Source organism: Pseudoalteromonas sp. SG45-5 (assembly GCF_014164085.1).
GTDB lineage: Bacteria > Pseudomonadota > Gammaproteobacteria > Enterobacterales > Alteromonadaceae > Pseudoalteromonas > Pseudoalteromonas aliena.
Window position 1 is genome coordinate 1 of sequence record NZ_JACJEM010000019.1, and the last position, 57,671, is coordinate 57,671.

Genomic DNA, 57,671 nt, shown 5'->3' on the forward strand with positions numbered 1-57,671 from the left:
CCACGTTCGCGCTCTTCTGGAGCGTTATCGATTGATGCGAAATCTTTAGCAACACCGCCGTATACTTTTGCAAGTACGTTAGTGATTGCTGCAGTTAGTGTAGTTTTACCGTGGTCAACGTGGCCAATTGTACCAACGTTTACGTGCGGTTTTACGCGTTCAAACTTTTCTTTTGCCATCTTAAAAAATTCCTAATAAAGAAATTAAAGCCTGACTCACTATTGAGCCAGACAAGCTAAAATTATATAACAGCGCGAGCTGAAATTATTGTATCTGCAACATTTTTAGAGGCTTCAGCGTACTTCACAAACTCCATAGAGTATGAGGCACGGCCCTGAGTTGCAGATCGTAAAGCAGTCGCATAACCAAACATTTCAGAAAGAGGAACTTGCGCATTAATTTGCTTAAGCCCACCTAATGCATCTTCCATGCCTTCGATTATGCCGCGACGACGGTTTAAGTCGCCAACTACATCACCCATATTTGAATCAGGAGTGAGTACTTCAACCTTCATTACTGGTTCTAAAAGTACAGGGTTAGCTTTAAGCGCCCCATCTCTCATTGCCAGTGAACCTGCTATTTTAAATGCCATCTCATTCGAATCTACATCATGGAATGAACCATCATATAAAGTCGCTTTAACGCCAAGTAATGGGTAGCCTGCCAGTACACCTTGAGACATTTGCTCTTGGATACCTTTGTCTACCGCAGGGACGAACTCTTTAGGAACAGACCCACCTACGGTTTCGTTAACGAACTCGTAAATTGGTGACTCATCATCCGTAATATCCATCGGTTCAAGTTTAATCCAAACGTGTCCATATTGGCCACGACCACCTGACTGACGTATAAACTTCCCTTCAACTTCAACAGTTGAACGAATAGCTTCTCGGTATGAGACCTGCGGCTTACCAACGTTACATTCAACACTGAATTCACGTTTCATACGGTCGACGATGATATCTAGGTGAAGTTCACCCATGCCAGAGATTATAACCTGGCCTGATTCTTCGTCAGTTTGTACGCGAAAAGAAGGGTCTTCAGCAGCTAGTTTTCCTAGCGCGATCCCCATCTTATCTTGGTCAGCTATAGTGCGAGGCTCAACCGCAATAGAGATTACTGGTTCAGGGAATTCCATACGCTCAAGCGTAATAATAGAATTCGGATCACACAGTGTTTCACCTGTTGTTACGTCTTTAAGACCAATAGCTGCCGCGATGTCGCCTGCGAAAACTTCTTTGATCTCTTCACGAGAGTTTGAATGCATCTGTACGATACGGCCAAGTCGCTCACGCTTACTTTTTACTGGATTATATACCGTGTCACCCTGTTTAACAGTACCAGAGTAAACACGGAAAAAGGTCAAGGTCCCAACAAACGGGTCTGTTGCAATCTTAAAAGCGAGTGCAGCAAACGGCGCTTTATCATTAGCCGGACGTTCTTCCTCAGTACCATTTTCTAAGATACCTTGGATTTGTTTCACTTGTTCTGGTGACGGCATATATTCAACAACGCCATCAAGCACAGCTTGAACGCCTTTGTTTTTAAATGCGCTACCACAAGTAACTGGAACAATCTCATTAGCTAATGTTCGTTGACGTAAAGCATTTTTAATTTCTGCTTCACTTAACTCTTCACCTTCTAAGTATTTATCCATTAGTTCTTCTGAGGCTTCAGCAGCGCTTTCAACTAAATGAGAGCGCCATTCTTCAGCCAATTCCAGAAGTTCTGCCGGTATTGCCTCATAAGAGAAAGTCATACCCTGGTCCGCTTCGTTCCAGTTAATCACTTTCATTTTTATAAGGTCAATAACACCTTTAAAGTCGTCCTCAGCGCCTACAGGCAACTGAATTGGAACAGGCGTTGCTCCAAGACGAGATTTCACCTGGCTAACCACAGCTAAGAAGTCAGCGCCCGTGCGATCCATTTTATTTACGAAGATCATTCTCGGAACTTCGTATTTGTTCGCTTGACGCCAAACTGTCTCAGTTTGCGGCTGTACACCAGATGAAGCACAAAGAACAACTACCGCACCATCTAGTACGCGTAAAGAACGCTCTACTTCGATAGTGAAATCTACGTGTCCTGGAGTATCAATAATATTGATACGATGGGCGTCAAATTGAGCATCCATCCCTTTCCAAAAACACGTTGTTGCAGCAGAAGTGATTGTGATACCACGCTCTTGTTCCTGCTCCATCCAATCCATAGTTGCAGCGCCATCATGTACTTCACCGATCTTATGAGAAAGACCCGTGTAGAACAGAACACGTTCTGTTGTGGTGGTTTTGCCTGCATCTACGTGAGCAACAATACCTATATTACGATAGCGCTCAAGTGGAGTTGTACGTGCCATATGATCCTCTTAAAGGTTAAAGACAGATTACCAACGGTAATGAGCGAATGCTTTATTCGCTTCAGCCATACGGTGAACGTCTTCACGTTTCTTAACCGCAGTGCCTTTGTTGTCAGCAGCGTCAACGATTTCTTGAGCTAAACGTAAGCCCATAGATTTTTCGCCACGCTTACGTGCAGCGTCTACTAACCAACGCATACCTAATGCGTTACGACGAACTGGACGTACTTCAACTGGTACTTGATAAGTTGAACCACCAACACGGCGAGATTTAACCTCTACCTGTGGGCGGATGTTATCAAGTGCAGTTTCAAAGATTTCTAGGTGCGACTTGCCTGATTTCTCAGCAGCCACGTCTAGCGCACCATAAACAATTTTTTCAGCAGTAGATTTCTTGCCGTCTAACATCACGATGTTAACGAATTTAGCAAGAAGTTCCGATCCGAACTTAGGATCTGGAAGAATTTTACGTTGACCGATTACGCGTCTTCTAGGCATTTTGTATCTCCGGTTTATTCAGGGTTGCTCTTTCGAGTCAATCACCCAAAACAATAATTATAAATATTTAGTGCTTGGCCTTACTAACGGAAAACATTAGCCTTTAGGGCGTTTAGTACCGTATTTAGAACGAGCTTGACGACGGTCGCTAACGCCTGCACAGTCAAGTGCACCACGAACAGTGTGAAAACGCACACCTGGTAAATCTTTAACACGACCACCACGGATTAGGATTACACTATGCTCTTGAAGGTTATGACCTTCACCACCAATGTATGAAGTTACTTCGAAACCGTTAGTTAAACGTACACGAGCTACTTTACGTAACGCCGAGTTTGGTTTCTTAGGTGTAGTTGTATATACGCGAGTACATACACCGCGCTTTTGCGGACACGCTTTAAGTGCAGCTGAGTTACTTTTCGTAACCTTACTACGGCGTGGCTTACGCACTAGCTGGTTAATAGTTGCCATTTAAATAGCTCCTGAAATTAAAATTACTACTGAAAAAAGAAAAAATCCGCCCTTTATTTACAAGCCTGCATTGAGCACACAAGTAAATGGGTGGCGGAATTTTAATGAGCAAAGTTTAACCTGTCAACCTAAACTGATAGTAAGACAGTATATAACTGCCTTACTATTTCTTAATCCATTGATTAAGAACAGTTTATTGATTTCCAGACAAATCAGCATTTAGGGCGTCTGTAAGTGCTTGAGTTGCCTCTTCTGCACTTACTGTTTGCTCTTCTACGACTACTTTGCTTTGTTTACGGCGAGCCATACGATCTTGATGATACGCAAAACCGGTACCGGCTGGGATCAAACGACCCACTATTACGTTTTCTTTCAGACCGCGAAGCTCATCGCTCTTACCATTCACTGCCGCATCTGTAAGAACACGTGTTGTCTCTTGGAAAGACGCTGCAGAGATGAAAGATTCTGTTGCTAGTGATGCTTTTGTGATACCCATTAACTGGATTTCAAACTTAGCTGGGATCTTACCTTGTTTTTCAAGGTCACGGTTTGCGATGTTTACGCGCGCCACTTCGATTTGTTCACCAGCTAGGAAGTCAGTATCACCACCGTGTATAATGGTACATTTACGTAACATTTGACGGATAATTGTTTCAATGTGCTTGTCATTGATCTTAACGCCTTGCAAACGGTAAACCTCTTGCACTTCGTTAACGATGTAGTTAGCAACATGAGTCACACCACGTAAGCGTAAGATGTCATGCGGTGATTCAGGACCATCGGCGATAACTTCACCTTTAGACACTTGCTCACCTTCAAACACGTTAAGTTGACGCCACTTGTGGATCATCTCTTCGTAATGATCACCTTCTGGTGGAGTAATAACTAAACGCTTCTTACCTTTAGTCTCTTTACCGAAGCTAATTGTACCAGTAACCTCAGCTAAAATAGCTGGATCTTTTGGCTTACGCGCTTCAAATAAGTCGGCTACGCGTGGTAGACCACCCGTGATATCACGAGTTTTCGAACCTTCTTGCGGGATACGTGCTAACACGTCACCAGGGTTTGCTGTAACGCCGTCAATTACTTCAATCGTTGTGAATGAAGGAAGACGTGTTTCTTGCAAGCCGCGCTCTTCACTTTCGATGATAAGCTTAGGTTCTTTTGTATTAACTTTAGCAAGGTCTTTGACAACTACACGGGTTAAACCAGTTAGTTCATCAGTCTGCGCTTCAGTATTTGAGTCATCAATATCGCTGAACGATACTTTTGATTTATGCTCAAGAACGATTGGGTGACTATGCGGATCCCAAGTAGCAACGATGTCGTTACCTTGAACTTCTGCATTATCTTTAACTGTTAATACCGCACCGTAAGGTACTTTATAACGCTCTTTCTCACGACCATGACTATCGATGATAGTAATTTCCGTTGAACGTGAAGTAATAACAATCTTATCGTCTGTATTTAATACATATTTAGAGTTATGCAGTTTTAACGTACCGTTAGTTTTAACTTGTACATTATTTTCTGCAGACGCTCTAGATGCCGCACCACCGATGTGGAAAGTACGCATCGTAAGCTGTGTACCTGGCTCACCGATTGATTGTGCCGCGATAACACCTACTGATTCACCTGCGTTGATGATATGACCACGTGCTAAGTCACGACCGTAACAGTTAGCACAAACACCAAAGTCATTATCACAAGTGATAACAGAACGTACGCGAACTTCATCTACTGAATGCTCTTCTAAAAGATCACACAGTTTTTCGTCTAGCATGATATTACGTTCAACAAGCACTGTATTAGTACCTGGAATTACAATATCTTCAGCAACAACACGACCTAAAACACGTTCGCGAAGCGCTTCTACAACATCACCACCTTCAATAAGCGGTTTCATTGTTAAGCCATCTTCTGTGCCACAGTCATCTTCGTTGATTACCAAATCTTGTGCAACGTCTACTAGACGACGCGTTAGGTAACCCGAGTTCGCTGTTTTAAGTGCTGTATCGGCAAGACCTTTACGCGCACCATGCGTTGAGATGAAGTACTGAAGTACGTTTAGACCTTCACGGAAGTTAGCGGTGATTGGCGTCTCGATGATTGAACCATCTGGACGTGCCATTAGACCACGCATACCTGCTAGCTGACGGATCTGAGCGGCACTACCACGAGCACCTGAGTCGGCCATCATAAACACTGAGTTAAATGACGGTTGCTCTACTTCTTCACCCTTCGCGTTGGTTACTGTGTCTTTCGACAAGTTAGCCATCATCTCACGTGATAAGTTTTCGTTTACACGTGACCAGATATCGATAACTTTGTTGTACTTCTCACCAGCCGTTACAAGACCTGATTGGAATTGTTGGTTGATTTCAGTCACTTCAGCTTCCGCTGATTCAATGATTTGTGCTTTAACCGGTGGGATAACTAAATCATCAATACCGATAGAAACACCTGACTTCATTGCATAATGGAAACCGGTGTACATAACTTGGTCAGCAAACACAACAGTGTCTTTAAGACCTAAGCGACGGTAACACTCGTTCAATAAGCTAGAAATCTGCTTTTTACCTAGTGGCTGATTGATTGACGCAAACGGCATACCTGTTGGTAAAATTAGAGACAAAATTGCACGGCCAACAGTTGTATCGATAACAGTAACAGTGTCTTCTACTACACCATCTTCGTTTTTAACTGATTGGCTAATACGTACTTTCACGATTGCGTGAAGGTCTGCATTACCACTACGGTATGCTTTTTCTGCTTCTTTTGGATCTTTAAATATCGCGCCTTCGCCTTTAGCGTTGATGCAATCACGGGTCATGTAATAAAGACCCAATACAACATCCTGTGAAGGAACGATGATTGGTTCACCATTCGCAGGAGATAGAATGTTGTTTGTTGACATCATCAATGCACGAGCTTCAAGCTGCGCTTCGATTGTTAACGGTACGTGTACCGCCATTTGGTCACCATCGAAATCGGCGTTGTACGCCGCACATACTAATGGGTGCAAATGAATCGCTTTACCTTCGATAAGCACAGGCTCAAACGCTTGGATACCCAAACGGTGAAGTGTTGGTGCACGGTTTAGTAATACTGGATGTTCACGAATTACTTCGTCAAGTACATCCCATACTTCCGGAACTTCACGTTCAACCATCTTCTTAGCTGCTTTGATTGTCGTAGCCATGCCGCGACGCTCTAGTTTGCCATAGATGAATGGTTTGAATAGCTCAAGTGCCATCTTCTTAGGAAGACCACATTGGTGAAGCTTAAGTGTAGGACCTACTGTAATTACAGAACGGCCTGAATAATCTACACGCTTACCAAGTAAGTTCTGACGGAAACGACCTTGTTTACCCTTGATCATATCAGCAAGAGATTTAAGAGGACGCTTGTTAGAACCTGTAATTGCACGACCACGACGACCGTTATCAAGTAGCGCATCTACCGCTTCTTGCAACATACGTTTTTCGTTACGTACAATAATGTCTGGTGCTGCTAAATCTAGTAGACGCTTAAGACGGTTATTACGGTTAATAACACGACGGTAAAGGTCATTTAGATCAGATGTCGCAAAACGACCACCGTCTAGTGGTACTAATGGACGTAGATCAGGTGGCAATACTGGAAGTACTGTCATGATCATCCACTCAGGGTTATTACCTGATTGGTGGAACGATTCCATTAACTTAAGACGTTTAGTGATTTTTTTACGCTTAGTTTCAGAGTTAATTGTTGGTAACTCTTCACGCATCTCAGCAATTAATTGAGCAAGATCGAGTTCACGAAGCAAGTCTAAAACTGCTTCAGCACCCATCTTCGCTTCAAACTCATCACCGTGTTCTTCTAGTGCATCTAAGTATTCTTCTTCACCTAATAACTGACCACGCTCAAGCGTTGTCATACCAGGCTCAGTTACGACGAATGATTCGAAGTAAAGAACACGTTCAATATCACGAAGTGTCATATCTAGCATTAAGCCGATACGTGACGGTAATGATTTTAAAAACCATATATGTGCAACTGGGCTCGCAAGGTCAATATGACCCATACGATCGCGTCGCACTTTAGTGAGTGTTACTTCAACGCCACACTTTTCACAGATCACACCACGGTGTTTAAGGCGTTTATATTTACCACATAAACACTCATAATCTTTCACTGGGCCGAAAATACGGGCACAGAATAAGCCATCGCGCTCAGGCTTGAAAGTACGGTAGTTAATAGTCTCAGGTTTCTTTACTTCACCGAATGACCATGAACGAACCATGTCTGGTGAAGCAAGACCAATGCGAATTGCATCGAATTCTTCGGTCTTATTTTGTTGCTTCAGAAACTTAAGTAAGTCTTTCACCTTAGCTCTCCTGTCGGAGTTAATCTTGAGGACGGGTAATCTCGTCCCTACATTCTATTCAGCCGTAACAGATGCTGCAGCGTTAACTACAGCATCTAATTGGCTTAATTTTCTTCCAACTCGATGTTGATACCCAGTGAGCGGATTTCTTTCAACAATACGTTGAACGATTCTGGCATACCTGGTTCCATTTTATGGTTACCATCAACGATGTTTTTATACATCTTAGTACGACCGTTCACGTCATCCGATTTCACTGTTAGCATTTCTTGTAGAGTGTAAGCAGCACCGTAAGCTTCAAGTGCCCATACTTCCATCTCACCAAAACGCTGGCCACCGAACTGTGCTTTACCACCCAGCGGCTGCTGAGTAACAAGGCTGTAAGAACCAGTAGAACGTGCATGCATCTTATCATCAACTAAGTGATTCAGTTTCAGCATGTACATGTAACCTACGGTTACTTGGCGTTCAAACTGATCGCCAGTTCGGCCATCATAAAGTGTAACCTGACCACTTCTTGGGTATCCACCAAGCTCTAGCATGTCTTTGATTTCGCTTTCTTTCGCGCCATCAAATGCAGGAGTAGCTATTGGTAAACCACCTTTTAAGTTTTCAGCTAGACGACGAATTTCGTCATCAGTGAAGCTAGCAATGTCTACAACTTGGCGAGATTCACCAATTTCGTAGGCTTGCTTGATGAATTCACGTAGCTCATGAAGCTCACGTTGTTCTTTCATCATTTCTTCAATTCGTTCACCGATACCACGTGCAGCTAGACCCATATGTGTTTCAAGGATCTGACCGATGTTCATACGCGATGGTACACCTAGTGGATTCAATACGATATCTACCGTACGACCTTTATCATCGTATGGCATATCTTCTACTGGTACGATAGTCGAGATAACACCTTTGTTACCATGACGACCCGCCATTTTATCACCTGGTTGGATACGACGTTTAACAGCTAGGTATACTTTAACAATCTTAAGTACGCCTGGTGCTAAGTCATCACCCTGGGTAATTTTACGACGTTTGTTTTCAAACTTTTTATCGTATTCAGCTTTAAGCTCATCGTACTGTGCAGCTAGTTGCTCAAGTTCAGCTTGCTTGTCTTCTTGTGCAAGGCTTTGAGTAAGTAGTTTTTCAGCATTCAGTGACGTTAGTTTGTCTTCATCGAAGCCTGCATCAACAAGTAACTTGCGAGCACGTCCTAAAACGCCAGCTTCTAAAATACGGAACTCTTCGTTGAAGTCTTTCTTCGCTTCGCGAAGCTGCATGTCTTCAACTTCTAACGCACGTTTGTCTTTTTCAACACCATCACGGGTGAAGACTTGTACGTCAATTACAGTACCAGTTACAGAATTTGGTACACGTAAAGAGCTGTCTTTAACGTCAGACGCTTTTTCGCCGAAGATAGCTCGTAGAAGCTTCTCTTCAGGTGTCAGCTGTGTTTCGCCTTTAGGAGTCACTTTACCTACTAGAATATCGCCGCCTTTAACTTCAGCACCAATATATACAACACCTGATTCATCAAGCTTGCCTAGTGCAGATTCACCCACGTTCGGGATGTCTGCAGTGATCTCTTCAGGACCTAATTTAGTATCACGGGCAACACACTGTAGTTCTTGAATATGGATTGTCGTTAGACGATCTTCTTCAACTACGCGCTCTGATAGTAAGATTGAATCCTCGAAGTTATAACCGTTCCATGGCATGAATGCCACGCGAAGGTTTTGACCAAGGGCTAAATCACCTAAGTCAGTCGAAGGACCATCTGCTAACACGTCACCACGAGTAACCGGTTCGCCAACCATGCACGTTGGTTTTTGGTTAATACATGTGTTTTGGTTAGAACGTGTGTATTTGGTTAAGTTGTAGATGTCGATACCCGCTTCACCTGGGATGCGCTCTTCTTCATGTACATTAACAACGATGCGACTTGCGTCAGCATACATTACTTCACCACCACGTTTTGCAACAATCGTTACACCAGAATCTTTCGCTAGTGTTAACTCAATACCAGTACCTACTAACGGTTTATCCGCTTTCAATGTTGGTACTGCTTGACGTTGCATGTTTGAACCCATCAATGCACGGTTAGCATCATCGTGTTCTAGGAACGGGATAAGTGCTGCCGCTACAGAGATCACCTGTTGTGGTGATACATCCATATACTGCTGGTCCATGCGACCCATAAAGGTAGATTCACCTTTGTGACGACATGGAATAAGTTCATCAACAAACTCATTGGTTTCAGTTAAGTTTGAATTCGCCTGTGCGATAACAAACTGACCTTCTTCAATGGCTGATAAATAATCAACTTCATCAGTTACAACACCGTCTACCACTTTGCGGTAAGGTGTTTCTAAGAAACCGTAGTCATTGGTACGTGCGTACGTAGACAATGAGTTAATTAGACCGATGTTTGGACCCTCAGGAGTCTCGATTGGACATACGCGACCATAGTGAGTTACGTGAACGTCACGTACTTCAAAGCCTGCGCGTTCACGAGTTAGACCGCCCGGACCTAATGCAGAGATACGACGTTTATGTGTAACTTCTGATAGCGGGTTATTTTGGTCCATAAACTGTGATAACTGAGACGAGCCGAAGAACTCTTTAACCGCTGCCGAAATAGGCTTAGCGTTAATAAGATCTTGTGGCATGATCGCGTCAAGGTCACCTAAGCTTAAACGCTCACGTACAGCACGTTCTACACGTACTAGACCAACACGGAATTGGTTCTCAGCCATTTCGCCAACACTACGTATACGACGGTTGCCTAAGTGGTCGATATCATCAACATCGCCTTGACCGTTACGAATAGCAATTAATACTTTCATAACAGACACGATGTCTTCTTTGCTTAATGTGCCAGGGCCTGTGTCTGTATCGTAACCAACACGGCTATTGAACTTCATACGACCTACAGTAGATAAGTCATAACGTTCTTCAGAGAAGAACAAGTTCTGGAATAAGGCTTCAGCCGCGTCTTTCGTCGGTGGCTCGCCTGGGCGCATCATGCGATAAATTTCTACTAATGCTTCTAAACGGCTGCTTGAAGAGTCAATGTTCAATGTATTTGACATGTAAGCACCGCTGTCCACTTCATTGATATATAACGTATCAATTTTAGTGTAACCAGCTTTAACTAGCTCAGCCATTAGCTCAAGAGTTAATTCATCATTCGCGCTAGCAATAACTTCACCCGTTGACTCGTCAACGTAGTTTTTAGCTATAATACGGCCAATAATATACTCATGAGGTACTTCTAGACGGTTAATGCCTTTCTTCTCGATGCTCTTGATGTGGCGAGCCGTAACACGACGACCGCTTTCAACAAATACTTCACCGTCTTCGCTCTTGATATCAAAAGCGGCAGTTTCACCACGTAAACGTGAAGGCACAAGTTCCATAAGAACTTTACCGTTCGCTACTTCAAACGTCGTGTTGTCGAAGAAGATTTCTAGGATTTCTTCACTAGAGTACTCAAGTGCACGTAGGATGATAGACGCCGGTAATTTACGACGACGGTCAATACGTACATATAAGTTATCTTTTGCATCAAATTCGAAGTCTAACCATGAACCACGGTAAGGAATAACGCGTGCGTTATAAAGTACTTTACCTGATGAATGAGTTTTACCGCGGTCGTTATCAAAGAATACACCAGGGCTACGGTGTAGCTGAGAAACGATAACACGCTCTGTACCATTGATTACAAAGGTACCGGTATCGGTCATGAGCGGAATTTCGCCCATGTAAACTTCTTGCTCTTTAATGTCTTTAACTGTGCCTGGCGCTTCTTTATCCATAACAACAAGGCGCAGTTTCACGCGAAGTGGAGCAGAATAAGTCACACCGCGAATTTGACATTCTTTTACATCGAAAACTGGCTCACCAATACGATAACTTACGTATTGAAGCTCAGAATTTCCCGAGTAGCTTTTAATAGGGAACACAGAACGGAAGGCAGCTTCCAAACCATGATCGCCATCAGCGTCCGGCACTAAGAATTTTTTAAACGATTCTAACTGTGTAGACAGTAAAAAAGGTATATCCAAAACTTGTGGACGTTTACCAAAATCCTTACGGATACGTTTCTTTTCAGAATAAGAGTAAGCCATGGGGTTCCTCAGCTTGCTGTTCTTTGACCCGACCTGTTCTTGTAAGAACAGACTTAACTGGCAGCTATGCCAAGATTTTACAACATTTAAGTGTTGTTCTAACTTAGTCTTCCTTTTAACACTAGCAAACTATAAAGCGTTGAAAGTAAAGAAAAAATCAGATTTTATTTGCGCTAAAAGAGTAGTTCACTCCATAGCGCAAAAAGGCCGGTGATTAAATAATCACCAGCCCTTGCCTGATTTCTCAGGCAGCGAACTTAGCAAAAGCTAAATTACTTAACCTCAACTTCAGCACCAGCTTCAGTAAGATCTTTAGCAAGAGCTTCAGCTTCTTCTTTAGATACACCTTCTTTAACAGGTGTAGGAGCAGCTTCAACAAGCGCTTTCGCTTCTTTAAGGCCAAGGCCAGTTGCGCTACGAACAGCTTTGATTGCCGCAACTTTATTAGCGCCAGCGCCAGTAAGGATTACGTCAAATTCTGTTTTCTCTTCAGCAGCTTCAGCAGCTGGACCAGCTACCATCGCAGCTGCAGCAGTTACGCCGAATTTTTCTTCCATTGCTTCGATAAGAGCAACAACGTCCATTACTGACATTTCAGCAATTGCGTCAAGGATTTGGTCTTTAGATACAGACATTACAAATTTCCTAATAATTAACGGACATTAAGTCCAAATAAATTTTACACCGAAAGTGATTAAACAGCTTAAAATTAAGCAGCTTGCTCTTCTTTCTGTACACGTACTGCTTCAATTGTTTTACACAATTTGCCAGCAGACGCTTCTTTCATAGCACTCATTAAGCGTGCAACAGCTTCATCGTATGTAGGTAATGTAGCAAGCATTGCTGCATCAACAACATTTCCTTCAAAAGCGGCCGTTTTAAGCTCGAATTTCTCATTCTTTTTCGCGAAATCTGAAAAGATACGCGCAGCAGCACCTGGATGCTCTGATGAGAAAGCGATTAAGCTTGGACCAACAAATGAATCAGAAAGACACTCAAAATCTGTTCCTTCAAGAGCACGTTTTGCTAAAGTGTTACGGACAACTTTCATCCAAACACCGTTTGCACGAGCTTCTTTACGAAGGGCAGTGATTGCGCCAACTGTTACACCACGAGAATCTGCAACAACTGCAGATAGAGCACCATTGGCTGCTTCGTTGACTTCAGCAACTATTGCTTTTTTGCCTTGAAGATTTAAAGCCATGGGTGTTACTCCTGGTTTAATGGGGATACCGATTATCGGACTCCCCTGTTCTACTCTTCCCTATCAAACAAGATAGAGATGCTTTTTACGGCGAGAGCCAGAAGGATTAGGAAAAATCTATCTGGGGTCTACACCGTCTACGTAGGTGAATATTAAGGCCGAAGCCACCTACGGTCTTGGACGGAAGCCCAATTTATCGTTAAACCTAAGGCTTAACGAAATTATGGACTTCAACCCGAATTCTTTACTTTGCTGACTAATAAATTAATCAACAAAATGGCGCGAAATTATAGTACAAATTTCACGCCATGTAAACACTAAATTAAGCTACTACTGTGCTTAAAGTGCTTTGGTCAACAGAAACACCTGCGCCCATTGTTGTAGAGATAGTTACTTTTTTCAAGTAAACACCTTTAGCTTGAGAAGGCTTAGCCTTCTTAAGTGCAACAATTAGTGACTCAAGGTTTTGTTGAAGTTGCTCAGCTGTGAAATCAACCTTACCAATAGTAGTATGGATGATACCATTCTTGTCATTACGGTAACGTACTTGACCAGCTTTAGCATTTTTAACTGCTTCTGCAACGTTAGGCGTTACAGTACCAGTTTTAGGGTTTGGCATTAGACCACGTGGGCCTAAGATTTGACCTAGTTGACCAACAACACGCATAGCGTCTGGTGATGCAACAACAACGTCAAAGTTCATCTCGCCTTTTTTAACTAGCTCAGCAAGATCTTCCATACCTACTAATTCAGCACCAGCTTCTTTCGCAGCTTCTGCGTTAGCGCCTTGTGTGAATACAGCAACACGAACGTCACGACCAGTACCGTTAGGTAGTACAGTTGCACCACGAACGTTTTGATCAGATTTACGAGCATCGATACCAAGGTTAACGGCAACGTCAACACTTTCTACGAATTTAGCTGTCGCTAACTCTTTTAAAAGAGCAACTGCTTCATTGATTTCGTAATCTTTTGTTACTTCCACTTTTTCGCGGATAGTACGCATACGTTTAGTTAATTTAGCCATTTCTTAGTCCTCTACGTTCAAGCCCATCGCACGCGCAGAACCTGCGATAGTGCGAACCGCAGCGTCCATATCAGCCGCTGTAAGGTCAGCTCGTTTTGTCTCAACGATCTCTTCAAGTTGAGCACGAGTTACAGTGCCTACTTTATCAGTGTTAGGACGGCCTGAGCCTGATTTGATACCAGCTGCTTTCTTAAGTAAGTAAGCTGCAGGTGGTGTTTTCATATCGAACGTAAAAGAACGGTCGCCGTAAACAGAGATCACTACAGGAACTGGAGCGCCTTTTTCAATAGATTCTGTACGTGCGTTAAACGCTTTACAGAATTCCATGATGTTCACACCGTGTTGACCTAGTGCTGGACCAACTGGAGGACTAGGATTAGCCATACCAGCGGCAACTTGTAGCTTGATTAGAGCTTCAACTTTTTTAGCCATTATAAATACCTCATTAGGTGGGTCTTAGCCTTGTGCGCGCGAGGACGCGTACTCTAGCGGCTTCCCAGTTTAAAAATTGGTTTCGTACTTTTTGTATAGTAAAAATTAATTTTACCTTAATACAAAAAGGCCGCTGATTATAAGATAATCAACGGCCTTTTTCAAGCTTCGTGCCAAAATTTACAAAAATAGTGACGAAGCTTTTTTAATCAATTACTTATCTTGTTCAACTTGACCAAACTCAAGTTCAACTGGCGTAGAACGACCAAAAATAAGTACAGATACTTTTACGCGGCTTTTTTCGTAGTCAACTTCTTCAACTACACCACTGAAGTCTGCAAATGGTCCATCTGTAACGCGTACAACTTCACCTGGTTCAAATAATGTTGCAGGTTTAGGTGCTTCAGCATTTTCTTGTAAACGATTAAGAATGCGTTCTGCTTCTTTAGGACTGATTGGCGCAGGACGATCAGACGTTCCACCAATGAAACCCATTACGCGTTCAGTACTGTTCACTAAGTGCCAGCTTGCGTCGTTCATATCCATTTGTACTAATACATAACCTGGGAAGAATTTACGCTCAGACTTACGCTTTTGACCGGCACGCATCTCAACAACTTCTTCAGTTGGTACTAATATCTCGCCAAAGCTCGCTTCAAGACCTTCAATTTTGATATGTTCGATTAATGTTTGTGCTACACGTTTTTCGTAACCAGAAAAAGCCTGTACTACGTACCAACGTAATTTAATTTCTTTGTTCTCGTTCTCATCCGACATGGGATCAGATCTCCAATCCAGTTAAAAAGCCAACAGCGCGGAATAAAATGCCATCTAATCCCCAAAGGATAAGCGCCATAATCACTGTTGCAACCATTACAATTAATGTCGTGTGGGTAGTTTCTTGGCGAGTTGGCCAAATAACTTTGCGTACTTCAATTCGAGCTTCTTTAGCGAAAGCAAGAAAGTTACGTCCCTTAAATGTTTGTGAGGCAATTGCTAATCCAGCCGCTATTGCAACAACAACGCCGATAGCACGTAGTAATACAGATTGATCTGCATACATATGATTACCAACAACTGCGCCTGCAAGTAGCGCGATTGCTACTAACCACTTTACTGACTCCATCGCACTTGATGGTGTTTCTACATTCGTGCTCATAATATTATTACCTTAACTACAGACACAACAACTCTACACCTAGGTAGAGTTAATCCATTAAAATCTAAACTTAAAAACAGACTTAATTTAAACCGGTTTTTAATCTCAGACTACTCAATACACAAGTAAATCTGGCAGGGGCGGAGAGACTCGAACTCCCAACCATCGGTTTTGGAGACCGCTGTTCTACCAATTGGAACTACGCCCCTGCAAAGTGGATGCCTATTATACTTACGCAGTCCATTAACACAAGCCTAAAAGATACCCACAGTGCAAAATCCCAACATTACATTAAAAAATCAATCTTAACATTGATTAAAAAGCAGTTTATGATTGACCAGATGCTCGGTTTTTACTTAGCCACTAGGCTACAAAACTCGCGCCGCAATTAAACCGCGCCTAGATTGAACAAATTTCAATCCACAAAGGTCAACACGCCCTAAGGGATTCACAAGAGATAGGAAGTCTGTGAAAGCAATTAAAACAATCATAAAATATAAAGTCATCAGCTTTTTATTATTATTTCATATTAGCTCGCTTGCCCTACCACTGTACTTAGATACATATACAAATGAGCAAGGTTTATCGCAAAATTCAATCACCTGCAGTACCACTGATGAAAAGGGATTTCATTGGTTTTCGACCCAAGGCGGCTTAAACCGATTCGATGGATATGAATTTAAACACTATAAATTCAACCCTTCACAATCGAGTATTTCGGGGAATTGGATTACAGACTGCCTGAATTTAGGAAACGGTCAACTTTGGTTTGCAACAACAAGCAATGGCCTCAACTTATTAAATACTGAAACAGGAAATTTTAGTGTTTTTAACCAGTATTCAACTCCCTCTATTACAAACGAACGCATTTCAGCAATAATCTCTAATTCCCCCGAAACAATTTGGATTGGTCACGATAAGGGGCAACTTACTCGGTTAAATACAAACACTAATACTACCGAATTATTTACTTATCAAGACATCAATCAATTAAATGTTGTTTTTAAAGATATGCTTTTTGATGACAAAAAAAACCTTTGGTTAGCAAGTAATATTGGGCTTATTAAGTTCGATTCAATAACAAATCAGTTCACACACATACCTAATAGCCCTAAACAGATTTGGCAATTAAAAAAAGCCCCAAACGACAAATTTATTATAGGAAGTAAAACTGGTCTAAGTATTTTTGACTCAAACACACGAGCATTTTATAACTTTGAGCAACTCAAAAATGTTTGGGTAACTGATATGCTTATTGATGATGAAAAAAACTTATGGGTAAGCACTTATGGTCATGGTCTTTATTATCAAACTAAAGACATTTTATTAAGTAAAGAGTTTCAGCAACTTACTCACTCTCCAAATTTAAAACATGGCTTAGCTAACGACCACCTATTGTCACTTTACCAAGACCCTCAAGGTATTATTTGGATTGGTACAGACGGCTATGGGTTACATCGCTATGATAAAAGGCAGACTCAGTTTGGTCATCAAAAACATCAAAGTAATAACTCGGCTTCTATCTCGAATGACTTTGTAAGAGCAATACTCAAAGACAGCAACAACTTACTTTGGATTGGCACACGCGATGGCCTTAACAAGCAAACTAACAATGGTTTTAAACGCTATAAAGTGAGTGAAAACTCTACAACGGGCTTAACTAACAACAATATATTTAGTCTTTATGAGGATGCCAATAAACGCGTATGGATAGGCACATACGGCGGTGGTTTACTGCTTTACAACCCAATTAATGATAGTTTTTCAGCTTTTACTGTGCAAAGTCATCAACTCAGTAGTAACCGTATTTATGCAATCGAGGGCGATGAAAATGGTAATTTATGGCTGGGCAGTAATGAAGGATTAACGCGCTTTAACCCCGATACATTGCAAGTTACACACTTTAAATACAGCACAGATAAAAATAGTATCTCAAATAATACTGTTTTTAGTATTACGTATGACAGCTACAACAACATTATATGGGCTGGAACCCGTGCAGGACTCAATAAACTTTCTTTAGATGATGAAATATTCACTCATTACCAAAGCGATCTTAAAAAGCCTCATAGTTTAACGCACGACATGGTTACATCCTTGCATTTACAAGATAAAAATACTTTATGGGTAGGTACTTTTGGCGGGCTCAATAAATTAAATATTCCAACAAACAACGTTATAAACATTACCGAGTTCGATGGCTTACTTAATGGTAATATTTTTGCAATTAAACAAGATAGCAACGGCTACTTGTGGCTCAGTAGTAATCAAGGTTTAACCCGTTACGCTCCTCAAACCCAACAAATGCAGCATTTTTTACCCGCAAACGGTATACAGCATCATTCTTTTATTTTAGGCGCCGCTTTTCAAGCCAATGATGGCGAATTATTTTTTGGTGGTATTAATGGTTTTAATCAATTTGATCCGTTAAAACTAACTCTAGCAACCCAACCTCCAGAACCCGTTATTACAGACTTACTTATTTATAACCAGTCAGTCGCGACGCAGCAATATATTAAAGCCAATACTCAAGCAGCTAAGCTTATAAGCTATACAGACAGGCTCTTTTTTAAAGAAGAAGACGGTGTTATCGGCTTTAAGTTTTCTGCTTTAAACAGTGCAGAGCCACCCTCTCAATATCAATATGCTTATAAGTTAGCTGGATTAGATAAGCAGTTTTTATACGCAAACAAAAATCAGAGGCAAGTTAGCTATTCTCAACTTCCCGCTGGAAACTATCACTTTATTGTAAAAGTTAAAGACCAATACGGCCAATGGAGTGATGATAAAACGATGGCTGCATTTATGGTTACTCCACCTTGGTGGAAAAGCAATTTTGCCTATGCGAGTTACATTATCTCGGTGCTATTTATAATCTGGCTAATTGTAACCGCAAGGTATAGGGCTAAAATAGCAGAACAAGCTAATTTAAAAGAGCGAGAGCTTAGTAACTTAAAAACTCAACTATTAGATAACGTTAGCCATGAGCTTAAAACACCATTGAGCTTAATATTAGCGCCACTTGAGAGTTTACAAAAAAGCCATAAAGATTCAGACACTCAACAAAAACTAGCGATGATTCATCGCAACAGCCATAAATTATTAGATCAAATAAATCAACTTTTGCAATTAAGCCAACGCCCTAGTTCAGCAGTAAAATACGTAACGCCCTATGCTATAAAGCCATTGATAATACAGCTAATTGAAGACTTTACTCCCTTATTTGAGCAAAAAGATATTACATTTGAATTTAAAGATTTAACGCAGCAGAGTATTTACCTTGAGTTAGAGCATGAACATATAACTTCAATTGTTAGTAACTTATTGAATAACGCTCACAAATACACAACAAACACAGGGAAAGCGCTACTTCAACTATCAGCTCAAAATAAAACTTTTGTAATATCTGTATCAGACACGGGTGTCGGTATAGATAAAGAACACCTTGAAGCAATTTTTCAACGTTTTACTCGTATAAATACCAGCAATAAAAATGGCAGCGGTATTGGCTTAGCGCTAGTAAAACAGCTCACCGAGCAATATGGAGGCACCATAAATGTAACAAGTAAAATAAATAAAGGTAGCTGCTTTACAGTTTCATTGCCCACAGCTCAAAGCCAAGAAGCCTCTAACCTCACAGTGCTTACTACATCTAAAAACGACAATAAACGTAGCGCAAAAAATAATAAAATTCTTATTATTGAAGATAACAACGAAATGCGTGACTTACTGACTTCTCTCTTTAGTAACAGCTATGAATGCATAAGTGCACTCAATGGCAAACAAGGCTTAGCATTATGTACAAGTGAAATGCCCGATTTGGTAATAAGTGATGTAATGATGCCCGTTATGGATGGTTATCAGTTCATTAAAGCACTGCGCAGCGACACGGCTATTAGCCATATTCCAGTTCTATTGCTTTCAGCAAAGGCTGACACTAACAGTAAACTAAAAGGCCTGGATTTACTTGCAGATGATTATTTAAGTAAGCCTTTTGAGCCGCAACTTTTACTCAGTCGCGTTCAAGGATTATTAACGATTAGAGAAGTGCTTAATCAACATTTAAAACAGCAGTTACCGGCTTTATCACAAACAATCCAACTAGACCCACAAATGGTACAAAGTAAAGACTACATATTTACCCAGCGTGTAAAAGCAATAGTAAAAGAGTGTTATCAAGACGAGGCGTTTAGCGTAGAAGAATTTGCAGCAGCGCTTTACCTGAGCCCTCGCGCTTTGCAATTAAAAATGAAAGCCTTATATAACTTAACACCTAGCGACTACATTCGAAACATTCGTTTAGAATTCGCAGAAGAACTTTTGAAAAACAGTAATCTTGCAATAGGATTAGTTGCGCAACAAGTCGGCTTTAATTCACAAAGTTATTTTGCTCGCTGCTTTAAAGCAAAATATGCAGTGTCGCCGAAGCAATTTCGTGAAAAAAGATTAAAAACTTCGCCTGTGTGACCAAACACTTCGCGCCAGTACTATTTTTAACCTACTGATTTATCTAAATTAACATGAATATAAATATTAAAGGGAATGCACAATATTTCCTTTAAGCATATTAATTAAGGACAGTCATATGTTAAAAACACCACAAAAATTACTATTAACTGCACTATTAACGACCACTCTGAGCGCTTGTCAAAGCACTTCAACCAATGTGACATCGGGTCAAAACTCACCAGATATAAATGCAGTTGCACAGGAACAATACAACGGTCCAAAAGCCCGAATTGCAGTTGCACGCTTCACCGACAAATCAAATAATTCAAAATGGTGGCGTAAAGAAATAGGCGACGGTATGGCGGATCAATTAACTACCGCTCTAGTATCAACAAATCGTTTTATTGTTTTAGAGCGCCAAGCACTTGACGCGGTTTTATCAGAACAAGACCTAGCGGCCTCAGGTCGCGTTAGCGCTTCATCGGGTGCTGCTTATGGCGAGATTGAAGGTGCTGAAATAGTCGTGATTGCTGCAGTCACAGAATTTGATGACGATAGCTCTGGTGCAAGTGTAGGTAGTGGCGGCTTTATCGGTGATGTCTTTAGCTCTGTATCTGCCGGTTTTTCGGGTTCACATATGGCAATTGATCTACGCCTTATAGATACTCGCACATCACGTATTTTAGCTGCAACAAGTGTTGAAGGTGGCAGTAAAGATTTTGATTTCACAGGCGCTGCAACCAACTTTGGTGGCGCACTTGTTGGCGGTAATATAAGTGGATGGTCTGATACACCTAAAGAAAAAGCCCTGCGTGAAGTTATTATTAAAGCAGTTGAGTTTTTAGAAACTAAAATTCCAGATACTTACTATCGCTATAACAGTAACAACACTTTAGCACCGGGTTACACTGCGCCGCCGCCAGCTACTAAACGCGCAAAAGCAGCCAGCAAGCCCGCTGTAGCAGTAGATGTACCCACTCATAGAATGCCGCATTATGAAAAAATGGATTTAGCAATGTCACGCCTAAGCTTAGTGTGCTTAGGTTACCTAAGAAACCAGCCTGATTATGAAGAATTTGAAACACAAGATGTTGAATACGATCGTAAAACAGTTATCGCACTTCGTGAGTACCAACAAGACAAAAAAATAAAGGTAACGGGTTTAGCTGATGAAACAACTAAAAAGTCACTTGATGACAGTGGTTGTATTGCCAAAACGAACAAATCTAGCCTCGAAAGTATAAGCAACATGTTTAAATTTAATTAATGGCTTTGACTTGGGTAGCTAATAAAAAAAGCTACCCAAGTACTCACTATCTAGTTAGCGCCTTTAACAAGTGGTACTCCGTTATTACCTACAGGAATATAAACAGTTGTATGATTAGGTGACTCAGCCATTTTTATTTGTGCATTAATAGCTTCATGCTGAATATAATTAGCCGTTAAAGTTGCATTAATTATTTTCTGAGCTTGAGCAATCCCCTTCGCTTCTTCTACTCTAATTTCAGCGTCTTTTTTGGCAATCTCTTTTTGTGTTTCTTTTTCCGATAATAACTGCTGAGCTGCCAATTTTTTCTCAACTGCATTAGCAACAATATCGGGGTAATTAATATTGCCTACTACAACGTTTGCAAGTTTAAACGGCGTTGTCGATAAATAACTTTGCAGGCGCAGAGTCACTTCTTTCGCAATTTTCTCACGATTTGTTTTAAGCTCGCCACTATCGTATTTTTGTACTGTATCGCGCACATACGTTCTGAAAGTTTCACGCACAAAGCGCTTATACCAATTTTCGGCGCCGTACTGCTCTACCACAGTTTTAACTGAGCCACTCTCAATAGCAATAACAGCATGAAAATCAAATTTAATATTTAAATCATCATTCGCTAAAATTCTGAATGTTTCGGTATATGTATTAGGTCGCATATCGATATTTACCACCTCATTACGCAGTAACGACATGCCGTAATTAGATGGACCTTTCATTGAGCCTTGATACCCCCCTTCCCCAAATACACGCGGTTTTTCGAATACATAACCTTCTTCACCTGCGGGTGTGCTTGGATTAGTGCATGCAGTTAATCCAAAACCAACGACTCCTACAACTAATGCACCTTTAAATAGGCTATTAAACAATGCTTGTGTCCCGGAGTTTCTTGCTCTCATCATTTTTCCTTTAATTACTTTTTAATATTGTATAAACATCACTTAATAGGCTTGAAGCACCAAACCTGAATGTCTTTGCTTGCAGGTAATCATCATCCATTATCGTGCATGCCAGTGCTAAATAATCACTGGCATCAGCCACTGTTTTAACACCTCCGGCGGCTTTAAAGCCAACACGCTTACCAGTCCTTTTAATTGCACTGAGCATCATTTTTGTTGATTCAAGCGTGGCATTAACAGCGACCTTACCCGTACTGGTTTTTACAAAATCGGCACCACCTTCAATTGCAAGCTTCGTGGCCTGTGTTATGAGTGCTTCGGTTTTAAGCTCACCGCTTTCTATAATTACTTTTAGTTGCGCGCGCGACCCACACGCTTTTTTACTTTCGCTTACATAGCTAAGTACTGTTTGAGCATCGCCCGCTATGAGTTTTTTATAAGGAATAACTAAATCAATCTCATCCGCACCGCGCTCTATTGCAATAAGTGTTTCGTTAATTACATCACTGAGTGGCGCATCACCCGTTGGGAAATTAGTGACTGTTGCCACTTTTACGTGGCTAAGCCCACGCGCTGCCAGTGCTACTTTTGCATCATCAACAAAGTCGCTATAAACACATAAGGCTGCTGGCGTGCCTAAGGTCGGATTTATACTATTAACAAGCGCTTGAATGTCTGTAGTTGTATCACTGCTGTTTAAACTTGTTAAATCCATCAGTGCGACTGCTAATGCCGCGTCTTTTTGATGCTGTGTCATGTAGACTCCCTTTCCTATGTAATACCAATTTTATTAAAAAAATGATCATTTTAGCGTATTAAATAACTCACTAACTACGTTAAAAATTATTTATATAGAACAACTATGTATCATAATTTTAGCCTTGTTATTGAGCTATTTTCTCGTCGCTATAATAGATCACTAATTTAATGCAATTGGTATAAGTACAAAATTGAATATGCCACCATATTAACAAATTAAACCAAACTCGCTATAGCTCATAACCAAACACTATAAGCTGGTTATTTTACTTGTAACTCGGCGCAATCCCTTGTTAACTAACTCTTAGGCCTAAAAAGCCCACCCATTATAACTTTTGGTTATATCAACTTGGTTTTAATTATTTTTTACTTATTGATAGCCGCTATATTCTGCTTGCCAGAATAAAGCGTTTTCTTATATTTGAATTTGTTTAGGGGTGTTATTAACGTGCAGTATTTACCTATCTTTACCAAACTCGACAACAAACCAGTATTGGTTGTTGGCGGTGGAGAGGTCGCATTACGCAAATGTCGCGCGTTTTTAAAAGCGAGAGCAAGCGTTACCTTAGTAGCACCTTGGTTTTGTGATGAATTAAAAGAGCATGCACATAATAATGAAGTCACGCTTATTGATGCTTATTTTGATGAGTCGCATCTTGATGGCAAAATGTTAGTTATTGCGGCAACTGACCGCGATGAAGTAAACAACAACGTATTTGAGCTTGCCAATGCCCGCAATGTATTCGTAAACGTGGTTGATGACCAACCTAAATGTACGTTTATATTCCCATCGATTGTTGACCGCGACCCAATTACGATTGCTATATCAAGTGCGGGCACTGCGCCCGTACTTGCACGCCGCCTACGCGAAAAGCTCGAAACCTTGATCCCACAACATATTGGCCCACTTGCAACACTTGTAGGCGGATTTAGAGACAAAGTAAAAAAACGCTTTAAACACTTTTCTGACCGCCGCCAATTTTGGGAAGGCGTGTTCGACTCTTCTGTCGTGAGTAAAGTGCAAACCGGTGATACTCAAGCCGCGCAGCAGCAACTAGAGCAAATGCTAGATGCTAAAGCAGAGCCTGAAGGCGAAGTATATGTAGTCGGTGCAGGTCCAGGCGATCCTGAGCTTTTAACACTTAAAGCACTGCAACTTATGCAACAAGCCGATGTGGTTGTATATGACTTTTTAGTCTCTGATGAAATTATGGAATTAGTGCGTCGCGATGCTGACCTTATTTGTGTAGGCAAACGTTTAGGCGATCACAGTGTTGTTCAAGACGACACCAACCAAATGTTGGTCGACCTTGCTAAACAAGGCAAAAAAGTATGTCGTATTAAAGGTGGCGACCCGTTTATTTATGGTCGTGGTGGCGAAGAAGTACAAGTACTGGCTGCTAACAAGGTAAATTATCAAATTGTACCGGGTATTACAGCCGCTGCAGGTTGTAGTGCTTATGCGGGTATTCCGCTTACGCATCGTGACCATGCACAAGCCATTCAATTTGTAACTGGCCACTGTAAAAAAGACGGCCAAGAACTTGATTGGCAATCGCTGGCAAAAGCAAATCAAACGCTTGCTATTTACATGGGTGTAATTAAATCGCCGCACATACAAAGCGAGCTTTTAAAGCATGGCCGCAAAGCCGACACACCGGTTGCCATTATCGAAAACGGTACACGTAAAAATCAGCGTGTAGTAACAGGCCAATTAGGCGAACTTGCCGACTTAATCCAGCGCAACAGCATTATATCGCCTGCGCTACTCATTATTGGTGAAGTAGCCGCCCTGCACTCGCAACTAGCGTGGTTTGGGAAAAACGAACAAACAAGCAGCTTTGCACAGCCGCTAACAGATGTATCAAATACTTAACCGAATTTTAAATTTGTAACTTTTAATCATTTTAGTAGGACGACTAACAATGGCTTTAACTCACCTTCAGCAACTAGAAGCTGAAAGTATCAAAATCATGCGCGAAGTCGCCGCTGAGTTTGAGAACCCAGTAATGCTTTACTCTATTGGTAAAGATTCGTCGGTACTTTTGCACTTAGCGCGTAAAGCATTTTACCCTGCAAAAATTCCGTTTCCGTTATTACACGTAGACACCAATTGGAAGTTTCGTGAAATGATTGAGTTTCGCGACCGTATAGCTAAAGAATACGGTTTTGACCTACTGGTACACAAAAATCCAGAAGGCATTGAAATGGGTGTAGGCCCGTTTACGCATGGCTCGGGTAAACATACCGACATAATGAAAACCCAAGGCTTAAAGCAAGCACTTAACAAATATGGTTTTGATGCTGCATTTGGTGGCGCACGCCGCGACGAAGAAAAGTCGCGCGCAAAAGAACGTGTTTACTCGTTCCGCGACAAACACCACCGTTGGGACCCTAAAAACCAACGTCCAGAGCTTTGGAACACCTATAACAGCCAAGTTAATCCGGGCGAAAGCATTCGTGTTTTCCCGTTATCTAACTGGACTGAGCTTGATATTTGGCAATACATTTACCAAGAAAACATCGACATGGTACCACTTTACCTAGCAAAAGAGCGCCCTGTTGTTGATCGCGACGGCACTTTAATTATGGTTGACGATGAGCGTATGCCACTGAATGAAGGTGAAGTACCGCAAATGAAATCTGTACGTTTTCGTACATTAGGCTGCTACCCACTTACCGGTGCAGTTGAATCAACAGCAAGTAACCTAACCGAAATTATTGAAGAAATGCTGCTATCTACGTCATCTGAACGTGAAGGTCGTGTTATTGACCATGATTCAGCCGGCTCAATGGAGAAGAAAAAACGTGAGGGGTATTTTTAATGTCTAGCCAAAATAACGATACATTTAACGAAGTAAAAGAAATAGGCATAGACGCCTACCTAGCACGCCAACAAGATAAAAGCTTATTACGCATGCTTACCTGTGGCAGCGTAGATGACGGTAAATCAACATTGATTGGCCGCCTACTGCACGACAGCCACCAAATTTATGAAGATCAGCTAGCAGCCCTTCATAAAGATAACGAAAAAGTAGGTAATGCAGGTGAAGATCTTGACCTTGCTTTATTAGTTGATGGCCTACAAGCTGAACGTGAGCAAGGCATTACTATTGACGTAGCGTACCGATACTTTTCAACGGCTAAGCGTAAATTTATTATTGCCGACACCCCAGGGCACGAGCAATACACGCGCAACATGGTAACGGGTGCATCAACAAGTGATGTCGCCATTATTTTGGTTGATGCGCGTTACGGCGTGCAAGTACAAACCAAGCGCCACAGCTTTATTTGTGATTCGCTGGGCATTAAGCAATTTGTTGTTGCCGTTAATAAAATGGATATCGTTGATTTTGACGAAACCGTGTATGAAAAAATTAAGGCCGATTACCTTAAATTTGCTGAGCAACTTAACGTATCAAACATTAAGTTTGTGCCTATGTCGGCGCTTAAAGGCGACAACGTAGTAACGCGCTCTGCGCATACTCCATATTACACCGACAAGCCGCTACTTGAATTACTAGAAGATTCACCAGCAGCCGAAACAGATACAGGCTTTGAAGCGCGCCTACCAGTGCAATATGTAGTGCGTCCTAACTTAAACTTCCGTGGTTTTCAGGGCACACTTACATCGGGCAAGATACACGTAGGCGATGCTATAAAAGTATTACCGTCGGGTAAAACATCAAGCATTAAAGAAATTGTTACCTTTGATGGCAACCTAGATAGCGCACAAGCGGGCCAAGCAATTACCGTTACCCTAAATAACGAAATTGATATTAGCCGAGGCGACGTAATAGTACCTGCAAACTCAACGGCTGTTGTTACTAACCAGCTGCAAGCTAAAATTGTCTGGATGCATGAGTCACCATTAGTATTAGGTAAAAGTTATAACCTAAAACTAGGCAGCAAAAACACCTCAGCTATTGTTAAAAAGATTGATTACACGATTGATGTGAACACGCTTGAACACGGCACTAGTGACTCACTACAGTTAAACGAAATTGCGATTGTAACGCTTGAACTAACCGAAACTATTTTGGCAGACGAGTACCACTGCAATCACGAAACAGGCTCGTTTATCCTAATCGATCACTTATCAAACCTAACGGTTGCTGCCGGCATGATTGAACAAGTACTGCAAAGCCAAGTACAGCAAAGTAACTTTAGCGAATTTGAAGTTGAATTTAACAGCTTAGTACGCAAGCACTTTCCACATTGGCAAGCGCTTGATATATCAAAGCTGTAAGTACAAAATGTCTGTTAGGAATTTAAAAGCATGGTAGAACAGCTCGTTTTAACAGGCATTATGCTTACCTTAGTTGGGTGCCTATTTGGCACCCGTATTAATCCTGCATGGTTATTTGTAAGTGCCATTGGTACTAGTTATTTAACCGGATTAATTGATCTTGAAAACATGTTAGTTAACTACGCTAACCCGTCGCTTATCACCTTGGTACTATTGGTGTTAGTGTCGACCGCAATAGAAAAAACCACGCTAATTCAAAAGTTAGCGCAATCGCTATCTAAAGGTAGTTTAGTAAAATCGGTAACAAAATTGGGGTTATCAACCGCCTTTTTATCGTCGTTTACTAACAATACTGCCGTTGTTGCATCGCTTATTACTGCGATAAAAGACAACCCTAATCACTCCCCTTCAAAGCTATTATTACCGCTGTCGTACACTGCTATTTTGGGCGGAACTATTACGCTTATTGGTACATCAACTAACTTAATCGTCAATGGCTTTGCAGTAGATGCGGGCATGGAACCGCTGGGCTTTTTTGATTTTACCTTAGTCGGTTTAGGTGCGCTAAGCGTAGGCCTAATTACCATTTTAGTAATGCTTAAATACTTACCCGACAATGGTAAAAGCGACCAAGAAGTCGTGCCTTTTTACCTAGAAGGTAAAGTACAAGCAAGCTCAAAATTAATAGGCCAAACCGTAGAAGAAAACGGCCTGCGTGATTTAAAAGACTTATTCCTCGCGGAAATCATTCGCGATGGAAGCCGAATTTGCGCAGTCACCCCGCAGCAGATTATTCAAAAAGATGACGTGCTGCTGTTTGTAGGTGACATAAAATCAGTGCCATTACTTACCCGTTTCGACGGTTTAAAAGTAGTACACGAGAATCATCAAAAAGACATAGAACACTTAGTAGAAGTAGTTGTAAGTCAGTCATCAAAATTTATTGGCAAAACCGTAAAAGAAGCCCGCTTTAGAGAGCAGTTTCATGCAGCCGTTATTGCTATTCGCCGTGGGCACGACCGCTTACAAGGCGGCCTTGGGCAAGTGCAATTACAAGCTGGCGACTCACTAATACTCGCACCAGGCAAAAACTTTTACAGCTTGCCTAATTTAAAGCGCGAGTTTGTGTATATTTCAGGGTTTGACTTACAAGCCCACCTTGCGCCTAAACAATCAAACATTGTGTTACTAAGCTTTGCCGCAGTACTGGGTTTAAGCATTATTGGCATAGTGCCGCTGGTTAAAGGCTTATTAGTATTACTGATTGGCTTAATGCTCAGTGGCACCATAAAACTTAACGAAGTAAAACGCCGTTTTCCTATCGAGTTATTAGTGGTAGTAGGTAGTGCCATTGGCCTTGCCAAGTTAATGATAGGCACCGGGCTTGCCGGGCAAATATCCGACGCCATGTTTATGGTACTTGGCGACTTTGGCCCTTACGGCGCATTTATAGCTATATTTTTAATGACCGTATTATTTACCGAGCTTATTACTAATAACGCAGCAGCTGCCTTGTCGTTCCCTGTTGCTTACTCGCTCGCAGTTGGTTTTAATGTAGACCCGCTACCGTTTATTATGGCGGTTGCCTTTGGCGCATCAGCCAGCTTTATATCGCCATTTGGATATCAAACTAATCTAATGGTTTATAGCGCGGGTAACTATCACTTAAAAGATTACATAGTGATGGGCTTACCCCTTTCTATTATTTATTCAATCACGGTATTAACCTTGATCCCGCTGGTATTTCCGTTTTAATACCTACGCTCACAGCATAAGAGACTCTCACTATGGATGAAAATATAGTTTGGCATAACTACGCAACGACAAAAGCACAGCGTAGCGAGCAAAAAAAACATAAGCCCGCTATTTTATGGTTTACCGGCTTTTCAGGATCTGGCAAAAGCACCGTAGCAAACGCACTAGAAGCCGCGCTTAATCAGCAAGGTACGCACACTTACCTACTCGATGGCGACAACGTACGCCACGGTTTATGTAAAGATCTAGGCTTTAGCGACGAAGACCGCATTGAAAACATACGCCGCGTAGGCGAAACCGCTAAACTAATGACCGACGCTGGCTTGTTAGTACTTACTGCGTTTATATCGCCTTTTAGAGCAGAACGCGACATGGTGCGCAGCTTAGTAGATGACGGCGAATTTATCGAAGTCTTTATCGATACCCCACTGGATGTATGCGAAAGCCGCGATCCAAAAGGCTTATACAAAAAAGCCCGCGCTGGAGAGATAAAACACTTCACTGGTATCGATTCAAGCTACGAAGTACCAAATAATCCAGAAATAATTTTAGATACAAGTAAAAACACCCTAGACCAATCGGTTACACAACTGATAACGTATCTAAAACAAAAGCACATAATATAGGTTAACCCCATGAATCAAACCGAACTGCTAGAAGAAACCCTCATCCTTGCCCGCAAAGCAGGCCAAGCGATAATGGGCATTTACGAAAAGGATTTTAACGTTGAGTACAAAGCCGATGAAAGCCCCGTAACCGACGCCGATTTAGCAGCTCATAAACTGATTGTGGCAGGGCTTCAACAGCTCACACCTGATATTCCAATACTTAGTGAAGAAAATGCCGACATAAGCTGGGATGTACGCCAAACGTGGAAAAGCTACTGGTTAGTTGACCCAATCGACGGCACTAAAGAATTTATTAAAAAGAACGGTGAATTTACAGTAAACATCGCCCTAATTAAAAACGGCATTCCTATTTTAGCCGTAGTTGATGCACCTGCCCTTGGCGTATCGTACTTAGCCGCCGAAGCCATTGGCGCATTTAAAGATAAAGGCGATGAGCGAATTGAGCTTAAAGTTACCACCAAACCTAACAAAGGATTAATTCGTGTTGTAGGCAGCCGCTCTCATCCATCACCCGATTTAGCCGAGTTTGTAAAACGCTTTGACGAGGTTGAAATGGTGTCAAAAGGCAGCTCACTAAAACTGTGTTTAGTCGCCGAAGGCAGTGCTGATATTTACCCACGCTTGGGCCCAACCTGCGAATGGGATACCGGAGCTGGCCATGCAATCGCACAAATAGCCGGTGCAAAAGTCACTAAGCTTGATGGCAGCCCACTTATTTATAACACCAAAGATGAATACTTAAACCCGTATTTTATTGTGAGTGCGATAGAAGAGTAAGAGCCTAGAGCTGCTCTATAACAATTTAAACACCGTAGGTTGGGTTGAGTGAAACGAAACCCAACTTATATATTCATAAACCGTAGATCTAAAGCGGCAAGTTTAAAGATCCAAACACCTTAATAAGGGGGAGCTTTTACCAAATAAACCTCATTCAGAGTTTAATTTAAAAAATCCCACTAGGGCGCATAACTATTCACTACGTAAAAGATGCCTTCTCGTTTAAATCACTAGTTTAAATACAGTACTTACGCTACTTTATAATTTATTTAGGAAAACTCTGATTAAGGTAGGGAAACATGAATTTTTATGAAAAATCTAAAGGTTTTGTATACAATAATAAAGCTTTATCCAGCTGGTACTTTCTTACACTACTCATAACTATACTAAGCATTATTGCGTTTTCTTACGTGCAACTAACAGCCTTGATATGCCTTATTTCCTTATTTCCTTATTTCCTTATTCATAGTACTGTGTTTTAGCTCATCTATAATATTCATACGAACATTAGCTAGAACTAAAAAATTCAATATTAAAAACTGCCAACAAAGAAATTTGATTGCAAAAAAGAAGAAAAAAATCGACGAAAAGCTTAGAAAAGTTACCCTCTCAGAGGAATTAAGTGAAATAGTAGGAGATCTTCAGCCACTCCTAAAAAGTAGCATCTATCAATTTGAGACTGCTATAAAAACGAATATCAAATACTCACTCCTTATTCTATATCTAATTTTGTCTTATTGATAGTTATACCAATTCCAATAAATAGCTGATCCATTTTACTTGCTAAAACAACCCATTTCTTTTTTGTAAATTTCGCAAAGGGAACAACCATTTATATCAATTTACGCCTAGAACTGAATTATTTTTTCGGCGTAAAATTTAGATCACATACTTAATGGAATTGGTATTAATATTCTTCTATTCACCGCACTTTACTCTTTGATATTTAATGAACTAAATTGCCCAAAACAGTTCATAGATACCCTATATTTTAGCTTGGTAACTTTTACAACTCTTGGGTATGGGGAAATTACAATCTCTGATAACTTTTTTAGGTTATTCTCTGCGCTACAAGCCCTAACAGGCCTAATTTTAACAGCATCCTTTACTGGTATCATTTTCTTCTTTTTTGATAATAGCAATGATGGGACTTGATAGCTTAGCCAGTACATCAATACCTGAGAAGCACTTTAGCATTGCTAAAAGCCGTACCCAAGCTCACAAATCTCCGTAAGATGTTGATTTAATTACTTATGATTACATCTCTGTTTTTCACTCAATACATAGATAATCATAAGGACATGCATTTACACAAGGAGCGATAAATACTCAGCTTAATTTTCGACTCCGATTTTTCTTTTTCTGACAATTCTTTGAGATAAAGAATTTAAATCTTGGTATATGTCATCTTCATTTATTTCCATTTTATGAAGAGTCTTTCTGATATTTGTTGCCGCATTCTCATCAAATACAAATTTTACCAATTCACTACCTAGACCATTAGATAACATAATATCTTCAATGCCTTGGGGATCACTTCCATGGATAGTAAAGCACCCCTTTTGTGCATGAACTCGCTTGTTAGTAAAAGGCATTCGAACTGCTATAGGTTTAACCTCAAATTTAGAGTTATCACCTTCTTCTCTTCTCAACGGACTAGGCAAGTACTTTTCCCCAGCACTGCTGGCTTTTCCAATTGCAGTTGGAATTACACGACGCTTGAGAAAGTTTAGCTTATTGAGCATGCCTGTTGTCATCCCCCAAACAACTCTGTCTATGGAATTACCATCTCGATCATGACTAGCTTCGCCATCTAATGCAAAATACAATGCAACAATCATTGAAGTTGACCAATCAAGTAATCTTGTAGGGAAGCCGTAATGCTGCATTAGACTATAAAGTTCAAACGAATTTTCGATTTTTGTATGATAATTCTGGTATGCAGCCATAAAGTCTAAAACAGCACTAATTTCCTTATCTCCTCCCAGCCCATACCTTACAGATCCTGGTATTAAAGAAAATGATTTATTAGTTACTCCTCTAAACCACATTTCTTTTTCTCTTTCCGTGATTTCATTAACGTAGTTCTCAAAAGAGGTAACTCGTATTTCTTGTATCATATATATCCCATTGAATTGCACTGCAGCAACTTTATCAAAAGCACTTCCCCTCTTTTCACGGAAAAATGCCCTTATTTAATATAGCTCTATTAATAACAAACCATGTAAGTTATTACTAATTATAAGTATTATATTTGAGTAGACTGTTCATTATGAAAACCGCCCATCTTGGCCTCGCAACTTGCATGGCACTGTGATGCATTGGGTTGGGTTTCGCTTCGCTCTACCCAACCTACGTTTTTAATTAAAATGAAACTATAAATTCAATAAAACCTAATTTATGAAATTATTATTTCATAGATTGAGCTTTAAGAATCAATTACTATTTGGGATATTAGTTATTCAATTATTTGACTAATCACAAAAATGAAACTATATTTTCACTTAACGTTATTAAGTGAAAGCATAGTTTCATATGAATAAAAGCGATAGCCATTCATTAGTTAAGCGTGGAGCCACTGTATTCCCGCGTAACCTTAAAATACTCCACAACTTGGGTGAAAATATTTTACTCGCAATGAAACGACGCGGGATCACCCAAGAAGTGATGTTCAATAGGACGGGAATTTCTAAGCCAACACTTCGCAAAATAACTAAAGGCGATCCTTCCGTGTCTATTGGGCATTACGTAAATGTTCTTGCCGTTTTAAATCTTCTCGAAGACTTGAGCAAAGTAGCACTTGATGATGAATTAGGTAGAAAGCTGCAAGACATTGAGCTTTTAAATAAAAAACGATAGAGGTTACCAATGGAAATTTTTGTTTACGCCGATTGGCTTATTACTGAAAAACCTTTATTTGTGGGAACACTAAGATCGTCGGTTATTCGCGGTAAAGAGCATTTTAGCTTTAGTTATGACAAAGATTGGCTCGTCTCTAAATTTGCACTTCAAATAGATCCAACATTACAATTATATGTTGGAGAGCAGCATGCTACTGATGACAAAAATTTCAAAGTATTTTTAGATTCGTGTCCTGATCGATGGGGTCGCTTATTAATGCAGCGCAGAGAAGCCGTTATTGCGCGTAACGAAGGGCGCAAAGCAAATGCACTATTTGAAACGCATTATTTATTAGGAGTTCATGACTCTTTCAGGATGGGGGCTTTAAGATTTTGTACTGCTCGTGATGGCAATTTCCTTGATGATAATGAAGACTTTTCCACACCAGCCATAACCTCGCTGCCAGAACTTGAAAAAGCAGCTAAAGGTATTGAAAGTAAACCTGACTTTGAAAATCCTGATTATTTAAAATGGCTGAACATGCTCATCTCACCGGGCTCTTCACTTGGTGGCGCAAGACCAAAAGCATCTGTGAAAGATATTGACGGCTCTTTGTGGCTAGCTAAATTTCCTAGTCGTTATGATGAATATGATATTGGCCTATGGGAGTATATAGTTCACAAAATGGCGCTAAATGCTGGAATTAATATGTCTGAATGCAAGGTGCAGACTGTTGGCTCTGATCATCATATTTTTCTTACTAAGCGATTCGATCGGCTAGAAGGTGGACATAGACTGCTATTCACTTCTGCTATGACACAGCTAAAGTACTTTGATGGCAACGACGACGGAGCTAGTTACCTTGAGTTAGCTGAATTTTTAATTGAAAATGGCTCTAATACTCAAGAAGATTTAAAACAGCTTTGGACGCGTATGTTATTTAATATCATGGTTTCAAATAGTGATGATCACTTGCGTAATCATGGCTTTATTTTTGATACTACAGGTTGGCGTTTATCTCCCGCTTACGATATTAACTCTACTCAAAACGCTACGGGATTACATCTAAATATTGATGACAAAGACAATGCTTTAGAAATAGATCTAGCGTTTGATGTTGCACACTACTTTCAACTTAATGTTAAAACTGCTAACGAAATCTATACGCAGGTTAAAAATGCGGTTCAAAAATGGAATGAACTAGCAAAAAATCTCGGCATTTCGCAAGGCGAGCGAGACCTAATGAAAGACTGCTTTATTATTCAATAAATCAAATTAGAGTCATATTTAGGGTTATTATTTTTTAGGGGATTGCCTAACCAACGCCCTTATCGCTCACTTTTACACCGCTGTTTCGTATTCATGACACTTACCTTCCAATTGGGTCTAATTAATTAGTCTACAGATCCCCGCAAAACATGAAATTTTTAGCTAAAAACTATATTCTTGCGCGCAATTATTATTTTAAATAATGGATGAGCACACACATATGACCACATCTCAAGATGCAACGCTTTCAAATGCATCAACAAACACACATACAAGTTCAGCTAATACAAAAAAATCTAAATGGAATCTGCATGACACACAATGGACGCTAAGTCTATTTGGCACGGCCGTTGGTGCGGGTATTTTATTTTTACCTATTAATATTGGCATTGGCGGTTTTTGGCCATTAATTATTATGGCGTGCTTAGCATTCCCTATGACCTTTTGTGCCCACCGTGGCTTAGCACGTTTTGTGCTTTCGTCGAAAAATAAAGATGCCGATTTTACCGATGTAGTTGAAGAGCACTTTGGTGTGACTGCAGGTCGGTTAATTTCCTTGTTGTACTTTTTATCTATATTCCCAATTTTGCTTATTTACGGTGTAGGCTTAACCAATACTGTGGATAGCTTTATGGTTAATCAAATGGGAATGGAGTCACCTTCTCGCGTATTGCTTTCGGGCGTATTAGTTGCGGGTATGATTAGCTTAATGATGGGTGGCGAGCGTTTAATGCTGCGTGCTTTTGCTATTTTAGTTTACCCGCTTGTGGGTATATTGTTGTTTTTATCGCTTTATTTAATCCCAAGCTGGCAAATGCCTGATATGAGCATGCCTGAAATGGGCAGCTTTGGTAAAACGTTGTGGTTATCGATTCCTATTATTGTGTTTTCGTTTAGCCATGCAGCGGCTATCTCAAGCTTTGTAAATGTGCAACGCGGTCATTACGGCGAACAAGCTACACGTAAGTCTGAGGCGATTTTAAAGCGCACTAGCTTGCTACTTATTACCTTTGTCCTATTGTTTGTGTTTTCATGCGTGTTGTCGCTTACAGGCGAGCAAATGGCAGCAGCTAAAGCGGCTAACGTGTCGGTTTTATCGTACCTTGCTAACATCACTGATAACTCGTTTATTGCCACGCTTGGGCCGCTTGTTGCTTTTATTGCTATTACGTCGTCGTTTTTGGGTCACTTTTTAGGAGCACGCGAAAGCTTTACGGGTTTAGTGACTAAACAAACACCATTAAGCGCTGGCGTTGCCGATAAAATTGGTGTGTTAATTATGTTTTTAGCTATTTGGTTTTGCGCTGTTAAAAACCCAAGTATTTTAGACATGATGGATCAACTATCGGGCCCAATCATTGCGATGATTTTATTCATTATGCCAATGATTGCTGTTTATAAAGTGCCTGCACTTCATAAATACCGTAATCGTTTAAGCACGCTATTTATATTGGCAGTTGGCTCACTTGCTGTGTTTGCACTTTTATACAGTATGCTTAAATAAACACTTATTTAAGGCACAAAAAAATGGCGCTCACTGAGCGCCATTTTTAATTTAATTCGTTGCGATTATTCTGTTTCTGGCAGATTACGGCCATAGAATATTTCTTGCATTTCACGAGTCAGTTTAGAGCGAATCTCTTCTTCTTCGTCATCTGATAATTCATCAGTTGAAAGACCAAATAAATAGGTGTTTAAATCGGTTTCTTTTAACATCATTTTGGTATGGAACAGATTTTCTTGATACACGTTCACGTCCATCATTTGGTACGCTTCTTTGGTATCTTCTGTCATGAAGTTTTGAATCGAGTTAATTGCATGATCAATGTAGTGTTTAACACCGTTAATATCGCGGGTAAAACCACGTACACGGTAGTCAATGGTTACTACGTCTGACTCAAGACTATGAATTAAGAAGTTTAACGCTTTAAGTGGCGATATAATGCCACAGGTTGATACTTCAATATCAGCACGGAATGTACAAATACCATCATCAGGGTGAGCTTCTGGGTATGTGTGTACACAAATGTGGCTTTTATCTAAGTGCGCAACAACTGAATCAGGTAATGGGCCTGGTGCTTCGTCAGCATCGTAATTTTGCTGCTCTTCTACTGGCTCTTCTGAAACCAAAATAGTAACACTCGCACCTTGCGGTTCATAATCTTGGCGAGCTACATTTAAAATGTTAGCACCAATGATATCAACAACCTCACCTAAAATGTCGGTTAGTCTATCTGCACTGTACTGCTCATCGATATATTCAATATATTCTTTACGTTGTTGCTCGGTCTTTGCGTAGCAAATGTCGTAAATACTAAAGCTTAAACTTTTGGTTAAATTGTTAAAGCCATGAAGTTTAAGTTTATCGAAGGGTTTGTTCATAATAAACCAACCTATAAATTAGTGAAATCTGCACCTGCAGAATGAAAAGTTCGCGGATTTTATACGAATTTTCCTCATGGAAAAAGCGTTATTTTCCTTGATCTTGCACAACTTCGTGGCTATGCGTAATTTCTACTGTTTTATCAAGCATTAATGCAACAGAACAATACTTTTCAGCAGAGAGCGAAACGGCGCGAGCTAGGTGCTTTTCAGACACATTATTGCCTTTAACAACAAAGTGTAGGTTGATTTTAGTGAATACGCGGGGGGCTGTTTCGGCACGCTCTGCGCTAAGCTGAACTTGCACGTCTGAAAAATCTTGTTTCGCTTTTTTTAAAATACTGACCACGTCAACTGATGAACAACAGCCGACTGACATTAAAACCATTTCCATTGGGCTTGGTGCTGCGCTATCGCTACCTGCATCAAAAACAATATTATGATTAGAATTAGAACGACCAATAAACGTGTCGCCTTCAACCCATTTTACATTTGCTTGCATGTGCTTATCTCAAAAAAAATATTTTCTCGATTGTAAGCAACTTAGCCGCAGTTGCAAATGAAATTGCGTTACGCGGCTATATAAGCAATTGATTAGTACTGTTGCGAAACTGCGCTGTCGAATAAGTTTTTAACTAAACCAGCAAATTCATCTATAAAGGCGTGCTGTTCGACTGTGACAGGCTGTGAGGTGATACTACTGAGGACTTCTTCTAAATCGTAAACTATGCCGTCAACTTCGCGTACAATTAAGCTACGCTGCTCTGTATTAAGCTCTTTGTGTTGCTCGCAAATACGCATCACGTTTTCGGCAATCACATCTTCGATTAATTCCATTACCGTTGGAGCACCTGGTTTTATTTCGCCTGGCTTCTCAAACAACGCTAAATTTTGAGTTAGATACATGATCAGATCATCGTACCCTTGCCTATCTAAAACCATTTTTTACACCACCATAAAATAATTAATTGCCATGATTTAAGCAGAAAGCAATTCAAATTACTAGCTTTGCAAGACCGCAATACTTATAAAAGCAGCCAAAGCTGCTTTTATACGTAAAAAGTATCAAAATAAATTGCTACTTAATCTATTTTTAAACCTGGGCTTAATGTTGCTGGCATTGCTACTTTTTCAAGTTCAACTGACGCAACAGGGTATGCACAGTAATCGGCAGCGTAATACGCGCTTGCTCTGTGATTACCTGATGCGCCGATACCACCAAATGGTGCTGCGCTTGATGCGCCAGTGATTGGACGGTTCCAGTTAACAATACCTGCGCGAATACGACGTAAGAAATGATCGTAATCGGCTTCGTTGTCACTTAATAAACCAGCTGACAAACCAAACGTTGTATCGTTTGCTTTATCAATTGCTTGGTCAAAGTCGTCAAAGCGGAATACTTTTAATAACGGGCCAAAGTGTTCTTCATCTGGGAAATCACTAATATTTGTACACTCAATAATACCTGGTGTTACAAAGCCTGTGTTAGCTGTGTGCTCAAGCTCTACAAGTACTTGACCGCCAAGCTCAACTAGCTCGTTTTGCGCCTTAACCATGCCAGCTGCTGCCGTAGATGAGATCATAGAGCCCATAAATGGCTGGTCTGCATCGTCATAGTTACCTACTTTAATCGCTTTGGTGGCTGTAATTAAACGCTCTAAAATCACATCGCCTTTGCTACCTGTTGGTAAAAACAATTTACGTGCACAGGTACAACGTTGACCACTTGAGATAAACGCAGATTGAATAATATCGTGAACAACCGCTTTAGTATCTTCAACATCGGTAATAATAAGTGGATTATTACCACCCATTTCTAGCGCTAAAATTTTACCTGGTTGGCCTGCAAACTGTTCATGTAAAATATGACCCGTACGCGAAGAACCTGTAAAGAATAAGCCATCAATCCCTTTGTGAGCAGCAAGGGCTTTGCCCGTTTCTACTTCACCTTGAACAAGGTTAATTACACCTGCTGGTAAACCTGCTTTTTCCCAAAGTTTAAGCGTAAGCTCGGCTACTTTAGGTGTTAATTCAGACGGTTTAAATACAACCGTGTTACCCGCTAAAAGCGCAGGCACAATGTGACCATTGGGTAAGTGACCCGGAAAGTTATACGGACCGAATACTGCAACAACGCCATGTGGCTTATGACGGATCATTGCACGCCCTAGCGGCATTGCATTTTCTACGTCGCCTGTGCGCTCTAAAAATGCTTTTTCAGAAATGGCAATTTTACCAACCATAGCACCCGCTTCTGTGCGAGTTTCCCATAGTGGCTTACCTGTTTCTTGTGCGATAGTAACAGCGAGCTCTTCGCTGCTTTCTTTTAATTGTGCTGCAAATGCTTTAACTATTTCTAAACGTTCGCTAAAGCTTTTATCAGCCCATGCATAAAATGCTTCGCGCGCGGCATTAACGGCGTTATCTACTTGCGCCGCTGTTGCTGAAGATGCCTGCCAAATAATGTCGTTATTTGCAGGGTTTACTGAATTAAATTCTGTGCCTTGGCCTTGTGACCATTGACCATTAATAAATTGTGCAGGATGAGCCATCATACTTTCTCCTAAATTAAATCGTGGTTGCGTTAATTATATCGCCCGCTTGTAGATGCAATGCATCAGCTATTGCTTGCGATAAAACAATACTTTTCACTCGACTATCAAACGACATAGGTGTAACTGTGGCTCTAAAGCCTTCGAGTTTTTCGTTCGCTAATAGCACCATTGTATCGCCTGCTGCCATTTCACCAATTTCAACAGTAAAACTGTTGGCATTGCGAATGGTGGCAATATTATCAACTTTTGCTTCAACCGTTGGACCAGCATCAAAAATGTCTACGTAACCATTAAATGTAAAGCCTTCACTTTTTAATAGCTCAATTGCTGGACGCGTATTGTCGTGCACTTGCCCGATAACAGCTTGCGCATCTTTACTTAGCAAGTTTACGTAAATTGGGTATTTAGGCATGAGTTCAGCAATAAAAACTTTTTGACCAATACCGGTAAGGTAATCGGCTGTTGGAAAGTCCATTGAGAAAAAGTGCTCTTCTAGCCACTGCCAAAAAGGACTGCTGCCATCTTCGTCAGACACACCGCGCATTTCTGCGATAACGGTTTGCGCAAAACGTGCTTGGTGCTGTTTTATAAACATAAAACGCGCTTTAGACAGTAATTTACCGTTACAGTTTTTACGATACGCTTCTTTTAAAAATAATGTACATAATTCTGTAGCCCCTGTGTAGTCGTTACACAGAGTCAAAATATCGACCGCTTTATATACATCTAATGTACGTGACGAGTGAATTACTTTACTTAAATGGTAATGATAAAACGCATCATCAAGCCCTACCGCAGCTTCAATTGCAGATGTGCCTACAACCTCACCGGTTTCGCTATCTTCAAGAACAAACAGGTAGCCTTCATCACCTGGTTGTGATGTTTGTTTAGCAAATGACTCTACTGAATGGCCTATTTTCTTTTGTAATAGCGCTTCGTTTAATGGCAAAGAGGTAAAACCATGCCCTGATTCGTGGGCAATTTTCAGTAATGCTGAATAATCATTTTGCTGGATTGGGCGAAGGATCATCATGAGTCCGCTTGCTCCCTTATAAATAACGGTAAATAGGAATTGCAGGGCAAGCAATGCTTGCCCTTAATTTGTTGGTTAAGGTATTACCCTTTTACAACGTTGGCTACTGCTTTTTCAAAGCGTGCCATACCTTCACGAATATCCGCTTCAGGAATGACTAACGATGGAGTAAAACGTACTACGTCTGCACCCGCTACTAATGACATAAGACCTTGCTCAGTCCCTGCCACTAAAAACTCTTTTGCACGACCTTTGTATTGCTCGTTTACTACCGCACCAATTAATAAACCTTGGCCGCGAATTTCGCTAAATACATTGTATTTTTCGTTAACCGCAGTCAGTAGTTCGTTAAATAAAGCCGCTTTTGCTTTAACGCCAGCAAGTACCTCTGGTGTATTTACTGTATCAAATGCAGCTTCTGCTACAGCACACGCAAGCGGGTTGCCGCCATAAGTAGAACCATGAGTACCTACTTTAAGGTGCTGTGCAATTTCAGTTGTTGTGATCATAGCGCCAATCGGGAAACCGCCGCCAAGTGCTTTAGCGGTAGTTAAAATATCAGGTACTACGTTTAAGCCTTGGTATGCGTATAAATCGCCAGTACGACCAACACCCGTTTGAACTTCATCAAAAATAAGCAGTGCGTTATGTTTAGTACATAAATCGCGAACGCCTTGAGCAAATTCATCAGTTGGCGAAATAATACCGCCTTCACCTTGTAGTGGTTCCATCATTACGGCACATGTTTTATCACTAATAAGCGCTTCAAAAGCAGCTAGGTCGTTGTAATCACAATGTACAATGTCACCAGGTTTTGGACCAAAGCCATCTGAATATGCCGCTTGGCCGCCAACCGTTACGGTAAAGAAAGTACGACCGTGAAAACCTTTGTTGAATGCAATGATTTGTGATTTTTCTGCGCTGAATTTATCAAGCGCAAAACGACGTGCTAGTTTAAGCGCGGCTTCATTGGCTTCTGCGCCAGAGTTAGCAAAGTAAACTTTTTCAGCAAATGTCGCATCAACCATTTTTTTAGCTAGGCGTAGTGCCGGCTCGTTGGTCATTACATTTGATAGATGCCAGATTTTTTCGCCTTGCTCTTTTAATGCGCCTACTAATGCAGGATGGCAATGGCCAAGACAGTTAACTGCAATACCACCAGCAAAGTCGATAAACTCTCTACCTTGTTGATCCCATACGCGAGAGCCTTCGCCTCGAACAGGGATTACGCTTGAAGGTGCGTAGTTAGGAACCATTACGTGATCAAATAATTCGCGATTGACTGTCATTTTATTTCCTCTTAATTGTGAGCAACACAAAACATCAAAATAGGTGTTTGGTTACTATTTGTAACCAACTTTATAGGCAAGATCAGTAGCCTGATAATTGCGCAAAATTGTTTTGTGGTTCAATTTTCAGACGCACATTATTTCAGAATTACTGATATCTGTCTCGTTAAAAACTTTCATGTATCCCTTGAAAATAAAGGGCTAAAGATATTATTTCATAGATAGTGAATAACTATTTGCATAGCCAATTGCGATCAATTTTAAGTAACTAACCGCATGAGCACTGAAGAGTACACGCTTTAAGCATCTAATTTACGATATAACAATCAAATGAGAATGAATGGTTAGTCGCTAAAAAATTAACAAAAATTTCAATTTTTTAGTCAATTTGAATAGCTAAATTAGTAAAATTACTTGTTTGGAGGGTTTTTAACTCCGTTTTAGTGAACTTAAAGTGCGAAAACCACGCCACTATTTCGTCTGGTTCAATAAGCTGATGCTCTTTTAAGCTTAAATACTGAGAATAACAGCGAGCTTTTAGCATAACCTCAGTTAAAGGCAGCATTGAGTCACCTTTTTCTACTCCACTTACCAATTGCTGCATTACACCTTTAAAGGGTAAATACCTCAGCGCCATTTTTTCAATCACTTTAGCGCTCACTTCTAAAGATTTATTATTAAGTAAAGTGGTTAAAAACAGAGGGTCGGGCTTAAGTTCCAATAACGCAGTGTGTAGATCTTTTTCGTTTTCTTTACGAGCTAGCTGTACTTTACGCTGCCATACTTGCTCAAACGTTTTTAAATATAAACGCGTTAACGCAACACGCCCAATATCTAAAAGCATACCTAGAGTAAATGCATGCACTTCATTCACATCATTCATTTGCGCTATTTTTTGCGCAGCTAGGGCATTGGCCATTACGCTTTCATTGAGCCTACGCTTTAATAATGAAAAGGGTTCTGTGCTGTGCGGCATCCAATGACGTACTGCAAATGTAGGAATGATAAATCGTAAATTTTCAAGGCCAATATAACGAAGCGCTAAAGCAGGGTTATCCACTTTTACTGAGGTATTTTTACTGCGCTGCTTACGATAATAAGGCAAGTTAACAAAAGTTACGAGCTCTCGTCCGAGCCAACTTAGATCATTAATTAATGGCTCTAACCGCCCAATCGACGCCGACTTAACAGCAAGAATATCAAGAATAGTAGCAATACCATCCTCTATCCCTAATGTATTTTCGATGACGGCGTCTATGTCGTTGAGCTGTTTAAAAATAGCCGTTTCGATCGCGTTATGAAGCACTTCACTCGCTTGTGCACGATACTTATGATGAGCTGTACTACCTTGCTGACGCTTATGTTGAGCAGCCACTTCTACTTGCAGTAAAGTGCGCTGTTTCATTGGTTCGCCATAATCAATATCTAACGTATGGATAAAGCCAATTTGTTGATGTGCAAAACTATGGCCAAGCAACAAGTCATGCGCTCGTTGGTTAAGTATTTTTGCAGTACGCTGTTGCGATGCGAGTTCAGTCATAACATCCATTAATTAATAAACATACATTTAATAGTACTAGATTAAAACCGAGTTAAAAAGTTATCAAGCAATTCTAAGCCTTGCTCAGTTAAAATTGCTTCAGGGTGAAACTGCACACCTTCAATTGCTAGTTCTTTATGAAGTAACCCCATAATTTCGTCAAACTCGCCTTGCTCAGTCTGAGTCCATGCGGTTACTTCAAGTTCTTTAGGCAAAGTTTGTGCTTTAACCACTAAAGAATGATAACGGCACACTGTTAATGGGTTAACTAAATCTTTAAACACACCTTTATTGGTATGAATTATAGGTGATGTTTTACCGTGCATTATTTTTTTTGCACGGACTACGTCGCCACCCAAAGCTTGTGCGATAGTTTGATGCCCCAAGCAAATACCTAAAATAGGGTATTGACCTTTTAACTGCTCAACCACACTTAACGAGACACCCGCTTCGTCAGGCGTGCATGGCCCCGGCGATAAAACGATATGCTGCGGGTTTAACTGTTTTATTTGTGCAATGCTTAGCTCATCATTACGTTTAACTAACACGTCTTGATCTAATCGCTGAAAATATTGCACTAAGTTATAGGTAAACGAATCGTAGTTATCGATCATTAAAAGCATGTAATAAAGCACTCAAAGTAATTATTTATCGCGGATTATTTCCGCACCACGCATTCTAACTCAAGCGGTTAAAAGTGTCAGCGGTTTGTAGAGGCGATTTAATCGCGTCACGAGGCTTATTATTAATCAGCATAATGACCATGACTGCGTACTCTATCGCTCTTCCTTTAAAATAAATCAAGCGAATATGTTCCTAAAAAAACATTGCCATTAACTTACGTTAAAGAGATGCTAGTAATATCTAAGATAAATAACGTTAAATTATGTCCAAATATATACTCTCCATTGATCAGGGAACAACAAGCTCTCGCGCTATTTTATTCACAAAAGACGCTGACGCTTTTGATTTAGCTCAACAGGAATTCCCACAGCATTTCCCTCAAAATGGCTGGGTTGAACATGATCCAAATGACATTTTGCAAACCGTGCTCAGTACTAGTCGAGAAGTGATGGCTAAAAATAACGTTAAGCCTGAAGAAATTATTGCCATTGGAATTACTAACCAGCGCGAAACGACGCTGGTATGGAACAAAAAAACAGGAAAGCCGATTTATAACGCCATTGTTTGGCAAGACAGACGCACCAGCGACTATTGTAAAAAGCTTAGCAGCGATGAGCTTTGCCAAACCATTAGCGAAAAAACAGGCCTATTACTCGACCCTTATTTTTCAGCGACTAAAATTCGCTGGATTTTAGATAATGTTAAAGGTGCAAAAGAGCAAGCTGATGCTGGCGAACTTGCTTTTGGCACTGTTGATACGTACTTACTTTGGCACCTAACTGGTGGTAAAGCGCACCGCACAGATGCAACAAATGCGTCACGCACCATGTTATTTAATATTCATACTCAGCAGTGGGATCAGGCGTTACTCGACTTATTTGATATTCCTACATCTATGTTGCCAGAAGTAATGGACTCAGCGGCTGAGTTTGGTTCAACAAGCGCTGATATTTTTGGCGCACCAATTCGTGTGTGTGGTATTGCTGGCGATCAACAAGCCGCACTTATTGGCCACGCCTGTTTTGAACAAGGTATGGCTAAAAGTACATACGGTACCGGCTGTTTTTTAATGCTAAATACAGGCGAAAAAGCACTCACATCTAAAAATCGTTTACTTACAACCGTTGCCTATCGCTTAAAAGGAAAACCAACCTATGCCATTGAAGGCAGTATTTTTATGGCGGGTGCCACCATGCAATGGATTGTTGAAGGTTTAAAATTACTCAGTCATGCAGGTGAGAGTGAATCTTTAGTTAAAGATGTCCCGCTGGATCATGGTGTATTTTTAGTTCCCTCATTTACAGGTTTAGGCGCACCTTATTGGGATGCTAATGCACGTGGCGCAATATTGGGGCTCACACGCGACTCTGGTATTAGTACCATTGTTGCAGCAGCGTTGCAGTCAGTTGGTTATCAAACTAAAGATTTACAAAAAGCGATGGAGCGTGATGGCTTGCGCCCAAGTGTACTTAGGGTGGATGGTGGTATGGTTAAAAACAATTGGGTAATGACGTTTTTATCCAATATTTTAGGTGCCACAGTTGAGCGCCCAGTGGTCACTGAAACAACCTCTTTAGGCGTAGCCTATTTAGCAGGCTTACACACTGGAGTCTTTGAATCAACTCAGCAGCTGTCAAAAATGTGGGTATGCGAGCGTCGCTTTGAGCCAACAATGAGCGCCGATGAACGTAACGATCTATACGCAAAATGGCAGCACTGCGTAGCGCAGGTATGCTTATCGAGCGAAGATAGCTAACCGTTAAACGGCGCAAAACAGTTATCAAGCCGATGACTTGAAATTACAAGCCACGACTAACTAACCCTAACCAAACAAGGTGATCGATGAAACTAATAAATAACGACTATGACTTACTCGTCATCGGTGGCGGAGTTAATGGTACAGGTATAGCTGCAGATGCTGCAGGTAGAGGGCTCAAAGTACTGCTATGTGAACAATCAGATCTCGCCTGCGCAACATCCTCAAATAGCTCTAAGTTGATCCACGGTGGTTTACGCTACCTTGAACATTACGAATTTAGATTAGTAAAAGAGGCATTAACAGAGCGTGAGGTATTATTAAAAAATGCGCCTCATATTATGTGGCCGCTAACTTTTAGATTACCCCATCAACCTCATTTACGCCCTGCTTGGATGATCCGCATTGGCTTGTTTATCTACGACAATTTAGCAAAGCGCGTTACCTTACCTGCATCCAAAAGTATAAAATTTGATGAGCATAGTGTATTAGAGTCTTCTATAACTAAAGGCTTTGAATACGCTGATGGTTGGGTTGATGACTCCCGATTAGTGGTTTTAAATGCCCTTGCAGCAAAAAATAAAGGCGCCATTATTGCCACGCAAACCAAATGTATAAAAGCACAGCGCAAACAAGATAAGTGGCAAGTAACACTTGAGCAGCAGGATTCTAAATCGCAATATAGTATTTCAGCCAAAGGCATTGTTAATGCAACAGGTCCTTGGGTTGCCAAGCTGTTTGATGATGCATTAACAGAAAAATCGCCACAAAATATCCGCCTTGTTAAAGGCAGTCACATTATTGTGCCTCGCATTCACAGCCAACCACATGCTTATATTTTGCAAAATAAAGACCAGCGCATTGTATTTGTTAGCCCTTTCGAGGATGACTATTCTTTAATTGGTACTACCGATGTTGAATACAAAGGCGCTGCGCGAAATGTGAAAATAAGTAATGAGGAAATCGATTACTTAATCAACGTAACGAACAGTTATTTTAAAAAACAGATTAAATACGACGATATAGTGCATACCTTTTCGGGTGTACGACCGTTACTCGACGATGAATCGGTTGATGCCCAATCGGTCACTCGTGATTATAAATTAACGCTTTCTAGCGAAAATAAACAAACACCGTTACTAAGTGTCTTTGGCGGAAAAATAACAACCTATCGTAAACTCTCTGAAAATGCGGTTGATAAACTCCAAGAGTTTTACCCACAAATGGGCCCCGCATGGACTAAAGACAGCGCATTACCTGGTGGTGGCTTTAGCTGCGTAGAGCGGTTAAAATCTGAGTTTAAAAGTAACTATAATTGGTTGCCCGCAGAAATATTGAATCGCTTTATACGCACTTATGGTACACGCACTAAAAACATTTTAGGCTATGCAAAACAGTTAACTGATTTAGGCCAAAACTTTGGCCACGGTTTATTTGCCGCTGAAGTTGATTTTTTATTGCAAGAAGAATGGGCACAAAACGCACACGATCTATTGTGGCGTCGCACCAAGCTTGGCCTGCGCTTTGACGACGCACAAACCGCAGCGCTTAGTGATTACATCGAGCAACGCTTAGCAGTAGGAGGTTAATTAAATATTAGGGCTAACTTTGCGTCGTGAGATGCTCATTTAGCAAGCGTTTTTCTTGTGTTGAAAGCGCTTGTTTAGCCTTGGCAGTAAAATCATATCTCACCATAATTGCTTTACCTATTGCGCAGCATTTATCGTGTTGCCATGCCTCTTGGCGTAACACAAAAGAACTAGTGCCTATATGCTCTACAGAGGTTTTGACTGTTACCTCATAGCCATAAAACAACTCACCAACAAACGACACTTCTATTTTGGCAATAATTAATTTCCAGTCGTGTGGGTTAAGATCAGGAGTAAAAAATTTAAAAATAGGGGCACGTGCAACTTCAAACCATACAGGGAGTACTGTATTGTTAATGTGTCCGAGCGCATCTGTTTCACTAAAGCGCGGCATCACTTTTTCAATAAACATAATAATCCTTATAAAAGGTAACTCATGACGGACTTTATTCGCGTATTCGATAATGCGCTAAGCAATGATTTTTGCGATAACTTTATTACTACATTCACGCAAAGCCCGCATGTAAAACAAGGGGTCACATCAGGCGGAGTCGATTTAAAGAAAAAAGACAGCCACGATTTACATTTAAATAATCACCCCGAATATGCCCAGCAATTAAAACATATTCAGCAAACCACTGCACAGTATGTTTTTAAATACATTGAAGAACATATTTTTATGATGATCGGAGCATTTGGCTTAAAGGTTTATCACCCAAAAACAGCTGAAGTTGTCGATTTAACTCAAGAAAATTTTGAAGACGTGGGTAAACCGCAATTACCTTTGCTTGTTCAGCAAATTTTTAGACTCGGTAATATTCAAGCGCAAAAATATGAGGTAAATAAAGGTGGCTATCCTTATTGGCACAGTGAAGTTTATCCGCAGCTACAGCATAACGAAGCTTTGCATCGCGTATTGTTATTCATGTTTTATTTAAACGATGTGCAAGAAGGTGGTGAAACAGAGTTTTACTATCAAAATCGTAAAATAGCACCTAAAAAAGGCACAATGGTAATAGCGCCTGGCTACTTTACACATACTCACCGAGGCAATAAGCCTGTATCTAACGATAAGTATATTTTAACATCGTGGGTACTGTTTAATCGTGCAGAACAAATATATGGTGCGCCTGAAAGTTAGCGCACCACAATCAGTATGATTTAACCTAGTAGTTCATCAAATAAATCAAATAACTGATCCAACTCTTCGATGGTGTTGTAATGCATGCAACCTATGCGCACTACACCGCCTTTGTCGAGAACGCCTAGTTGTTCACACAAGCCTTGTGCATAAAAATTACCATCCCACACACAGATGTGATGCTTGCCTAAAAATTCAGACACTGCACGCGGCTCAAGCCCTTCGAAAATTAAAGCAAAGGTCGGTGTACGTTCGGTTAAGCGATCAAAGTCATCAATACCGAATAATTTTATACGCGGATAATTAACTAAGCGCGTTAAAAAGTGCTCACTAAGCGCCATTTCGTGCTGTTTAGTTTTAGCAAAAGCCACGCTTAACTTTTCGCGTCGTGAATAACTATCGTCAAGCTCGCTAATTGCCGCAATGTAATCAACAGCGGCTATAAAACCTGCCATTGCTTCAAAACTTTGTGTGCCGGTTTCCCAGCGACCTGGCGCTACGTCTTTAGCTGGCTCAACTTTGTAGGGAGTAAACCCCTCTAAGTGTTCTTTTTTGCCGTAAACCATGCCTAAATGCGGACCAAAAAACTTATACGCAGAACAGGCTAAAAAGTCACAATCAAGCGCTTGTACATCAACAAGTTCGTGCGGTGCGTAATGTACGGCATCAACATAAACAAGTGCGCCTACAGCGTGAGCAAGCTTTACAATACGTTTAATATTGTTAATTGAACCTGTGGTATTTGAGGCATACGTTACCGCTACAAGCTTAGTGTTGCTGTTTAATAAACTTTCAAACTGCGCCATATCTAAGCTGCAATCAGCTTCGTTAATTAAAGCCGTATTAACTTTAACGCCTTTATCTTCTGCAGCTTGTTGCCACGACGATACATTCGAGAAGTGATCAGCATTGGTTACAATTATTTCATCGCCAGCCTGCCAATCACGTGAAATTGCACGGCTAAAGCTAAATGTTAGGCTGGTCATGTTTGGACCAAACACAATTTGTTGTGAGCTAGGTGCATTGAGTAAATCAGCCGCCGCTTGGCGCGCATTCGCCATTAACTCAACCGTTTTATCACTTGAAAAAAATGCACCGCCTAAGTTTGAGTTGTAATGCCCTAAATAAGCCGTCATTGCATTAAGTACTTGCTGTGGTACTTGCGAACCACCTGGACCATCTAAAAAGACCGGCGATTTACCATCAACGTTTTGCATTAGTGCAGGAAACTGCCCACGTAATTGCGCTATGTTCATACTTATTCCTTAAGACGTTAATACGAAACAATCCAGGTAACCTAGTTTGCTCGCATCAATTTTGTTCATAGGTGTTGCGTTATGCCATACTTGACGGTCATTTATTAATGCAAACATACCGTCTTTTATTTCCATTTTAAAACAAGGCTCAGCTTGCTTGTTTTCGTATACAAGTAGTTCGCCACCTTCTAAATTTTCGTGAGAAACACCACATACGCACACATGATCAAACCCATCCTGATGAACGCCTTCTGGCGCTGCGGGTGTATCACTATCAATGGCAAGCATACGGAACTGATGAATTTCTATATCACGCTGCTCATCAATACCGGTAATTTGGCAAAACTCATTTACAATATTTTTCATACCTTCTGATTCAAGCAAGCTTTGCTCTAGATTTTCATAGGTGCGCTCTACATTACCTTGAAAGGTATTAATTGAATCATCTTGCACAAATGCTTTAGTTTTTTGTAACTGTAATTCACCATTTTGCATTTTAACTACTGAATAACGACGTTTTCGAAAAGCACCATCTGCATATGGATTAGCAGGTAGGTTATCAAAAGAAGGCTTAACCAAATCAATGTTTATTTGGTTAATAAAACGAAGTTGCAGTAAATTCTGGTTGTTTAATGCTGTCATAAAATCTCGCCTAAAATAATGAGAATATTGGCGAGGATTTTAATGCATTTTGAGAGAATTTTTTGCTTTATTACTTACTTTAAAAGCAACTTAAGACCAGAGTTAATACAATAATGTAAAAAAAACAACATGAACTATCTAATATTTATTTTAGCCAATAAAAAACCCGCCGAAGCGGGTTTTTAAACAAACTTTAAAAATTATACAGCTTGTTGAATAATCACTTTATCTGCTTTTTTAGTGTAAGCAGGCATACGGTGGAAGTTCAAGTAACGGTATGTATCTGACGCCGTTGCATTGATCTTCGCTGCGTATTCTTGGTACTCAGCAGATGTTGGTAATCTACCTAAAATAGCCGCTACTGCAGCAAGTTCAGATGATGCTAAGAATACGTTTGCGCCATTACCTAAACGGTTAGGGAAGTTACGTGTAGAAGTAGACACAACCGTTGCTTTATCTGCAACACGTGCTTGGTTACCCATACATAGTGAACAACCTGGAGTTTCGATACGTGCGCCAACACGACCAAAAATACCGTAGTAACCTTCTTCTGTAAGCTGATCTTTATCCATCTTAGTAGGTGGAGCAACCCAAAGCTGAGTCGGTAATTGACCTTTAAAGCCATCAAGCAACTTACCAGCAGCACGGAAATGACCGATGTTTGTCATACAAGAACCGATAAATACTTCGTCGATTTTCTCGCCAGCAACGTCAGAAAGAAGACGCGCATCATCAGGGTCATTTGGTGCACAAAGAACAGGTTCTTTAATTTCGGCTAAATCGATATCAACTATATGAGCGTACTCAGCGTCTTTATCAGCTTCCATAAGCTCTGGATTAGCTAACCAATCTTGCATTGCAGTAATACGACGTTCAATCGTACGTACATCACCGTAACCTTCAGAGATCATCCACTTAAGCATAACAATGTTTGATTCTAGGTATTCAGAGATAGACTCTTTAGATAATTTAACTGTACAACCAGCTGCAGAACGCTCTGCAGATGCATCTGATAGTTCAAACGCTTGCTCAACAGTTAGGTGCTCAACGCCTTCAATTTCTAGTACGCGACCAGAGAATTCGTTAATTTTACCTTTTTTCTCAACTGTTAATAAACCTTGTTTGATGCCGTAATAAGGGATTGCATGTACTAGGTCACGTAAAGTAATACCTGGCTGCATTTCGCCTTTAAAACGAACCAAAATTGATTCAGGCATATCAAGTGGCATAACACCGGTTGCTGCTGCGAATGCTACTGCACCCGAACCCGCTGGGAATGAAATACCTAATGGGAAACGAGTATGTGAATCACCACCAGTACCTACGGTATCTGGTAATAACATACGGTTTAACCATGAGTGAATAATACCATCACCTGGGCGAAGTGAAACACCGCCACGGTTCATGATGAAATCAGGAAGCGTATGGTGAGTGTTTACATCGATAGGCTTAGGGTAAGCTGATGTATGACAGAAAGACTGCATTGTTAAATCTGCAGAGAAACCTAAACATGCTAGATCTTTTAGTTCATCACGTGTCATAGGACCTGTTGTATCTTGCGAACCAACAGTTGTCATTTTAGGCTCACAGTACTGACCTGGGCGAATACCTGCAACGTTACATGCTTTACCAACCATTTTTTGCGCTAATGTAAAGCCTTTATCTGAAACTTCTGTTGCTGTTGGTACTTTAAATGTATCAGTTGCACCTAAGCCAAGAGATGTACGCGCTTTATCAGTTAAACCACGACCGATAATTAGTGGAATACGACCACCAGCACGAACTTCATCTAAGATCACATCAGACTTAAGTTCAAAAGTAGAAATTACTTTATCAGTACCATGTTGCTTAACAACACCTTCATATGGATAGATGTCGATTTGTTCGCCCATGTTGAGTTCATCAACATTTAATTCGATTGGTAATGCGCCTGAATCTTCCATTGTGTTGAAGAAGATTGGCGCAATTTTATTACCTAAACATACACCGCCAACACGCTTGTTTGGTACGAATGGGATATCATCGCCCATAAACCAAAGTACAGAGTTAGTTGCAGATTTACGAGAAGAACCCGTACCAACAACGTCACCTACGTATGCAAGTGGTAAACCTTTGGTTTTTAATTCTTCAAGCTGAGTAATTGGACCTACTTCGCCCGCTTTATCAGGTGTAATACCGTCACGTTCAATTTTTAGCATTGCTAAAGCATGCAGTGGGATATCTGGACGAGACCATGCATCTGGTGCAGGAGACAAGTCATCAGTATTTGTTTCGCCAGTTACTTTAAATACAGTTACTGAGATCTTTTCAGCAACCGCTGGTTTATTAGTAAACCATTCTGCATTTGCCCAAGACTCAATAATTTGCTTAGCGAATGTGTTACCTGCTTTTGCTTTTTCTTCTACATCGTAGAACGCATCAAACATAAGTAATGTGTTTGAAAGGCCTTTTACTACGATCGGCGCAAGCGTTTCATCATCAAGTAGGTCAATCATAGGTGCGATATTGTAACCACCTAACATTGTACCTAACAGTTCTGCTGCTTTTTCTTTAGAAATAAGTGGAGAATTAGCTTCACCTTTAGCAACTGCCGCTAAAAATCCTGCTTTAATATAAGCAGCATCATCCACGCCTGCAGGAATGCGGTGAACTAATAAATCTAAAATGAACTCTTCTTCACCAGCCGGTGGAGTTTTAATTAATTCAATAAGATCAGCTGTTTGCTGAGCATCTAATGGCGCTGGTACGATACCTAACGCGGCACGTTCTTCTACGTGTTTACGATATTCTTGTAGCACAATATTGCCCTCTTGGTGACGTGAAAGTATCCGGTAGCGCTTCATGCGCAACATATTACCCAATACTTATAGTATTCTATCGCGTGATTATAAAGCTTTTATAGATAGATGAAAATCCATCCAGTTACGCAACTGATTATACCGACTATAAATATTATGAATAGTGGTTAGGTTAAAATCTATTTTCATGAATGTTTATTAAGTAAGAATCATTGCTATTTAACCTTAACTCTGGTTAAGGGATTTACTAACATATTGAATTATTGTGATATTTAAATTTATTTTTTCTAGTCAGAGATTTTCAGTGAAAACAAGGCGAATTTACGCGTCAATAGCGGGTCTATTGCAAGTAAATTCAACGCAGTTAGCGTTGAAAATAGCTGCTCGAGATGGGTTTATTATCCAGAGTTCAGGTTATTTATAGTTTATCGACAGTTGATCCGCATCCATGTAGTTGTATATCAGAAAATTTTAACGCAGTTAGGCGTCAGGTTTAATCCCTCAAATTGATAAAGTTCCATTGTTATAACGTTACCTACTTTTAATATACGCATAAAAAAACCCAGCGCGTGGCTGGGTTTACAAAACTTAAATTCTAACTATTAACGCTTAACTTTTACGCGCTCAACAGTTGATACATGAGCTTCAACACGACGGTTTTCTGCGTGTGCAGCTTTAGTATTAGCTGTATTTTTAAGACGTTCTTCGCCGTAGCCTACAGTACTAATACGATCTCTTGAAATACCATCTTTAACTAACTCATCAGCAACATCATCTGCACGCTTTTTAGATAGTTTTTTGTTGTAACTTGCGTCACCAACAGCTGAAGCATGACCTTCAAGTAATACTGTTGTCTCTGTATGCTCTTTCAAAAACTTTGATACCGCAGCAATGTCGTCAAAATATTGTTGCTTAACCATCGCAGAGTCATGTGGGAATGTAACTAATAAGCTAGTCGTTACCTTAGCTTCTTCATATAAAGTACATCCATCGCTATCAACTGCATCTATCATTGGTGTGTTTGCACATTTATCATCTGCATTAACAACACCATCATTGTCGCTATCAGCAGGAGTTGCAACTGGTGCTTCAACAACTACAGGTTCTGGTGCCGGTTTAACAGGCTCAGCAGGTGCAGAGTTTTGGCCAAATAAGTAGTTAATACCAATTTTAGCGCCTAAATCTGTATAACCTTTATCAAGACCTTGATAAACGGCTGTTTCTGCATTTACAAACAAGCCGTCTGTGATGAAATGTTGGTAACCAACACCTGCATTTAAAAACGTATTATCTTTAACAACGTCAATTTCTTTAATACCGAATAAACCGTAAAAAGGACCGCCATTAAAGTGGTACAAACCGTCAATGCCGTAACGCTCACCGTCAACATTGTTGCGGTTACCATTTACTTTATCAAAAGCGTTAAAATCCATGTCTGCATATTCAATTCGTGCACTCCAGTAATCACTGAAACGGTAGCCTACTTCAGCACCCCAACCAGTCGACTCATTGATATCAAGGCCAGCTTGAGCGCGGATATTTTCCCATGAAGCATCGTAGTAATCACCGAATGCACCAATGTAAAAGCCTTCTTCTTTATCTGCAGCAAATGTAGACGCACTAGTTGCAGCTAGCGCAATTGCGATTGCAAGTGATTTTAATTTCATTGTTTTGTTCCCATTTTTTTAACAACTAATAAATTGTAGCTAATGAACTCTAGCTCAACCAGTTTTGTACAGACTACCTTAACCTTTGTTAATCGATACTTAACGAAAACAAAGGTTATTTTAATTGCATCGGATAATACCACTTGAACATGACTTACCCTAGCGATGACGTGTTTACGATTAAAAATGGCTCTTTATAATCATGCAATTACATTTGCAATCAATGATTAAGTACCACAAAAGGTGCGATAACCATTATCACTCTCTGGCACAGCCTGAAATTCTAATAATTCCTCACTCTCTAAATATGGGTTATTTATCACTTTCGTAAAGCGATTTAACACATCACTTGAGCCAAATTCATTATACTCGGTAATTATTTTTTCGATAATGTAATTTCGTGGAATGACTCTAGGATTAGCTTGGCGCATTGTTTGATAGCTATTTTCATCAGTGCGGTGATGCCACTTTATAGCCCACTGTGCTAGCACGTCTGGCACTGTCGCTTTATATTTCAATGATTCAGTTAATGCATCAAAGGTATTGGTGTAATCTAATTGATGGTCCTTTAATAATTTTAATAGCTCACCAATCAAATCACTATCGTCAATATCTGCTTTTGCCAACCCTAATTTTTGTGCCCACATTGCCGTAAATTCAGTATTAAACTGCTCAGCAAAGCTATTAATATGTGGCGTCATTAACGAAACAGCTTGTTCATCATCGTCATGAATTAGTGGTATTAAGCTCTCTGCTAAGCGGGCGCAATTCCAGTTAGCTATATTAGGTTGATTACCAAAGGCATACCGACCTTGTTTATCGATAGAGCTAAATACGGTATCAAAATCAAAGCTATTCATCATGGCGCAGGGGCCGTAATCAATGGTTTCTCCACTCACTAACGTATTATCGGTATTCATTACTCCATGAATAAAGCCAACACGCATCCAGCTCACAACTAGCTTAACTTGGTTTTTAATCACAGCGCCTAAAAATGCTAAATAGCGCTGCGATCCTGTATCGGTTATTTCTGGATAGTGTCGCTCTATAGCTAAATCGGCTAAATTTTTAAGCCCTTCAACATCGCCTTGCGTCGCTAAACATTGAAATGAACCAACACGAATATGACTGGTTGCTAAGCGAGTAACTATTGCGCCTGCTTGTGGCGGATTACGATAAACCGTTTCACCACTACCAACAACCGCTAAACAGCGTGTGGTTTTAACTCCCAGCGCATGCATTGCCTCGCTCATTACGTATTCACGAATAGCAGGACCAAGTGCGCAACGCCCATCACCCCCTCTTGAGTAAGGAGTAGCACCAGAGCCTTTTAATTGAATATCCCACAGCTGATTTTTATCATCATTAATAGCGCCCAGTAAATGCGCTCGCCCATCGCCTAAACGTTGTGAAAAATGTCCAAATTGGTGCCCAGAGTAACCAAGTGCTACTGCAGGAATTGCCTGTTTTTCGTTACCGCTAAAAGTGCTAGCACGCAAATCAGCAGCAACGTTAATATTAAACTCTTTTGCTAAGCTCTCATTCCACAGCAATAACTGAGGAGAGGCAACACTTGCAGGGGAATCTTCTATCGCAAAGTTTTCGGCTATTTGCGTATATCTTGGCACTAATTTCATGGTAATTCCTATTATTGCTGGCTTATACCAACACGGTTATCGCCTACACCATAGGCCACAATTAAGCTTAACTCTTGCATACTTAAGCCACTTTGCTTTTGCATTTCATTAAAAAAGGCTTGGGCTGCACTCAGTGACTTTTTAGTTTGTAAGCCGCCGTCTATAATTTTATGGGCACGCAAATAATTCTCTACATCGCGTGAGAGTAAAAAAGTATCTTTACCAAGAGCTCGTAGCGCATAAGGCCCTGTATTTCCGCCTAAACGCGCGCCATGCTTTTTTAAATACGCCCATAAACCAATAATATCGTCTGCTGGCCAATTAGCGACAAACTGGCTAAAGCTGCCATGTTCTTGTGCTATTTCGTGGATCATGTAAGCATTTTCGGTAATTGTCTTTACCTTTTTATAGTTACGAACAATTCGCTCATCCGTTGCTTTTTGTTCCAGCATATCAGGTGGCATCATTAATAACTTATCAACGCTAAAATCCCAAAAAACTTCTCTAAATCCCGACCACTTATTATTAATGACTGACCAATAAAAGCCGCTTTGAAATACTTTTCGAGTAAATTCTTCCAGCCAATCGTCGTCACTTAACGTGCTTAGTTGTTTTTTAGATAGCGGTTTTGCAAGTAATAACTTAAGCATTTTTTCAGAACCTTTTCGCTCTACCGCTCGCTTATAAATATCGCTAAATTTTTCCATACTAATTAAATACCTCACTACTTATGCTGCTAGTGTACGAGAAAAGCAGCCAATACGTAACCACTCCCATTATCGATGAATTAATCTATATTTAGTCGCTTGACACCCAGACGGCTAAAATGCTTTAATCGCTGCAATTACCCTATTTAAATTGCACAGGTTTGTAAGTTTTACTCTTCAAACAGGTGCAAAGGGCTAGAAGAGGTGCGTTATTCAGGTAGCGTATGTTAGGAGCGCAAACTCCAGTGAGCATACGTGAGGGGAATTAACGCCGAGAAGTAACCACTTTTGCGAGGTGTTTATTTCGGGCGACTAGGTTGAACCCTAGCGACTGTCACCAATAGCTGCTTATAAAAAGTAGCTTATTAGTTTGGTGGAGAGCTTCTGGTCTTAAATATTAAGGCCGTGCGCCCTATTATTTTAAGCCCATTCGCTCTTCGAATTATTAGTTCGAACGACGTTAATGCGGCTCCTTCCATAAAGCTTTTTAACTCTTCGAATAACTTATAAGTTCG

45 protein-coding genes, 1 tRNA gene and 1 riboswitch are annotated in these 57,671 nt (G+C 40.6%); of the genes, 15 read left to right on the top strand and 31 right to left on the bottom strand.

Annotated features, from left to right (window positions below; genetic code table 11):
- The 13 genes from H5119_RS07975 to H5119_RS08035 form a co-directional block, all read right to left on the bottom strand.
- On the bottom strand, positions 1-179 hold a 179-nt coding region (locus H5119_RS07975), incomplete at its 3' end, for a GTP-binding protein (protein ID WP_259398941.1).
- 62 nt (positions 180-241) lie between these two features.
- Positions 242-2,356 (bottom strand): elongation factor G, encoded by a 2,115-nt coding sequence (fusA, locus tag H5119_RS07980; protein ID WP_007378455.1) that lies wholly within the window; start codon positions 2,354-2,356, stop codon positions 242-244.
- 27 nt (positions 2,357-2,383) lie between these two features.
- Positions 2,384-2,854 carry a 30S ribosomal protein S7 gene (gene rpsG / locus H5119_RS07985; protein ID WP_010392135.1) on the bottom strand — a complete coding sequence of 157 codons (471 nt, stop codon included), beginning with the start codon at positions 2,852-2,854 and terminating at the stop codon, positions 2,384-2,386.
- Positions 2,855-2,950: 96 nt separating this feature from the next.
- A complete protein-coding gene (gene rpsL / locus H5119_RS07990) occupies positions 2,951-3,325 on the bottom strand; it encodes a 30S ribosomal protein S12 (protein ID WP_008165517.1) in 375 nt (124 codons plus the stop codon).
- A 193-nt stretch (positions 3,326-3,518) separates the two neighbouring features.
- A complete protein-coding gene (rpoC, locus tag H5119_RS07995) occupies positions 3,519-7,694 on the bottom strand; it encodes a DNA-directed RNA polymerase subunit beta' (RefSeq protein ID WP_182701848.1) in 4,176 nt (1,391 codons plus the stop codon).
- Between the two features lie 104 nt (positions 7,695-7,798).
- Entirely contained in the window at positions 7,799-11,824 is a 4,026-nt protein-coding gene (gene rpoB, locus H5119_RS08000) for a DNA-directed RNA polymerase subunit beta (RefSeq protein ID WP_182701849.1), read from the bottom strand.
- Between the two features lie 272 nt (positions 11,825-12,096).
- The gene (gene rplL, locus H5119_RS08005; protein ID WP_077536746.1) at positions 12,097-12,459 is read right to left on the bottom strand and encodes a 50S ribosomal protein L7/L12; all 363 of its coding nucleotides are present in this window, start codon (positions 12,457-12,459) and stop codon (positions 12,097-12,099) included.
- Positions 12,460-12,533: 74 nt separating this feature from the next.
- Entirely contained in the window at positions 12,534-13,028 is a 495-nt protein-coding gene (gene rplJ, locus H5119_RS08010) for a 50S ribosomal protein L10 (RefSeq protein WP_002958881.1), read from the bottom strand.
- Positions 13,029-13,350: 322 nt separating this feature from the next.
- On the bottom strand, positions 13,351-14,055 hold the full coding sequence (gene rplA / locus H5119_RS08015; protein WP_182701850.1) for a 50S ribosomal protein L1: 705 nt from the start codon (positions 14,053-14,055) through the stop codon (positions 13,351-13,353).
- A gap of 3 nt (positions 14,056-14,058) precedes the next feature.
- Positions 14,059-14,487 (bottom strand): 50S ribosomal protein L11, encoded by a 429-nt coding sequence (gene rplK / locus H5119_RS08020; protein WP_024610771.1) that lies wholly within the window; start codon positions 14,485-14,487, stop codon positions 14,059-14,061.
- Positions 14,488-14,700: 213 nt separating this feature from the next.
- Entirely contained in the window at positions 14,701-15,264 is a 564-nt protein-coding gene (gene nusG, locus H5119_RS08025) for a transcription termination/antitermination protein NusG (protein ID WP_007378450.1), read from the bottom strand.
- Positions 15,265-15,268: 4 nt separating this feature from the next.
- Positions 15,269-15,646, bottom strand: coding sequence for a preprotein translocase subunit SecE (gene secE, locus H5119_RS08030; protein ID WP_002958877.1), 378 nt, complete (start codon positions 15,644-15,646; stop codon positions 15,269-15,271).
- Positions 15,647-15,778: 132 nt separating this feature from the next.
- Positions 15,779-15,855 (bottom strand) — tRNA-Trp (locus H5119_RS08035).
- Between the two features lie 259 nt (positions 15,856-16,114).
- On the opposite strand from H5119_RS08035, the gene H5119_RS08040 reads away from it, so the two are divergent.
- Together H5119_RS08040 and H5119_RS08045 are read left to right on the top strand one after the other, a co-directional pair.
- A complete protein-coding gene (locus H5119_RS08040) occupies positions 16,115-20,113 on the top strand; it encodes a two-component regulator propeller domain-containing protein (RefSeq protein WP_182701851.1) in 3,999 nt (1,332 codons plus the stop codon).
- Between the two features lie 118 nt (positions 20,114-20,231).
- On the top strand, positions 20,232-21,362 hold the full coding sequence (locus tag H5119_RS08045) for a CsgG/HfaB family protein (RefSeq protein ID WP_182701852.1): 1,131 nt from the start codon (positions 20,232-20,234) through the stop codon (positions 21,360-21,362).
- Between the two features lie 50 nt (positions 21,363-21,412).
- Here the strand turns inward: H5119_RS08045 and H5119_RS08050 are convergent, their stop codons facing one another.
- Both H5119_RS08050 and deoC read right to left on the bottom strand, forming a co-directional pair.
- On the bottom strand, positions 21,413-22,261 hold the full coding sequence (locus H5119_RS08050; protein ID WP_182701853.1) for an SPFH domain-containing protein: 849 nt from the start codon (positions 22,259-22,261) through the stop codon (positions 21,413-21,415).
- A gap of 10 nt (positions 22,262-22,271) precedes the next feature.
- Positions 22,272-23,018, bottom strand: a complete 747-nt coding sequence (deoC, locus tag H5119_RS08055) for a deoxyribose-phosphate aldolase (protein WP_182701854.1) — start codon at positions 23,016-23,018, stop codon at positions 22,272-22,274.
- Between the two features lie 450 nt (positions 23,019-23,468).
- Here deoC and cysG point away from each other — a divergent pair, with 450 nt between their 5' ends.
- The 7 genes from cysG (at position 23,469) to H5119_RS08090 (ending at position 31,585) form a co-directional block, all read left to right on the top strand.
- A complete protein-coding gene (gene cysG / locus H5119_RS08060; protein ID WP_182701855.1) occupies positions 23,469-24,896 on the top strand; it encodes a siroheme synthase CysG in 1,428 nt (475 codons plus the stop codon).
- Between the two features lie 49 nt (positions 24,897-24,945).
- Positions 24,946-25,845 carry a sulfate adenylyltransferase subunit CysD gene (gene cysD, locus H5119_RS08065; protein ID WP_138586364.1) on the top strand — a complete coding sequence of 300 codons (900 nt, stop codon included), beginning with the start codon at positions 24,946-24,948 and terminating at the stop codon, positions 25,843-25,845.
- Positions 25,845-27,269, top strand: a complete 1,425-nt coding sequence (gene cysN / locus H5119_RS08070; RefSeq protein WP_182701856.1) for a sulfate adenylyltransferase subunit CysN — start codon at positions 25,845-25,847, stop codon at positions 27,267-27,269. The genes cysD and cysN overlap by 1 nt, the downstream gene beginning before the upstream one ends.
- A gap of 30 nt (positions 27,270-27,299) precedes the next feature.
- The gene (locus H5119_RS08075) at positions 27,300-29,024 is read left to right on the top strand and encodes an SLC13 family permease (RefSeq protein ID WP_182701857.1); all 1,725 of its coding nucleotides are present in this window, start codon (positions 27,300-27,302) and stop codon (positions 29,022-29,024) included.
- Positions 29,025-29,056: 32 nt separating this feature from the next.
- A complete protein-coding gene (gene cysC / locus H5119_RS08080; RefSeq protein WP_010555008.1) occupies positions 29,057-29,650 on the top strand; it encodes an adenylyl-sulfate kinase in 594 nt (197 codons plus the stop codon).
- Positions 29,651-29,659: 9 nt separating this feature from the next.
- A complete protein-coding gene (cysQ, locus tag H5119_RS08085) occupies positions 29,660-30,430 on the top strand; it encodes a 3'(2'),5'-bisphosphate nucleotidase CysQ (RefSeq protein WP_182701858.1) in 771 nt (256 codons plus the stop codon).
- Positions 30,431-31,342: 912 nt separating this feature from the next.
- Entirely contained in the window at positions 31,343-31,585 is a 243-nt protein-coding gene (locus H5119_RS08090; RefSeq protein ID WP_310741151.1) for an ion channel, read from the top strand.
- A 179-nt stretch (positions 31,586-31,764) separates the two neighbouring features.
- On the opposite strand, the gene H5119_RS08095 is transcribed toward H5119_RS08090, so the two are convergent.
- A complete protein-coding gene (locus H5119_RS08095) occupies positions 31,765-32,550 on the bottom strand; it encodes an FRG domain-containing protein (RefSeq protein ID WP_182701859.1) in 786 nt (261 codons plus the stop codon).
- 415 nt (positions 32,551-32,965) lie between these two features.
- Here H5119_RS08095 and H5119_RS08100 point away from each other — a divergent pair, with 415 nt between their 5' ends.
- The 3 genes from H5119_RS08100 to H5119_RS08110 all read left to right on the top strand — a co-directional run bounded on the left by H5119_RS08100 (position 32,966) and on the right by H5119_RS08110 (position 36,044).
- A complete protein-coding gene (locus H5119_RS08100; RefSeq protein WP_096793893.1) occupies positions 32,966-33,289 on the top strand; it encodes a helix-turn-helix domain-containing protein in 324 nt (107 codons plus the stop codon).
- A gap of 9 nt (positions 33,290-33,298) precedes the next feature.
- Positions 33,299-34,540, top strand: a complete 1,242-nt coding sequence (locus tag H5119_RS08105; protein WP_182701860.1) for a type II toxin-antitoxin system HipA family toxin — start codon at positions 33,299-33,301, stop codon at positions 34,538-34,540.
- 220 nt (positions 34,541-34,760) lie between these two features.
- On the top strand, positions 34,761-36,044 hold the full coding sequence (locus H5119_RS08110; protein WP_182701861.1) for an aromatic amino acid transport family protein: 1,284 nt from the start codon (positions 34,761-34,763) through the stop codon (positions 36,042-36,044).
- A 65-nt stretch (positions 36,045-36,109) separates the two neighbouring features.
- Here H5119_RS08110 and speD read toward each other — a convergent pair whose 3' ends face one another.
- The 8 genes from speD to H5119_RS08150 form a co-directional block, all read right to left on the bottom strand.
- Positions 36,110-36,922, bottom strand: a complete 813-nt coding sequence (gene speD / locus H5119_RS08115) for an adenosylmethionine decarboxylase (RefSeq protein WP_077536731.1) — start codon at positions 36,920-36,922, stop codon at positions 36,110-36,112.
- Positions 36,923-37,010: 88 nt separating this feature from the next.
- Positions 37,011-37,424: an OsmC family protein gene (locus tag H5119_RS08120; RefSeq protein ID WP_077536730.1), complete on the bottom strand. Its 414-nt coding sequence runs from the start codon at positions 37,422-37,424 to the stop codon at positions 37,011-37,013.
- Between the two features lie 92 nt (positions 37,425-37,516).
- Complete coding sequence (locus tag H5119_RS08125; protein WP_077536729.1) at positions 37,517-37,864, bottom strand: DUF3802 family protein; 348 nt, start codon at positions 37,862-37,864, stop codon at positions 37,517-37,519.
- A 140-nt stretch (positions 37,865-38,004) separates the two neighbouring features.
- Positions 38,005-39,474, bottom strand: coding sequence for a succinylglutamate-semialdehyde dehydrogenase (astD, locus tag H5119_RS08130; RefSeq protein ID WP_182701884.1), 1,470 nt, complete (start codon positions 39,472-39,474; stop codon positions 38,005-38,007).
- A gap of 16 nt (positions 39,475-39,490) precedes the next feature.
- A complete protein-coding gene (astA, locus tag H5119_RS08135) occupies positions 39,491-40,510 on the bottom strand; it encodes an arginine N-succinyltransferase (protein WP_182701862.1) in 1,020 nt (339 codons plus the stop codon).
- 83 nt (positions 40,511-40,593) lie between these two features.
- The gene (locus H5119_RS08140) at positions 40,594-41,799 is read right to left on the bottom strand and encodes an aspartate aminotransferase family protein (RefSeq protein WP_077536726.1); all 1,206 of its coding nucleotides are present in this window, start codon (positions 41,797-41,799) and stop codon (positions 40,594-40,596) included.
- 379 nt (positions 41,800-42,178) lie between these two features.
- Positions 42,179-43,339, bottom strand: a complete 1,161-nt coding sequence (locus H5119_RS08145; protein WP_182701863.1) for an HDOD domain-containing protein — start codon at positions 43,337-43,339, stop codon at positions 42,179-42,181.
- A gap of 41 nt (positions 43,340-43,380) precedes the next feature.
- A complete protein-coding gene (locus tag H5119_RS08150) occupies positions 43,381-43,962 on the bottom strand; it encodes an aminodeoxychorismate/anthranilate synthase component II (protein WP_182701864.1) in 582 nt (193 codons plus the stop codon).
- A 263-nt stretch (positions 43,963-44,225) separates the two neighbouring features.
- On the opposite strand from H5119_RS08150, the gene glpK reads away from it, so the two are divergent.
- Together glpK and glpD are read left to right on the top strand one after the other, a co-directional pair.
- Positions 44,226-45,719, top strand: a complete 1,494-nt coding sequence (gene glpK, locus H5119_RS08155; protein WP_182701865.1) for a glycerol kinase GlpK — start codon at positions 44,226-44,228, stop codon at positions 45,717-45,719.
- Between the two features lie 86 nt (positions 45,720-45,805).
- Positions 45,806-47,308, top strand: coding sequence for a glycerol-3-phosphate dehydrogenase (gene glpD, locus H5119_RS08160; RefSeq protein WP_182701866.1), 1,503 nt, complete (start codon positions 45,806-45,808; stop codon positions 47,306-47,308).
- 13 nt (positions 47,309-47,321) lie between these two features.
- Here glpD and H5119_RS08165 read toward each other — a convergent pair whose 3' ends face one another.
- The gene (locus H5119_RS08165; RefSeq protein WP_138585196.1) at positions 47,322-47,720 is read right to left on the bottom strand and encodes a thioesterase family protein; all 399 of its coding nucleotides are present in this window, start codon (positions 47,718-47,720) and stop codon (positions 47,322-47,324) included.
- A 24-nt stretch (positions 47,721-47,744) separates the two neighbouring features.
- On the opposite strand from H5119_RS08165, the gene H5119_RS08170 reads away from it, so the two are divergent.
- A complete protein-coding gene (locus tag H5119_RS08170; RefSeq protein ID WP_182701867.1) occupies positions 47,745-48,449 on the top strand; it encodes a 2OG-Fe(II) oxygenase in 705 nt (234 codons plus the stop codon).
- Between the two features lie 20 nt (positions 48,450-48,469).
- On the opposite strand, the gene H5119_RS08175 is transcribed toward H5119_RS08170, so the two are convergent.
- The 6 genes from H5119_RS08175 to H5119_RS08200 form a co-directional block, all read right to left on the bottom strand.
- Entirely contained in the window at positions 48,470-49,705 is a 1,236-nt protein-coding gene (locus H5119_RS08175) for a cysteine desulfurase-like protein (protein ID WP_182701868.1), read from the bottom strand.
- 9 nt (positions 49,706-49,714) lie between these two features.
- Positions 49,715-50,347: a 2OG-Fe dioxygenase family protein gene (locus H5119_RS08180; protein ID WP_182701869.1), complete on the bottom strand. Its 633-nt coding sequence runs from the start codon at positions 50,345-50,347 to the stop codon at positions 49,715-49,717.
- Between the two features lie 200 nt (positions 50,348-50,547).
- A complete protein-coding gene (gene acnB, locus H5119_RS08185; RefSeq protein WP_182701885.1) occupies positions 50,548-53,145 on the bottom strand; it encodes a bifunctional aconitate hydratase 2/2-methylisocitrate dehydratase in 2,598 nt (865 codons plus the stop codon).
- A gap of 602 nt (positions 53,146-53,747) precedes the next feature.
- Entirely contained in the window at positions 53,748-54,812 is a 1,065-nt protein-coding gene (locus tag H5119_RS08190; RefSeq protein ID WP_182701870.1) for an OmpA family protein, read from the bottom strand.
- A gap of 227 nt (positions 54,813-55,039) precedes the next feature.
- Complete coding sequence (locus tag H5119_RS08195; RefSeq protein WP_182701871.1) at positions 55,040-56,449, bottom strand: YdiU family protein; 1,410 nt, start codon at positions 56,447-56,449, stop codon at positions 55,040-55,042.
- A gap of 11 nt (positions 56,450-56,460) precedes the next feature.
- A complete protein-coding gene (locus H5119_RS08200) occupies positions 56,461-57,156 on the bottom strand; it encodes a DNA-3-methyladenine glycosylase I (protein WP_182701872.1) in 696 nt (231 codons plus the stop codon).
- A gap of 191 nt (positions 57,157-57,347) precedes the next feature.
- A riboswitch (Lysine riboswitch) is annotated at positions 57,348-57,548 on the top strand.
- Positions 57,549-57,671 lie beyond the last annotated feature (123 nt).

Bases quoted from the DNA above. Each gene is read 5' to 3' on its own strand.
- fusA (WP_007378455.1), bottom strand. From the start codon at position 2,356: ATGGCACGTACAACTCCACTTGAGCGCTATCGTAATATAGGTATTGTT.
- rpsG (WP_010392135.1), bottom strand. From the start codon at position 2,854: ATGCCTAGAAGACGCGTAATCGGTCAACGTAAAATTCTTCCAGATCCT.
- rpsL (WP_008165517.1), bottom strand. From the start codon at position 3,325: ATGGCAACTATTAACCAGCTAGTGCGTAAGCCACGCCGTAGTAAGGTT.
- rpoB (WP_182701849.1), bottom strand. From the start codon at position 11,824: ATGGCTTACTCTTATTCTGAAAAGAAACGTATCCGTAAGGATTTTGGT.
- rplL (WP_077536746.1), bottom strand. From the start codon at position 12,459: ATGTCTGTATCTAAAGACCAAATCCTTGACGCAATTGCTGAAATGTCA.
- rplJ (WP_002958881.1), bottom strand. From the start codon at position 13,028: ATGGCTTTAAATCTTCAAGGCAAAAAAGCAATAGTTGCTGAAGTCAAC.
- rplA (WP_182701850.1), bottom strand. From the start codon at position 14,055: ATGGCTAAATTAACTAAACGTATGCGTACTATCCGCGAAAAAGTGGAA.
- rplK (WP_024610771.1), bottom strand. From the start codon at position 14,487: ATGGCTAAAAAAGTTGAAGCTCTAATCAAGCTACAAGTTGCCGCTGGT.
- nusG (WP_007378450.1), bottom strand. From the start codon at position 15,264: ATGTCGGATGAGAACGAGAACAAAGAAATTAAATTACGTTGGTACGTA.
- secE (WP_002958877.1), bottom strand. From the start codon at position 15,646: ATGAGCACGAATGTAGAAACACCATCAAGTGCGATGGAGTCAGTAAAG.
- H5119_RS08045 (WP_182701852.1), top strand. From the start codon at position 20,232: ATGTTAAAAACACCACAAAAATTACTATTAACTGCACTATTAACGACC.
- H5119_RS08050 (WP_182701853.1), bottom strand. From the start codon at position 22,261: ATGAGAGCAAGAAACTCCGGGACACAAGCATTGTTTAATAGCCTATTT.
- deoC (WP_182701854.1), bottom strand. From the start codon at position 23,018: ATGACACAGCATCAAAAAGACGCGGCATTAGCAGTCGCACTGATGGAT.
- cysD (WP_138586364.1), top strand. From the start codon at position 24,946: ATGGCTTTAACTCACCTTCAGCAACTAGAAGCTGAAAGTATCAAAATC.
- cysN (WP_182701856.1), top strand. From the start codon at position 25,845: ATGTCTAGCCAAAATAACGATACATTTAACGAAGTAAAAGAAATAGGC.
- H5119_RS08075 (WP_182701857.1), top strand. From the start codon at position 27,300: ATGGTAGAACAGCTCGTTTTAACAGGCATTATGCTTACCTTAGTTGGG.
- cysC (WP_010555008.1), top strand. From the start codon at position 29,057: ATGGATGAAAATATAGTTTGGCATAACTACGCAACGACAAAAGCACAG.
- cysQ (WP_182701858.1), top strand. From the start codon at position 29,660: ATGAATCAAACCGAACTGCTAGAAGAAACCCTCATCCTTGCCCGCAAA.
- H5119_RS08095 (WP_182701859.1), bottom strand. From the start codon at position 32,550: ATGATACAAGAAATACGAGTTACCTCTTTTGAGAACTACGTTAATGAA.
- H5119_RS08100 (WP_096793893.1), top strand. From the start codon at position 32,966: ATGAATAAAAGCGATAGCCATTCATTAGTTAAGCGTGGAGCCACTGTA.
- H5119_RS08105 (WP_182701860.1), top strand. From the start codon at position 33,299: ATGGAAATTTTTGTTTACGCCGATTGGCTTATTACTGAAAAACCTTTA.
- H5119_RS08110 (WP_182701861.1), top strand. From the start codon at position 34,761: ATGACCACATCTCAAGATGCAACGCTTTCAAATGCATCAACAAACACA.
- speD (WP_077536731.1), bottom strand. From the start codon at position 36,922: ATGAACAAACCCTTCGATAAACTTAAACTTCATGGCTTTAACAATTTA.
- H5119_RS08120 (WP_077536730.1), bottom strand. From the start codon at position 37,424: ATGCAAGCAAATGTAAAATGGGTTGAAGGCGACACGTTTATTGGTCGT.
- H5119_RS08125 (WP_077536729.1), bottom strand. From the start codon at position 37,864: ATGGTTTTAGATAGGCAAGGGTACGATGATCTGATCATGTATCTAACT.
- astD (WP_182701884.1), bottom strand. From the start codon at position 39,474: ATGGCTCATCCTGCACAATTTATTAATGGTCAATGGTCACAAGGCCAA.
- astA (WP_182701862.1), bottom strand. From the start codon at position 40,510: ATGATGATCCTTCGCCCAATCCAGCAAAATGATTATTCAGCATTACTG.
- H5119_RS08140 (WP_077536726.1), bottom strand. From the start codon at position 41,799: ATGACAGTCAATCGCGAATTATTTGATCACGTAATGGTTCCTAACTAC.
- H5119_RS08145 (WP_182701863.1), bottom strand. From the start codon at position 43,339: ATGACTGAACTCGCATCGCAACAGCGTACTGCAAAAATACTTAACCAA.
- H5119_RS08150 (WP_182701864.1), bottom strand. From the start codon at position 43,962: ATGCTTTTAATGATCGATAACTACGATTCGTTTACCTATAACTTAGTG.
- glpK (WP_182701865.1), top strand. From the start codon at position 44,226: ATGTCCAAATATATACTCTCCATTGATCAGGGAACAACAAGCTCTCGC.
- glpD (WP_182701866.1), top strand. From the start codon at position 45,806: ATGAAACTAATAAATAACGACTATGACTTACTCGTCATCGGTGGCGGA.
- H5119_RS08165 (WP_138585196.1), bottom strand. From the start codon at position 47,720: ATGTTTATTGAAAAAGTGATGCCGCGCTTTAGTGAAACAGATGCGCTC.
- H5119_RS08170 (WP_182701867.1), top strand. From the start codon at position 47,745: ATGACGGACTTTATTCGCGTATTCGATAATGCGCTAAGCAATGATTTT.
- H5119_RS08175 (WP_182701868.1), bottom strand. From the start codon at position 49,705: ATGAACATAGCGCAATTACGTGGGCAGTTTCCTGCACTAATGCAAAAC.
- H5119_RS08180 (WP_182701869.1), bottom strand. From the start codon at position 50,347: ATGACAGCATTAAACAACCAGAATTTACTGCAACTTCGTTTTATTAAC.
- H5119_RS08190 (WP_182701870.1), bottom strand. From the start codon at position 54,812: ATGAAATTAAAATCACTTGCAATCGCAATTGCGCTAGCTGCAACTAGT.
- H5119_RS08195 (WP_182701871.1), bottom strand. From the start codon at position 56,449: ATGAAATTAGTGCCAAGATATACGCAAATAGCCGAAAACTTTGCGATA.
- H5119_RS08200 (WP_182701872.1), bottom strand. From the start codon at position 57,156: ATGGAAAAATTTAGCGATATTTATAAGCGAGCGGTAGAGCGAAAAGGT.